The following is a 57671-nucleotide window of genomic DNA, read 5'->3' on the forward strand; positions in this document are numbered from 1 at the left end:
TTTGGCGTAGTGCTCGTCGGAGCGTTCGATGAATTCGCGGCTGTGGTCGTAGTACTGGTAGTCGACGGCGCACAGTCGGTTGTTGTGGTAGCGCAGCATCAGGGCGCGTTCAAACTTGTCTTCGATGCGGTGCAGGCGACCGTCGCGATGGGTGATGGTCAGGCGGTTGCCGTAGGCGTCGCTGATGGCGATCAGTTTTAAGTCTTGAAAGTGGTAGAAACGGCGGGCTTTGCCCGCTTGGGCGAGGATCAGTTCGCCGTCTTTTTCACCCAGGTAGATCGCGGCGCGGGCCAGGCTGTTGGTGATGGCCGGGCGTTGTGCTGTGGGGCACGGGAAGCGGGTCTGGCGGTTTTCGTGATCGGTCCAGAGCAGTTCGTCGCCGTCTTCTTGCAGGCGATGGTTCAGGCTGTGGCTCCAGCCGAAACCCAGGCTGCTTTGGCTTTCGACGGCGCTGGTGCGGTACAGGCGTGTCCACTCGAAGGGCAACACGCCGTCGAGCACGGTGTCGGTGAGGGTCAGCAGTTCTTCGCCGGTGACCATCGACACCGGGCAGCCTTGGGTGCAGGTTTTGTCAGCCGGTTCGGCGGGCTGGTCGTTGAGGTTTTTCGATTGCGCCGGGACGTCATCGACGTGCTGGACTTGCACGATTTCGGTGTAGGTCTGGGGTTTGCCGCGCACCATCAGGGTGGTGTCGAGCAGTGACTGGTCGGGGCCGTCGCCGGGTTGAGGGGTGATGTCGACCTTGCCTTTTGTGCCGGTGTTCAGCGGCGCGTCGGCGTGCAGCAGGATGGGTTTGCTGATGTGTGCATGCTGGGTTGCGCGGGCTTTGCTGGTGCGCAGCAGCAGGTCAATAAAGCTGTCCAGCAGGTGGGTGGCTTTGGCGGTGACGGTCATCGTTTTAACGGCCTTGGCGGTGTACTTCACCGCCAGCCCCATCCCGCCGGTCAGAACAACACCGATCAGGATGTCGATCAGCACTTCGCTGCCCAGGCGCGTAACCATTTCAGTGCATAGGAGTGGCGGCAGCAATTGCAGCCAGGCTTGGAAGGTGCAGAAGTACGCCCACAGCAGCGGTTCGTCACTGGCGATTAAATAGAGGGTTTGCAGCGATTGGGCCGAGGCGTTTATGAGGTCGTCGAGTTGTGTCGGGTTAAGGAACTCTGCGAGTTTTTCGAAATTCTTTTTCGGGTGCGTGATGAGGTCGAACAGTTTGACGAGGCTGTCCCAAAGTCCGATCAGCGTATCGCCAAAACCCTTGAGGGCGCTCTGTGCATGCAGCAGCAGTTGCTCTGCGTTAGTGGCGTTGTCATAGGCGCGCCAGAGTGGCTGGAATTCGCTGTTCCATTGCTGCGAGAGCCATGCGCCGAGTTCGTTGAGCAGGTCTTGGTAGGAGTCGAAATAGGCGTCGATCTGTTGCGGTGTGGTCTGAGGGTAGAAGGTGACGCGGTAGCGCTGATCAGGTTTGCAACCTTCGAGCAGCTTTATGCCGCTGTCGTCGATGAAGGTGTTGATGTCTTCGCCGTAGCTTTCGACGGCTCTGACGTGGTCCTGATAATCCCTGCTGATGAGTTTGCTGCGCGAGGAAGTAGCAGCTACAGGCGTCAGACGGACAGGGGTGTTGCCAATCGGCACGAAGTGCGCGGATTCAAAGGCGTGAATCAGGGTCAGCGTGCCGTCTTTCTTGCATAGGGCGTAGCGCGTAACGGCTCCCTTGCTTTCGATGGGACGGGTGATGGCGCTGTCGCCGGCACTGAATTTTTGTTCGGCGGCAAGCATGCCGCCGTACCACTTTGTGGAGAGCTGACGGTAATTGGCCAGGCAGTCTCTGAGCTGCAACAGGAGGGTGGGTACATCGGGCTGGATGCTGTCAGTCATTGACCTATTTCCTTACGCTGGAGAGCACCTGAGGTCATTCAGCAATCAGGGCTTTTACGGTGGCGCAAGTGTGCAAGGCGATACTTGGAATGGCTGTAAGACGGGTCTATAGCTGAGAGGGGTTTGAAGCGTGTTTTGAGTGAGACGGCTTACTGGTTGGTGTCGGCAGTCTCTTACATGAATCGAGATTTGAAGAGAATTCCGGACATAAAAAAGGCCACATTAACGTGGCCTCTGAGCGATGCGGGTGGCGGACGAATCAATAATCGTCGTCTTTATCAAACTGTCGCGCTTCACGTTGCAGTTGATAGACAAAACGTTCGACCTGGCGCTGCACGGCACCGCTGATATTGTGAAAGCGCATGCCAGCAAATGTAATGTTCAGTCGCTCTTCAAAATGCAGGTAACGCATCTCGACCGGTGTCGACATGGCACCAAAGGGCAGGGCCGCGTTAAAGCGTTCATACACCTGACCCAATTGCATGCTTTGGCTGATATCCCCTTCAAAGCGCAGCTTGCAGCCTGTGGCGGAGACGTCCAGCAATTTGCCTTTGATTGGGGTTTTGAGCTTCTCACCCGCCACTTCGACATTGACCAGATTGGCCAACCTCAACGCCGCGCGAAAGGCGTTTCGGCGCTGGTGATAAACCACTTCGCCCGGGAGTGCACCGCGATAGCAGCGATGACCGTTGACGTCATCGATGGTCAATGAGGTTGTGCATTCCCAGGCAATTCGTACGCCGTCATGGAAGCCTTCGACCCGAAAAGGTACGCCCGCTTCAAGAAAACGCTCACCCTCTCTTGGAATCATTTCGTCCAGAGTGAGGCTGTTGTTCTCACGGTTTACATCCACCACATAGCTCTGGAAACGCTGGGTGCGATCCTGGAATGTGATGATCAGCGGGTCATGACTCTCTTGTAGCAACCGCAGGTTGGAAGCTATTTCCAACGGCGTGGCCAGCACCTTGGGCGGCTGCGGAGCATCTTGGGCATCGAACACGGTTCATCAGTCTCCAGGCAAAGTACAGCAACACAAGAGTGCGGCATTTTGCCATCATGTTGCGCTTCTCGCTAGGCTGCATGACGACTAGGGGTCACACCTGGCTATAGGCGCGAGGCTTGTTCAACATCGATGTGGTGCCGCGTGCGGTGTACAAAGAGGGCACTTCGCCGCCATGCAGGATGCGCAGTTGGTTGGCGGTAATCGCCTGTTGCGTCTGAATCGATTGGCCGTTGAGCTGATTGGCGGCATGGCACTGAGCAAGCAACTGGTTCAGGGCATCGCTTTGGCTGAGCAACTGCTTACCTACGCTGGAGTGGCTGGCGAGGCTTTCAAGCCCCTTGCGATTGGTGGTCAGGCCCAGGCTGGCCAAAATCTCGCTGCGCTTGCGACCATGTTGATCGAGCAGAATGATTAACGAATGTTTACGCGCCAGAATGTATTCCAGGTGCACCATGTCGCGCCCTTTGAGGGCGATGGACTCTTCCTGCAACAAGCCGAGCAGTTGCTCAGCAGGTGCCAGGTCGTCATTGATCAGTTGCAGCAAATTTTCGTCGTGCATGGCGGGCTCTGGGAGTTAAGCGTCCAAAAGCCTGGCACCCGCCCCGAGGGCTAGTGCTGGGCTTCGATGTTGAGCAGTTTGCTGGCGACCCGGCTGCTGTCGACTTTATAACTGCCGTCGGCAATGGCTTGTTTCAGCTCGGCGACTCGATCGCTGTTAACCACCGGTTGATCGCGCAATGAGTCACTGATTTTTTGTAGCTGCTGAGCCTGCGGGCTCAAGCTTACCGATTCACCACTCGGGGCGATGGTTGTAGCTTCAGGGCTTTGCACAGGGGCCGCTTGCGTGGCGCTGCCTGCTTCCTGATTGGCGTTGCTGCGCGTACTGCCGGCAACTGGCGGGGCGCTGTTGAGACGACTGAAGTCGATAACCATAACGAAAAACCTCTGGGTATTTGGACGCTTGCCATGTTTTCGGCCATACCCGGAAAAACTTTAGGCTTGATTAATCATAGGTGTGGCTGAGCATGTACTGATCTAAGTCAGGTGACAGTGTAGGAAAGTCACAAGACTGATGCCAGAAAAGCTTACAGTGCCACCTCGACTTGACCGGGCCCTGTGATCCGCGCCTTGATCACACGTTTGGAGTTCAGGTTTCTTACGCGTATCTGCTCGCTGAGGCCGCCGTCCGACAGCGCCTCGCCGGGCATCTTGACACTTAATGTGCCGCTGCGAGCACTGATAACCACATGGTCGCCTTTTCGAACAGCGGCGTTTTGTTCCAGATGCGTCAGGGTCAACACTTGATCTGTCACCACAGGACGCAGCAGTTTTTGGCCCACGGCCAATTCGGTCGCGGTCATATAGCCTTGATTGATTTGGCTGACGTCACGTTCGCGCAGGGCGACATCGGCGTAGTCCACAAGCATGCCGCGTTTCAGAGGGTGGGTGACGATGATCACATCGCGGAAAAGCCGGACCTGAGCGGGGACAAAGATGGTCCAGGGTGAGGCGCCTTCGCAGCGAACCCGCACGATCACTCGGCCCATGGGTTGAGCCGGGCTTTCAAGGGTGGCTGTCAATTCTCTGTCGCACTCGGCCAGACGCAGGCGTGGGTCGAGATTGTTTACTTGAATCTCATAGCGGCCTTCTATCTGACCAGTGGCAAGGTAGTCTTCGACGGTGAACTCAAGAAAGCCTTGGGTGACGCCGATAAGTTGCGTAGGAGAAGTAAAGCCATCAGCGTAGGAATATTTGCCTACGCTAATCAGGCACGCGACTGCCAACAGACTCAAGCATCGACGGCGCAGGCTGAAGGCGTTGGACTCGCGGCAGGAATTTGTCGTTTTGGTATTCATGAAAGATAAATAGCAAAGCCCGTGCCGTTTACCGGGCGGCGAGTGTCGTAACTTAAAGTTTTAAAAGGAGCTGAGTATGGCTGGGGTGATGGATGCGGTTAACCAGCGCACTCAATTGGTGGGGCAAAACCGTCTGGAGCTGTTGCTGTTTCGTCTGGACGGGCCGCAGCTTTACGGGATCAATGTGTTCAAGGTCAGGGAGGTGCTGCAATGCCCCAAGCTGACAATGATGCCTCGATCCAATCCGGTGGTGTGCGGCGTGGCAAGCATTCGCGGCGCGACTATTCCAATTCTTGATCTGGCAATGGCCACCGGCGCGGGTCCACTGAAAGAACGGGATAACCCGTTTGTCATCATCACGGAGTACAACACCAAGACTCAGGGATTTCTGGTTCGCTCGGTCGAACGCATCGTCAACATGAACTGGGAAGACATTCATCCGCCCCCTCAGGGTGCAGGCCGTGACCATTACCTGACGGCTGTGACGCGCATGGATGAGCAGTTGGTCGAGATCATCGATGTGGAAAAAGTGCTGGCTGAAGTGTCGCCAACACCTGAAACCATTTCTCAGGGAGTGGTGGATGTCGACACTCAGACCAGAGCCTTGTCTTTACGGGTGCTGACCGTTGACGATTCATCGGTGGCGCGCAAGCAAGTTGCCCGTTGCCTGCAAACGGTCGGGGTCGAGGTGGTCTCGTTGAACGACGGCCGTCAGGCGCTTAACTATCTGCGCCAGATGGTGGAGGAGGGGAAAGACCCGGCCGAGGAATTTCTGATGATGATCTCGGACATCGAGATGCCGGAAATGGACGGTTACACCCTGACAGCCGAGATCCGCAACGATCCACGCATGCAAAATTTGCACATCATTCTGCATACTTCTTTGTCGGGGGTTTTTAATCAGGCGATGGTCAAGAAAGTCGGTGCTGATGACTTTCTGGCCAAGTTTCGGCCCGATGACCTGGCATCCCGGGTAGTTGACCGGATTAAAGCAGCAGACCAGAGCCAGGGTCAGCCCCTGGCGGTCAACACGATTTAAGAGGCAGGATCATTTGTCGACGGCTAATTTGGATTTTGAACAGTTCCGGGGCTTCCTGGAAAAAGCCTGTGGCATTGTGCTGGGTGAGAACAAGCAGTACCTCGTTTCGAGTCGCCTTAACAAGCTGATGGAGCAGCAGGGCATCAAGTCGCTGGGTGAGTTGATTCAGCGCATGCAAAGCCAGCCTCGCAGCGGGTTGCGTGAGCAGGTGGTGGATGCCATGACCACCAATGAAACCTTGTGGTTTCGGGACACTTACCCGTTTGAAGTGTTGAAGAACAAAGTCTTGCCTGAATTTATCAAGTCCAATGCGGGGCAGCGTTTGCGTATCTGGTCGGCCGCGTGCTCATCGGGGCAGGAACCGTATTCGCTGTCGATGAGCATTGACGAGTTTGAACGCAGCAATCCCGGGCAATTGAAGGCGGGCGCACAGATCTTTGCCACTGATTTGTCCAGTCTGATGCTCAATACGTGCAAAACCGGTGAGTACGACAATTTGGCGATTGGCCGAGGCTTGTCGCAGGAGCGCTTGCAGCGCTACTTCGAACCCAAGGGGCCGGGGCGTTGGGTGATCAAGGCGCCGATCAAGAATCGAGTGGAATTTCGTTCATTTAATCTGTTGGACAGCTACGCCGCGTTTGGCAAGTTTGACGTGGTGTTCTGTCGCAATGTGTTGATCTACTTCTCGGCCGAGATGAAAAAAGACATCTTGCTGCGAATCCACAGCACGTTGAAGCCGGGTGGTTATCTGTTTCTGGGCGCGTCGGAAGCCCTCAATGGTTTGCCCGACCATTACCAGATGGTGCAATGCAGCCCCGGGATCATCTATCAGGCGAAATAGACTTGCGTTAACCCGTAGCAGCTGCCGAAGGCGGCGTTCGGCGACGCAGTCGTCGCTGAGCGCTAAAGCTGAGTGCTCATTGTTACGATCGCTGCGCAATCGGACGCAGCCTTCGGCAGCTGCTACGAGGGAGTACGTGCGACCGGGCGGCAGAAAAGCGGCAGTCAGCGGTCAGCCTTTGCCGCTTTTCTGGCATTGCCGCCGCCCACTCCCTGCGCAAAGCCCTGAAACAGGCGGTTGTTCAATCTGGCACGAGGTTTGCTCTGTACCTGTCATCCACACCTGAATCCGTTTCAGGTCAGCTGACAAAGGTTTCCCGACATGAGCATCAGCTTCGATAAAGCGCTCGGTATCCATGAACAAGCCCTGGGCTTTCGTGCACAACGTGCCGAAGTGCTGGCCAACAATATCGCCAACGCCGATACCCCGAATTACAAAGCGCGGGATCTGGATTTTGCCTCTGTGCTCGCTGCACAGAACGACAAGAACCAGAACGGCACGTTTGCCCTGAACAAGACCAACAGCCGCCATATCGAAGCCCAAGGCCTGAGCATGGGCGACGAAACGCTTCAGTACCGCACGCCGATGCAACCCTCGATCGACCAGAACACCGTGGACGCTCAGCTTGAGCAGTCGAACTATGCAGAGAATGCGGTCAACTTTCAGGCCAGCTTCACCCTGCTCAACAGTAAATTCAAAGGGCTGATGTCAGCCCTGCGCGGGGAGTAATTCATGTCTCTAGCCAGTGTGTTCAATATTGCCGGCAGTGGCATGAGTGCCCAGACCACGCGTCTGAATACCGTCGCCAGTAACATCGCCAACGCCGACACCGTCTCGTCGAGCCTCGATCAGACCTACCGCGCTCGTCATCCTGTGTTTGCCACGATGTTTCAGGGTGCGCAAAACGGCACCGGCGATTCGCTGTTCAATAACCAGGATGCCGCAGGCCAAGGCGTCCAGGTGCTGGGTGTGGTCGAAGACCAGAGCAACCTTGAAGCACGTTACGAGCCCAACCATCCTTCTGCCGACGCCAAGGGCTATGTCTATTACCCCAACGTCAACGTGGTTGAAGAAATGGCTGACATGATTTCCGCCAGCCGTTCGTTTCAGACCAACGCGGAAATGATGAACACCGCCAAAACCATGATGCAGAAGGTGCTGACGCTCGGTCAGTGATAAGGGGCAACGCAAATGAGTGTGACCGATTCCACTAGCGGCTTGACCCTCAACCAGGTACTCGCCAATTCCGCCCAGACCGCCACGACTGACAACAGTCTGGCAGCAGCTTCCAAGGCGGTGTCCGGCAGCTCATCGCTGGGCAAGGATGCATTTTTGCAATTGCTGGTCACCCAGCTGAAAAACCAGAACCCGCTGGACCCGCAGGACAACACCGCGTTTGTCGCGCAGTTGGCGCAGTTCAGTAGCCTGGAAGGCATCACCACCCTCAATGACACGGTGAACTCGATCTCGGGTAACTTCCAGTCCTCGCAAGCCTTGCAGGCTTCGTCCCTGGTGGGCCGTTCGGTGATCGTGCAAACCAGCGAAGCGTATGTTGACCCGGCCAGTGGCAAGGCATTCAACGGCACGGTCGTGGTTGCTGATGCCAACTCCACGCCGACGGTCACCATTACCAATGCTGACGGTGAAGTGGTCAGAACCCTGGATCTGGGTACACAGCAAGCCGGCAACAGTGAATTTACCTGGGACGGCAAGGATGATGAGGGCGTACTGCTGGATAAAGGTTCTTACACCTTTACGGCAGCCAGCAAAACTGACACCGGCAGCACGGCTCTCACTACCTACCTGCCGGCTACGGTCAACAGCGTGACGCTGAGCAAGACCGGTGGCGAAATCATGCTGAACCTCGCGGGTCTGGGCAGTATTGGCATGTCCAAAGTTCAGACCATTGGCCTCTAGGCCCTAAGCCGACCCTTACGCTTCAAGGAGATATACATGTCTTTCAACATCGGTCTTAGCGGCCTCTATGCGGCAAACAAACAACTCGACGTGACCGGCAACAACATTGCCAACGTTGCCACCACGGGTTTCAAAGCCTCCCGTGCAGAATTTGCCGACGTGTACTCGGCCAGCAAGCTGGGTGTCGGCAGCAAGACCATCGGCAGCGGTGTCAACCTGGCCAATGTGTCGCAAAGCTTCAGTCAAGGTGCGATCAACAACACCGGTAATCTGCTGGACATGGGGATTCAAGGCAGCGGTTTCTTTGTGTTGAGCGACAACGGCGCCTTGAGCTATACCCGTGCCGGCACGTTCAAGGCCGATAAAGATGGCTACGTGACCAGCTCCGATGGTACCCAGCGTTTGCAGGGTTATGGCGTGGACGCTAACGGCAAGGTCATCAACGGCGTGTTGACCGACCTGCGTATCGATACGTCCAACCTGGCGCCCAAAGCCAGCAGCACGGTTGAGTCCACCATCAACCTGAACTCCACCTCTGAGGTGATTGATCAGACCGTGAATGCGTTCGATCCGAACGAAACCGCCAGCTACAGCAAAAAATTCAGCACCACTATTTACGACACCCAGGGCAATGCGCACCCGATGGACCAGTACATGGTCAAGACAGGTTCCAATACCTGGGAGACCTATACCCTGATCGACGGGCGTAACCCTGACGGTACTGCGGTCACAGGTGCGAATGCTGTAGCCCCCGTGCCGTCGACCATGGTGTTCGACTCGGCCGGTGCGCTGACCAGCGTGACCACGCCCAACCCGGTGGCCGGTCAGCCTGACATCGTCAGCAGCACCTTGACCGTGAGCAACTGGATGCCGGGCGCCACGGTCAATGGCAACTGGGTCTCCAACGGTGCTGCAGCGAATGGTGACGGGATTGCCATCAACATGGCCAAGACCACTCAGTACAACACTGACAGTTCGCGTAATCCGCCGACTCAAGACGGCTACGCCACCGGCCAGATCAACAACCTGAGCATCGACGGCTCAGGCGTATTGTTCGCTAACTTCAGTAACAGCCAGAGTCGTGCTATCGGTCAGATCTCGCTGGCCAGCTTCACCAATGAGCAGGGCTTGCAGCCTGCGGGCGGCACCGCCTGGAAAGAAACCTATGCGTCAGGTCAGGCAGGTTACGACGCGCCGAAAGTGGGCACCCTGGGTTCCGTTGTTTCAAGCTCGCTGGAAGATTCCAACGTCAACTTGACCAGCGAATTGGTCGATTTGATCAAGGCGCAGAGCAACTACCAGGCCAACGCCAAAACCATCTCGACTCAAAGCACCATCATGCAGACCATCATTCAGATGACCTGATTGCGGGACTGAATAACAAAAAAAGCCCTATTGGGCTTTTTTTGTTTTCGGAGGAACCGGCTCAGGCAGCGGTGAATTCAACGCGCTCAGGCACCCGTGTCATCAGTACCTTGCCACCCCGTATCGATACGCGGGCCTTGGCCTGACGGCGCACGGCCTCGTAGTCACTGTCGGCGTCCAGTATCACCAGATTGGCCGGTCGTCCTACCGCGATGCCATAACCCTCACCCAGGTTGAGGGTGCGGGCGCTGTTGTCAGTGACCAGATCCAGACACCGTTGCAGGTCTTCAAAGCCCATCATGTGGCAGATATGCAAACCGGCATCCAGCACGCGCAGAATGTTGCCGTTGCCCAGCGGATACCACGGGTCCTTGATTGAATCCTGACCCAGGCACACATTCATCCCGGCGCGATCCAGTTCTGCCACGCGGGTCACGCCACGGCGTTTGGGAAAGCTGTCAAAACGTCCCTGCAAGTGAATGCTCTCGGTTGGACAAGAGACAAAGTTGATGCCTGACATTTTGAGCAGGCGGAACAATTTGAAGCAGTAGGCATTGTCGTAAGAGCCCATGGCGGTGGTGTGGCTGGCGGTGACCCGGCTGCCCATGCCGCGCACCCGTGCTTCTTCGGCCAGCACTTCGAGAAAGCGTGACTGCGGATCGTCGGTCTCGTCGCAATGTACATCTACCAGGCAGCCGGTGCGTTCAGCCAGGTCCATCAAGAACTTGATTGAGCTGACGCCCTGATCCCGCGTGTTTTCAAAGTGCGGGATGCCGCCCACCACATCGGCACCCAGCTCCACGGCACGGGTCATCAATTCCCGCCCGCCCTCGTAGGACTCGATACCTTCTTGCGGGAAGGCGACGATTTGCAGGTCAATCAAGTGGCGGGCTTCTTCGCGGACTTCAATCATCGCCTTGAGCGCGCCCAGCGTTGGGTCGGTCACGTCGACATGGGTGCGCACATGCTGAATGCCATGCTCGGCAAGCATGCGGATGGTGGTGTGGGCACGTTGTTTGGTGTCTTCGTGGGTAATGGTTTCCTTGCGCTGGGCCCAGCGCTCAATACCTTCGAACAGCGTACCGCTCTGGTTCCACTCGGGCTGGCCGGCGGTCAGGGCCGCGTCCAGATGTATGTGCGGCTCAACCAGGGGCGCGATCAGCAGCTGGCCTTGTGCGTCGATATCGCCCGGCTTTGGCGCAACATGGCCTGCCTGCAAGGTGATAGCACTGATACGTGTGCCATCGCAGGTGACGGTGTGCAGGCCTGAGGTTTTACGCAAGGTGGCATTGATGATGTTCATGGGCGTTCCTGTCGTTGAGCTTCGTTCATGCGCCACACGAGGAGGGCAACCGAAGCATTCATTCTGAAAAGTGGATCATCGAGCGACTGTCCGCTGTGTTGCTCGATACGTTGTATTCGTTGTGTAACCGTGTTGCGGTGCAGATTCAAACGCTCGGCGGTCTTGAGCGCATTGCCGTTTTCCTGAAGCAGTGCGTCCAGGGTATCAATCAGGCTGTGAGAGTGTTTGCGCCGGGGTTCAATGAGTTGGCCGAGGGTCTGCTGGACGAAAGCGTCAATCACCGAGCGGTCGCCAATGGCTTGTAAGAGGCGCAGTACACCCAGTTCATTGAAGTCACACAACCCTGTGGCCGGCCGCAGGTTTTCCGCTACTTCGAGCGCCTGACGTGCCTGGTTGAGTGCCTGACGGTAGCCGGCACACCCCTGGACCGCCCCCGCCATGCCCATAAACAGGGCCAGCTCACCGATCATGGCGTGCAACTGCTGATACAGCTCGGCGAGTTGCAGGCGGATCCCTTCGTGCTCGGGCAGCAACACAATAAACAGATCACCTTGCACGATCACCGGCAAGGCGTCTGGCAGTGCTCGGTTCCAGGCGTCCAGGTGATCCTGTACCGCTTGACGGATGTGCTGCAAGCGTCGCTCAGCCTCGTCAGGTGGATGACGATCAAATAATACATTGACCGCCGATAAGCGTAGCGCCACCAGCCGACGGCTATCGTCGAGCGGCAGTTGCAAGTGGCTGGCGCGCTGACGGGCCGTGGCCAGGCTGGGGTAATCGCCGCTCAGCAACTGCGCCACAATATCGTGGCGCGAGCGTTTGGTCTGAGCCATGTGCACCAGTGCCGTGCCGATCAGGTGGGTGACGATCACCATCTTCAGCAAGTACGGTTGCTCGATCAGCGGCAGGCCGTAGGCGTGTGCCCGTGCAATCACCGAGTCAGGGATGCGCTGAATAAATGCGCTGCCGGTCAGTATTACCAGCCCGGCAATACCACTGGTATGCCCGTCGTCTACCAGTTGCAGCAGGTTGACCTCGTCACGCGGGTGGTTGATGCCGGTGACAAACACCAACTCGCCGCCCATCACCCACTCGCCAATGCTTTCGTTTTCTGCCACGTAGGACCAGCGCACTGTTCGGTGCATGTTCTGTGAGCCGGCACGCAGACGCATTTCTTCCAGGCCGGGCAGGGCCAGGATTTCTTCCAGGGTAAGGCTCAAATGTCCTCCTGGGCGACGGGTAATACGGCGCGGCGACGGCTGATTTCGAGTAGGGCCACATAACACACTGCCGAAGCTCCAATGCCCACCAGCGGCGCGATCCAGGGCGAGCTATACGCCAGCACCGCCCCTGCGGCATACGCCGACAAGCCCAGCAGGTTGTAGCGCGGCAGGGTGACGCTGGCCAGCGTTGGGTACTGGCCGCGATGGCGATACCAGAAATCCGCCATGATTACGCCACCAATGGGCGGGATGATTGAGCCCAGCAACACCAGAAACGGAATCAGCATTTCATACATGCCGCCGATGGCGAGTACTACGCCAATGGCAGCAGCGATCAGTGTCATGCTGCGTCGACGTTCGCTGCGCACCAGATGGCAGGCGGCGGCAGATACGTTGTAAATGGTTGGCCCTTGAATGGTCCACAAATTCAGGCACAGCATAATCACGGCGGCGAACGACAAACCCTGCAGCATCATGACTTCAACGATATCGGCCTGCTGGTAGACGATGGCGCACCAGGCGCCAGCGACCACCATCAATCCATTGCCGAGCAGAAAGCTGACCACGCTGGCAATAACCGCTACGCGCCCGCTGCGCGACAGTCGCGTCCAGTTGGTGGCTTGGGTGGCGCCGCTGGCGAAAGTGCCGAAGACCATGGTGATGGCGGCCGAGAAGGTCATGGTTTCATGCGGGATCACGGCGGCCAGCCCTTTGAAGCCGCCGACATGCTGCGTGGCGATGTACATCGACACAATCAGCAGAATAAACATCAGCGGTACCGACACCCGCGACAGCACGTCGAGCCCTTTGAAGCCGATCAGTGCCGTGATGCTAAAGCCAAAGCCGAACAGGATCATCAGCGGTGTGGTGAAGCCCTCGGTCAGGCCCAGCATTTTCACCAGCACGATGGCCACCGTTGCGGTGCCCCAGGCGTACCAGCCCAGTTCGGCAAAACCGAGCAAGAAATCAGACAAGCGACTGCCGGCTTCTCCGAAGCAAAACCGTCCCATCAGTACCGTGTTCAGGCCACTGCGTGCGGCGATTAATGCCAGAGCAGCGGCATACAGCGCCAGCAGGCTATTGCCTATGACGGCAATCCACAGCATGTCGACGAAGTTGAATGCCATGCCCAGCTTGCCACCCGCAAACATAGTGCCGGTGAAGAAGGTAAAGCTGAACAACACCATGGAAATGGACAGCAGGCCTTTGCGCGCTGTGCGCGGGGCTTCGCTCAAAGGAAACTCGTCGGAAGTACTCATGTTTTATTCCTGCGCCTCAAATAGATAGGGCCGTGGTCAATGGCACAAGAGGACAAGAGCAATAAGCGGGCCCGTTTCGGGGAGGGCTCTGCGGCACGAAAAAGCGGGCAGGGGGCATGAGGAAGGATGTGCAATATGCACATAGCCGTTAAAAAAGGTGGGGATTCAATGTGCAGAATGATTCATTTTGAGGCGTTGGTGCACTGTTTTAGCCTGCTGGCGCGATAGTCGTATCACCACCCCTGTAAGCCGCTGACGAGGTACGAGGCTGCATCGCTTCGTATAAGTCATTGACCTTTTTACCCCCACAAAAAAACCCCCGTTTAAACCCAACTGCTACCAGGGTTTAAACGGGGGTTTTGAGTCAGGCGGTTAACCCGCCTGACAGCTCAGCTTATTGGCAAGCTTCGCAATCCGGCTCGTCAATTGCGCAGGCTTTTGGCACCGGTGCTGGACCGGCTGGCGCTGCAGCGACGTCTTCACTGTTTTTACCGCTCGATACAGCGTTGAGCTTGCCCGTGTTGACGGTCGACTTCTCGGTGCTGGTCGCGGCCAGGGCACGGAGGTAGTAAGTGGTTTTCAGACCACGGTACCAAGCCATGCGGTAGGTCACGTCCAGTTTCTTGCCCGAAGCACCGGCGATGTACAGGTTCAGCGATTGAGCCTGGTCGATCCACTTCTGACGACGGCTGGCCGCGTCAACGATCCACTTGGTGTCGACTTCGAATGCAGTGGCATACAGCTCTTTAAGCTCTTGCGGAATGCGTTCGATCTGCTGCACGGAACCGTCGTAGTATTTCAGGTCGTTGATCATGACCGAGTCCCACAGACCGCGAGCCTTGAGGTCGCGAACCAGGTACGGGTTGATCACGGTGAATTCGCCCGACAGGTTCGATTTCACATAAAGGTTCTGGTAAGTCGGTTCGATCGACTGCGATACGCCGGTGATGTTGGCGATGGTCGCGGTCGGTGCGATGGCCATGATGTTGGAGTTACGAATGCCTTTCTGTACACGGGCACGAACCGGTGCCCAGTCCAGGGATTCGTTCAGGTCAACGTCGATGTACTTCTGGCCGCGCTGCTCGATCAGGATTTGTTGAGAATCCAGTGGCAATACGCCTTTGGACCACAGCGAACCCTGGAACGTCTCGTAAGCGCCACGCTCGTCAGCCAGGTCGCAAGAAGCCTGGATCGCGTAGTAGCTGACCGCTTCCATCGACTTGTCGGCAAACTCTACAGCGGCTTGCGATGCGTACGGAATGTGCTGCAGGTACAGCGCGTCCTGGAAGCCCATGATGCCCAGACCGACCGGACGGTGCTTGAAGTTCGAGTTGCGCGCTTGCGGCACCGAGTAGTAGTTGATGTCGATCACGTTATCGAGCATGCGTACAGCCACGTCGATGGTGCGCTTCAGCTTGTCGGTGTCCAGCTTGCCGTCCTTGATGTGGTTCGGCAGGTTGATCGAACCCAGGTTGCAGACCGCGATTTCGTCCTTGTTGGTGTTCAAGGTGATTTCGGTGCACAGGTTCGAACTGTGGACCACGCCCACGTGCTGCTGCGGGCTACGCAGGTTGCACGGGTCTTTGAAGGTGATCCATGGGTGGCCGGTTTCAAACAGCATGGACAGCATTTTGCGCCACAGGTCTTTGGCCTGAATGGTCTTGAACAGCTTGATCTTGCCCGGGTACTGGGACAGCGCTTCGTAGTACTCGTAACGCTCTTCGAATGCTTTACCGGTCAGGTCGTGCAGGTCCGGTACTTCGGATGGCGAGAACAGGGTCCACGGGCCATCATCGAAGACGCGCTTCATGAACAGGTCAGGCACCCAGTTAGCGGTGTTCATGTCGTGGGTACGACGACGGTCATCACCGGTGTTCTTGCGCAGCTCGATGAACTCTTCAATGTCCATGTGCCAGGTTTCAAGGTAAGCGCACACGGCGCCTTTACGCTTGCCACCCTGGTTCACGGCCACGGCGGTGTCGTTCACAACCTTGAGGAACGGAACCACGCCTTGGGATTTGCCGTTGGTGCCCTTGATCCACGAACCCAGTGCGCGAACCGGTGTCCAGTCGTTGCCCAGGCCGCCTGCGAATTTGGACAACATGGCGTTGTCGTGAATCGCGTGGTAGATGCCCGACAGGTCATCCGGCACGGTGGTCAGGTAGCAGCTGGACAGTTGCGGGCGCTGAGTACCGGCGTTGAACAGGGTCGGAGTCGACGCCATGTAGTCAAACGAGGACAGCAGGTTGTAGAACTCGATCGCGCGGTCTTCTTTCTGCTTTTCTTCGATCGCCAGGCCCATGGCCACACGCATAAAGAAGATTTGTGGCAGTTCGAAACGTACGCCGTCCTTGTGGATGAAGTAACGGTCGTACAGGGTTTGCAGGCCCAGGTAGGTGAACTGCTGATCGCGCTCGTGATTGATCGCCTTGCCCAGTTTTTCCAGGTCGAAGGTGGCCAGCACAGGGTTCAGCAGGTCGAACTCGATACCTTTGGCGATGTAGGCCGGCAATGCCTTGGCGTACAGGTCAACCATTTCGTGATGCGTAGCGCTTTCGGCTACGTTCAGGAAGTTCAGGCCTTCGGCACGCAGGGTGTCCATCAGCAGGCGAGCGGTCACGAACGAGTAGTTCGGTTCGCGCTCAACCAGCGTACGGGCGGTCATTACCAGTGCGGTATTGACGTCGCTCAGGGCTACGCCGTCATACAGGTTTTTCAGGGTTTCGCGCTGGATCAGGTCGCCGTCGACTTCTGCCAGACCTTCGCAGGCCTCGGTGACGATGGTGTTCAGGCGGCCCATGTCGAGCGGGGCGAAAGTGCCGTCGGCGCGGGTGATGCGGATGGACGGGTGAGCCTGAACTTCAGTCTCGGCCGGTGCGCGGGTGGCGCGCTCCTTGGAGCGGGCGTCACGGTAGATCACGTAGTCGCGCGCTACTTTTTGCTCGCCGGCACGCATCAGGGCCAGCTCAACCTGGTCCTGGATTTCTTCGATGTGAATAGTGCCGCCCGATGGCATGCGACGCTTGAAGGTTGCCGTGACTTGTTCAGTCAGGCGCGCAACGGTGTCGTGAATGCGCGACGAGGCAGCTGCATTGCCGCCTTCAACTGCGAGAAACGCTTTGGTGATGGCGACGGTGATCTTGTCATCGGTGTAAGGAACCACGGTTCCGTTACGTTTGATCACGCGCAATTGGCCTGGCGCGGTCGCAGACAGATCCAGAGTTGAATCAGTACCCTGCGAGTTCTCGCGAGTCGTGTCGGTTTGCATGGGGTGTCTCCACATTCTCTATGTTTGTTTGGGCACCGTTTAGGTGCCCACCGTGACGTCCTGAAGCACTACAACCGATAACAGAACCGGGCATAACCACTTCGGGACGTACAGAAAGGGGGGTTAATACCGCTTCCGTGCCGAAGTTTGGGATGTGCATACCGCCACATACCGTATTCCTGTCGGGTGACAGTATGTGTACTGCAACACCCGGGCCGCTTTCCTGCTTTAGCACCGGAAAACAGCTGCCATCCGCATGAGCGGTTTGGACTTTGATAACTGCGTTTGATCTAACCCGACAGGCGCGAGAAAAGGACTTGAAATTCTCGTCTGAGTTGTGTTGGGTTTTGAGCTTGAAACCCTACATATGGGGTTTTTTTACCGACGGGATACAAGATATGCGTTTTATAGGCCTTGTGCAACGTGCTGCCTGTGGATAACTCTGTGTGTAAATTGTGTGTGAAACGCTGAAGATCCATGTAGGCCGCACGGCACCGGCCTTTCGCCGTTTGTCACTGCAAATGGCGAGAGAAAATCCGTCGTGCTGGATTTTGAGGGCGCGAACCCTAACATAAAAAACAGCGCTGTCCGAACGCATTTTCGGGCGCGTGCAAAGATAGGAAAGGTCAAGCTCAAATTGCTGCTTTCACGGGCCGCAAAGGTCGTGGCAGACCTTTGCGGCGATAGCGCACAGTTACAGCAATTGAAAGCTGTTTTGCTGCACGTTTTGTGAATCCAGACCTATTTGCACTTCAAACTCGCCCGGTTCAGCCACGTACTTCAAGTCGGCGTTGTAAAACTTGAGGTCGTCTTCGCTGAGGGTGAACTGCACCACTTTCTGCTCTCCGGCCTTGAGCATGACCTTCTCAAAGTTTTTCAAGCTTTTGACAGGGCGACTCATGGAGGCCGCGACATCGCGCAGGTACAGCTGCACGACGGTTTCGCCGTCACGCTGGCCGGTGTTTTTCAACGTCACACTGGCGGTCAGCGTCGTGCCCGGGGCCAGGGTTTTACTCGACAGCTTGACGTCTGACAGGCTGAAGTTGGTGTAGCTCAAGCCATAGCCGAATGGGTACAGCGGCGTGTTTGGCGCATCAAAGTATTGCGAGGTGTAGTTGCCCGGTTTGCCGGGTGTGAAAGGCCGGCCAATGCTCAAGTGATTGTAGTAAGTCGGAATCTGCCCCACTGAACGTGGGAAAGTGATGGGCAGTTTGCCCGACGGGTTGTAGTCGCCAAACAGCACATCAGCAATGGCATTACCGCCTTCGGTGCCGCTGAACCAGGTTTCCAGTACCGCATCAGCTTGTTGCTGCTGGGTGTCGATGGTCAGTGGACGGCCGTTCATCAGCACCAGCACCAAGGGTTTGCCGGTGGCTTTGAGGGCATCGATCAGGGCGCGCTGGCTGGCCGGAATATCCAGTTCGGTGCGACTGGATGATTCATGGGACATGCCACGCGACTCGCCCACGACTGCGACGACCACGTCGGCTTGATGGGCGGCTTTGACCGCTTCGTCGATCATCACCTGGGCCGGGCGAGTATCGTTGGTCACTTCCGGTGCATCGAAGTTGAGGAAGTTCAGGTAGTCGACAACCTTCTGGTCGTCGGTGATGTTGGCGCCACGGGCGTAGACCAATTGGCCTTGCTCGCCGAGCGCAGTGCGCAAGCCGTCATACACTGTGACCGATTGCGCGGGCTGGCCGTTGGCTGCCCAACTGCCCATCATGTCGATAGGTGCCTTGGCCAGCGGCCCGACCAATGCAATGTGTGCCTGCTTGTTCAATGGCAGGGTTTGCGCCTCATTTTTCAGTAACACCAGGCTGCGGCGCGCGACATCCCGTGCTTCAGCACGGTGCAGGCGGCTTTCGGCATTGAGCTCGGCCGGGTCGTCTACGGCCTTGCCGATGCGAACATAGGGGTCGGCAAACAAGCCCATGTCGTATTTGGCCCCGAGCACCTCGCGCACGGCGTTATCCACGTCGCTCTGCGGTACTTCACCTGACTTCAGCAAACCGGGGAGCTCTTCGCCGTAGGCCTTGTCGTTCATGCTCATGTCGATGCCGGCTTTGATGGCCAGCTTCGCGGCTTCGCGGTTGTCTTTGGCCACGCCGTGCTTGATCAGCTCGATAATGGCGCCGTGGTCGCTGACGGCAACGCCCTTAAAGCCCCAGTCTTTGCGCAACAGGTCCTGCATCAGCCACATATTGGAGGTGGCAGGGATGCCATTGATTGAGTTCAACGCCACCATCACGCCTCCGGCGCCGGCATCAATCGCAGCACGGTAAGGCGGCAGGTAGTCCTGATACATGCGTGTGGGGCTCATATCCACGGTGTTGTAGTCACGACCGCCCTCTACCGCGCCATACAGGGCGAAATGCTTGACGCAGGCCATGATATTGCCGGGCAGGGCAGGGGAAACGCCTTGATAGGCGTTAACCATCACTTTGGCGATCCGTGAGACCAGGTAAGTGTCTTCACCAAAGCCTTCGGAGGTACGGCCCCAACGCGGGTCGCGGGCAATGTCGACCATCGGCGCGAACGTCAGGTCGATGCTGTCGGCGCTGGCTTCCTGGGCCGATACCCGACCGCTCAGGGCAATGGCGTCCATGTCCCAGCTTGACGCCAGCGCCAGGCTGATCGGGAAAATGGTGCGATGGCCGTGAATCACGTCATAGGCGAAAAACATCGGAATCTTCAGTCGGCTGCGCATGGCTGCGTCCTGCATGGGACGGTTTTCGGCGCGGCTGATGGAGTTGAACGTGCCGCCGATGCGGCCTGCAGCGATTTCTTTGCGGATCAACTCGCGGGGCATATCGGGTGCGATGCTGATCAGACGCAGTTGGCCGATTTTTTCATCGACGGTCATCTGCTTGAGCAAATCAGCCACAAATACGTCTTTAGGCGGGAGCGGAGACGGTGGGGTTTGTGCCCATACCGACGGGCTGGACAGGCTGATGGCGATGCCCAACAAACACATCTTTCTCATTGGTTTCTTCTGCGCGGCCGCTTTCATCACAGCGAAGGTAACCTGCGCTGTCGAAGCGATATTGTTCTGGTGGGGGATGTAGAACACCCAAAGCAGGAAATTGCCCTATCTTTAGATTAAGTATTCCTACAAGACAGCCAGTCTTTTATCTGATTCGCGGCGAGCAATCCACTGCCGTCCGGAGATTTTGCGTGCAGGTTGAGGAGTTTTTGCGGGATAAACGGTGTCTATGAACTCAATGTAGTCAGTGCGGAGCGACACAAGCATGGGAATTCAGAGCGTTAAAGCCTTGGGCTGGAAGGCCATCGTTGTGATGGTATTGGCCAGCGTGCTGAGCGGGTGCGGGATTAACACCATTCCAACCCTGGACGAACAGGTTAAAGCGGCGTGGTCACAAGTTCAGAATCAGTATCAGCGTCGGTCTGACCTGATCCCCAATCTGGTCGAAACCGTCAAGGGTGCAGCCAAGCAAGAACAGGCAACATTGACCGCTGTTATTGAAGCCCGGGCCAAAGCTACGTCGATTCAGGTTGACGCCAGTACACTGGACAATCCGGAAAAACTCAAACAGTTCCAGGATGCCCAGAACCAGCTGACGGGCGCGCTGAGCCGCTTGATGGTGGTGTCGGAGCGTTACCCGGACTTGAAATCCAACCAGAACTTTCTGTCGTTGCAATCGCAACTGGAAGGCACGGAAAACCGTATTAGCGTGGCCCGACGCGACTTTATTCTGGCCGTTGAACGCTACAACACCGAGATCCGTACCTTTCCGGGTCGCCTGTGGCACGCGGTGATGTACAGCGACCTGCCGGTTCGCCAGACCTTCGAAGCCACTACGCCGGGCGCTGACAAAGCCCCTGAAGTGAAGTTTTAGGTCGCCGTGCGCTGTCGCGTAGCAGCTGCCGAAGGCTGCGTTCGAGGGCGCAGCCGTCGTAAGTTGTCGAAGCGAGGTGTGCCTGAAAGGCCGCGATCGTTGATTTTACGATGGCTGCGCCATCGGACGTCGCCTTCGGCAACTGCTACGAAGTATGTGATTTATCTTCAACCTTCGAGGTGCTGATGCGCTTATCTAAAACGGGGTTTGGCCTGTTGCTCTGGTTATGTCTGGCCACAGCGCAGGCGCTGACGTTTCCGGTGCTCAGCGGTCGAGTGGTCGATGAGGGGCAGATGCTTGACCCCGCCACGCGTCAGCAGGTGGCTCAAGCCCTTGAAGCTCACGAGAAAGCCACGGGCGAGCAAGTGGTCGTGGTCACTGTGCCGGATCTGCAAGGCGTTCCCATCGAGGACTTCGGTTATCAATTAGGTCGAGCATGGGGCATCGGGCAAAAGGATAAGAACAACGGTGCCTTACTGATCGTTGCCCGCGATGACCGCAAACTGCGTATAGAGGTCGGCTACGGTCTCGAAGACCGCCTCACCGACGCCCAGTCTTCGGTCATCATCAATCAGGTCATCACCCCGGCCTTTAAAGCCGGAAACTTCAGTCAAGGCATCAGCGCCGGTACGGCGGCTATTCTCCAGGTGCTGGGCGGTGATCCCTTGCCGGTGGCGTATGCCAGCGAGCAAGGCGCTGGTACTGATTTTGTGGGCGAACACCCCGGCATTGTCGTCCTGCTATTTGTGTTGTTCGTGCTTGCCATGGCGGCGTGTCAGTTCTATGGCATCTGCACTTCGGGTGGCGGCGGAACCCGCGGCGGCAGCTTTGGCGGTGGCGGTGGCGGTTTCGGGGGCGGTGGAGGCGGGGGCTTTCGCGGTGGCGGCGGCAGTTTTGGCGGCGGCGGGGCTTCAGGCGGCTGGTAACTCACTTATTTAATGAGCATTGACCCTTATGGCTTTATTGACGCAAGAGCAACAACAGCAGGTCGCGCAGGCGGTGACCCGCGCCGAGCAACGCACCGACGCAGAGATCGTCACGGTTCTGGCACCGCGTGCGGATGACTACAGTTATATCCCGTTGCTTTGGGCCAGCTTGGTCGCCTTGGTGGTGCCTGCGGTGCTGCATATTCTGAACGGTGGCATGGCCATCTATTCCTTGCTGATGGCTCAGTGGGCCACCTTTGTATTTCTCAGTCTGATCTTTCGTATTCCCGCGATCACCACCCGCTTGATCCCGCCTCGCGTACGGTATTGGCGAGCCAGCAACCTGGCCCGCCGTCAGTTTCTTGAACAAAAGCTGCATCACACCGAAGGGCGAACGGGCGTGCTGATTTTTGTCAGCGAGGCTGAGCGTTACGTCGAAATCCTGGTGGATGAAGGTATCTCCCGGCACTTGGATAACAGCGACTGGGGCACGATCGTCAGCGATTTCACACGCCGTGTGGCCCTTGGGCATACGGCTGAAGGCTTTATTACCTGCATCGATGCCTGCGCAGAGTTGTTGGAAAAGCACGTGCCCAGAACCCAGCCGCGCAACCAATTGCCCAATCGCCTGGTGCTCTTGTAAGCGTGGCCGTATGAAATAAGCCCGTGCTCCTGGCGGCTAACACGCCTAAAATAGCCGCCATTGTTTTTTGATATTCCCTCCTGCACCCCCCGAGGCACCTTTTTCAATGTCAGCGACTGCTACCACCGCCCCGTCTGCGCCGGACCACCGTGCGCAATTTTTGAGCCTGCTGGAAACCAGTCTGGCGCAGAATTCCTTTATCAAGCTGGTGCTGGCCAAGTACGTGGGCCCTGAGGCTGAGTTGCAGCGTATTATCATCAAGCAGGTTACGGTCAAGGATCAGCCTTGCCTGTCATTTGTGTACCGCTACAAAACCCGTGACATCACCAAAAACTTTCCGCTCGAAGAGGCCGTGGCCCACATTGCTGCGCTGTTGCCTGAAGCCTTCAAGAATGCCCATTTACTGACTCTGACCGACGAAGTGCAGCTGGAATACAGCAAAAAGGGCAAAAGCTCGCTGTTTAAAGGTAAAGGCCAGCAAGACCGTGAGTTGCCGTCAGCGGAGCACAACCGCGAGAAAAATCGTTTTCTGGATCTGACGCGGCCGTTTCTGGCGGATCTGGGCGTCACCAACAAGCAGCAAGAACTGATCCCGGCGATGTCGCGCAAGTGGAAACAGATCAACAAGTTTATCGAGGTGTTTTCCCACGCCCTGAGCAACTCGCCACTCAAACTCGATCAGCCGGTCAAGGTGGTGGATTTCGGTTCGGGCAAGGGCTATCTCACCTTCGCCATTCACGATTACCTGCGCCACAGCCTGCAAGCCGAAGGGCTGGTGACCGGTGTTGAGCTGCGTGAAGACATGGTGACCTTATGCAACAACGCCGCCCAGCGTCTGGAACACCCCGGTTTGTCGTTCCAGCATGGCGATGTGCGCAGTTTTGCGCCGACGCCGATTGACGTGATGATCGCCCTGCATGCATGCGACATTGCCACCGACTATGCCATTCATATGGGTATTCGTTCGGGAGCGGCAATCATCATGTGCTCGCCGTGCTGCCATAAGCAGATTCGTCTGCAAATTCAGAGCCCGGTGTTGCTCAAGCCAATGTTGCAGTACGGCCTGCACTTGGGTCAGCAGGCCGAAATGGTTACTGACAGCTTGCGTGCGTTGTACCTGGAAGCCTGTGGCTATGAAACCAAAGTGTTCGAGTTCATCTCGCTGGAACACACCAACAAAAACAAAATGATTCTGGCGGTCAAGCGTGCTGAACCCCAGGACCCGACGCAGTTGCTGGAAAAGATTCAGGCGTTGAAGGCGTTCTACAGCATTCAGGAGCATTGCCTCGAAACGCTGCTGCAAGCGGATGGTTTGCTCAAATAATCCTGTAAGTCGCGTCTGGCGGGTACGTAGTACCAGGCTATTACCCGCACGGGCGCACAGGGCGTACCTTGGCTACTCTTATAGGCCCAAGGTTCTACCCCCACAGGAGCACGCACAATGGCAGCGAAAAAAATCCTCATGCTGGTTGGCGATTACGTCGAAGACTACGAAGTGATGGTGCCGTTTCAGGCCCTGTCGATGGTGGGGCATCACGTGCATGCAGTGTGTCCGGGTAAAACGGCGGGTCAGACCGTGCGCACGGCTATTCACGACTTTGAAGGCGATCAGACCTACAGCGAAAAGCCGGGTCACCTGTTTGCCCTGAATTTTGATTTCGACAAGGTCAAGGCCAGTGCTTACGACGCACTGGTGGTGCCGGGTGGTCGTGCGCCGGAATACCTGCGGTTGAATGAGAAAGTCCTGGAGCTGGTGCGTGAGTTCAACAAAGTGGGTAAACCCATTGCCGCGGTCTGTCACGGTGCGCAGCTGTTGGCCGCGGCGGGGACGCTCGAAGGTCGCGAGTGCAGCGCTTACCCCGCGTGTGCACCTGAAGTGCGTCTGGCCGGTGGCACCTTTATTGATATCGATGTGACCAAGGCGCACGTACAGGGCAACTTGGCGACGGCGCCTGCCTGGCCGGCACACCCGGCGTGGTTAGCGGCTTTTCTGGTGTTGCTCGGTACTAAGATCGTTTTGTAACGAGAGGACGTGACCATGTGCGAACTGTATGTCAAAGCCGATCCGATTCTTTACGAGTCGCGCTCGCGTTCATTGCGTATTTGTGGCGTGGTCACCACGTTGCGTCTGGAAAACCAGTTTTGGGACATTCTCAGCGAGATCGCCGAAGTAGACGGCATGACCACCAATCAACTGGTGGCCAAGCTGTATGAAGAAGTGATGGATTACCGGGGTGAAGTGGTGAACTTTGCCTCGTTTCTGCGCGTGAGTTGCACCCGCTATCTCAGTCAGCGCCAGGGGCAGGTGCCCGTATTGAGTGTGGTGTCGCGCCAGCCCTCACCCCAACCCTCTCCCAGAGGGAGAGGGGGCTGAGTAGTGGCTGCTTTTAGTCTCCTCTCCCTTTGGGAGAGGGCTAGGGTGAGGGTGCTTCTAAAGGGTGCTTTTAAAAGAACCGCGTCACGCTGATCTTGGCATTGCGCCCTTGGCTGTAGGCGTTATCACCACTGAGCATCGGCTGGTAACTCTTGTTGAACAGGTTGTCCACGGTGAAATTGACCTCCGTGCCTTTCAGGTAACGCTGCTGCGGTGTCCAGTTGGCAAACAGGCCTTGCACGTTATAACCGTCGTTGGCGAATTGGTCGTAGTAACTGTCGCCCAGGGCACTTAGCGGATTGCTGCCGTACTTGTCGCTCGGCAGTCGGTCGGTCTTGCGAACAAATTCGCCTTTCCAGCCCACCTTCGCATCCCAGCCCGGTATTTTCGTGCCTAGCACGGCAATCCACTTGGGCGCCGGAATATCACGTGCCCAGACATTGGGCCCCCACGGGTTGGTGTAAGCACCTTCATGTTTCCCGGTCATCCATGCATATGAAAGGGAGCCGAAGATGTACGTCGAGTCGTAGAAGCTTTCAACCTCAAAACCCTTGATGGTGACGCTGCCAATGTTGCGGTAGTTCGGGATGTTGCCCGGGCCGCAGTCTTTGGACACGCTGCCTGCGGGCGTTTGAGCGGCACACCCTACACCCGTGGCCTTGAAGATTTCATGGTCGACGGTGTTTTGAAACAACGTCGTACGGATCAGTGCGTGGTCGTTATCCCCAAAAATCTGATCAAAGTTGGTGATGTTGCCTGCACGCCAGCCGGTAATTTCTTCGGGCTTCAAATTCAGGCTGGTGGCCGTGCGGCTACCGATACCCTGAAGCTCATACTGCTCGTCAATCACCGGGGCGCGCCAAGTTTTGCTGAAGTTGATAAACAACGCGGTTTTCGGCGTGATTGTCCAAAAAGCAGACAGTCGCGGCGACCAGCCGGTGTAGGTTTTATCGCTGTAATCGTGACCTAGTTCGGGGTGGTTGTAATACGGCGCGTCGTTTTCCTCGCCACGATTGCGCACATGGTCGTAACGCAGGGACGGCGTCAGAGTGAAGTTGCCGAGGGTGATCGCGTCCTGGACGTAGAAACTGTTGGTATCGACTTTGCCCTTGGGCATGAAGTTGGGCTGGTAGTGGCCGTAGTTGTATTTTTCTACTTCGTAGGACTTGCCCGGCATCCACATGTCGACGTCACGCTTATGCTTGCGCAACTGCACACCGGTGGTGACTGCATGGTCTAAAGGGCCTGTGGGAAACAGGCTGATGTTTTCGACCTGGAGCATGTCGTCGGTATAGCCTGTTTCCATCTTGCGGCCGCCCGTGGAAGGCTGGAAGTAAGCCTGTTCGCCTCGGGTGTCGGTTTGTTCGGTATTGGAGTGCGAGAACTTCACCTCCAGATCCACCAGCGGATTATCGATCGGCTCGTATTTGTATTGGGTTGACCAGGTGGTGTCGATGGTCGAACGGTTGGACAAGTAGCGCCGGGACGCCACGTCATAGCCGTACTTGTCGATGTTGGCCTGGCTCGGCGGGGCGGGATAGCTGATCGCCGAAAAAGGCACCCACAGGTAGTTGTTCGAGCGTGAATACGACATGGCGACGCTGTGTTCATCGTTCAGGTGCACATTGAGTTTGAGCAGTTGTGCGTCAAGATCCTGAGCGGTATTGGGCAAGCGCTTGGGGTTTACCGGGTAAGCATTTTTAGGGTCGGGCATATGACCGGCCAGTTTCATGTCGTCGCCATCGCGTTTGGTGTAATACACCAGTGCATCGGCACGTCCATCGTCGGTGCGGCCATAGACGGCGCCACTGTAGACCTGTTGATGGTCGTTGCTGCTGTAGCCGTACTTGAGCATGGCGCCGGTATTTTTACCTTCTTGGAGCAAGTCCGGAGCGTCTTTGGTTTCCATGTGCACGGCCCCTGCAAACCCGCCGTTGCCGGTGTGAATATCGTGCGGGCCTTTCTCGACTTCAAGGCGTTTGATCAGCTCAGGTTCGATAAAGATCGTGCCTTGCATATAACGCTCAAAGCCGCTTTTGGTTGCACCGTCCACGGTCATCTGGATGTCTTCGGCTTCACCCATGCCCCAAATATTGATGGTTTGACCACCGGGTTTAAGCGAGCCGCCCAAGTTGATGCCCGGTAACGTGGCCAACAGGCTGGGGATGTTGTTGGACTGGTAACGGTTGATTTCAGTTTGTGTCATGGTCGATTTGCCGACGTTGCTGGAGTCGACTTCATTGCCATTACCCACCACGCTCAACGCGCTCAACTCCAGGCTGTTGCTGGTGGTAGTGCCTTCTTCCCGGGGGCGCACCACGTAGGTGCGGTCGACTTGAATCAAGCTGAAATCGGTGCCCTGGAGCAGCGTCTGGATAGCTTCCTGGGGGCTGTAGGTGCCTTTAAGGGCAGGCGCTTGCACATTGCGCAACAGGTCTTCATCGAATAACAACTGGATATTGGCTTGCTGCGCCACGTCACTCAGGGAGCTGGCCAGTGACTGCGTCGGCAGTTGCCACTGGATTGCGTCAGCCTGGGCTTGCACGCTGATAGCCATGCACACGGCGAGCAGCGTAGGGCGTGTGCATACGTGTGAGAAGTGATGTGGTGCGCGAAACATGAAATCCCCCAGTGCGGCAACAAAGGCCAAAAAGACATGCGCTAACAACGCAGACCAGAGGAAGACGCGGCACCGGGGAAAAACCACATATGCGAATGTAAAATATTCGCATATGTATTTTATCGAGGTTCTATGCGGATTTTGCCGCTTTCCAGCAGTACGGTTTTGACCGGAATCAGGGCGGGCAGCGCTTTGACCAATGCCAGCGGATCATTGACGTCAAGATTGCCCGAAACCTTGTACCGGCCCAGTGGGCCTTGGGCCAGTTGAATCACGCCGGGTCGGTACAGATCCAGTTCATCCACCAGGCTGGCGAGTTCGCGATTGCGAAAGGCCAGATGGCCGCTGCGCCAGTTGGCGATTTCATTGGCTGCGAGGGTGTGCTCTTGCAACGTGCCTTGGGCGAAGTCATAGGTGGCACGTTGTTGTGCGCCGAGCAGCGTAGCGGTGTTGGGAGCGGGAGCAAAGGCGACCTTGCCGTGGGCGACACTGACCACCAGTAGGCGTGCGCTGCGGCGTACGTCAAACCCTGTGCCCACGACTTTTATTCGGGCATCACCGGCATGCACCACCAGCGGCTGTTCTTTGTTGGCAGCGACTTCGATATAGAGCTGGCCCTGATCGAGGTAAATATCCCGTTGCTGAGCGTTGAAGTCGATGCGTAGCCGGGTGTTGGCGTTGACGTTCAAGGTACTGCCATCGGGCAGGCGTAGGGTTTTGGCACCTTGGCCCAAGGTGGCGACCTGCTGTTGATACAGCGCCTGCGCCGTGCCGAGGTTGACGGCAAACAGCGCGCACACAAGTGCTGCGGCGGTCGCCAGTGCAAAAGCCGCCGCACGCCGGGCGGGTTTTTTTACAGCAAAGGTCTGCGGGGTGTGCAGTTCTTCACATTCGCCCAAATCAGCCCATAGGCTCTCAAATTCGTTGTACGCCTGAGCATGCGCCGGGTTGGTCTGCCAGGCTTCGAATTGTTCACGGGTGCGCGCGCTGTGTTCGTTGCGATTACGGGCAAACCAGCGTGCCGCCTGCGCGTCGATGCTGTCGTTATCAATGGATTGAAAAGGGCTCATTCTGGCTGCTCCTTGCCGCTGTCCCGTTGGAGGTGTTGCTTGCAGTGCAACAAGGCGAAGGCAATGTGCTTTTCTACCATGCTGACGGAGATACCCATGCGGTCGGCAATCTGCGCCTGACTCAAACCTTCAAAACGGTGCAGCATAAGGGCTTCACGGCGTCGGGGCGAGAGCTGGGCCAACACCGCTTTGAGTTGTTCCAGGCGTTGCAGACGTTGCGCAGCGGCCATCGGATCATCCTTCTCGTCGCTCAACGGTTCGGGTTCACTCTCGATGTGCCCGTTGTGTACGGAGTGGCGCACCTGTTGGCGGCGCCAATGGTCGCGCAGCAGGTTGCGCGCCATCTGGAACAAAAACGCCCGTGGCTGCTCGACTTTGGCCCGGTCTTGATAACCCAGCCACTGCGTGAACACATCCTGTGTCATGTCAGCGGCATCGCTGGCGTTATCTGTGCGCTTGCGCAGGAAGTGCAGAATCGGCGTGTAGAGCTCGCGAAAGGCTTCGGCCACCAGCGGGTCGGGTTTGAAGCGAGACATGAAGATCCTTGTGGGTGCTGCGATGCAAATAAGTCGCGAATGATATCGAGAATTATTGCTATCTGTCTCGCTTGATTATGCGTGATCCCGTCATGCGGGGTTTGATTAAACCTCTAACGGAACTGAATGTTGCGGATAGCCCAATGGGTGAGTTTTGGCGTTATAGAAGCGTAATGTCAGATTTTTGTCTGCAAATAGTGCCGCGTAGTGGTTTTTCTGGAAGCGAACAAAGGCTTCGCTGCGCGGGTAAATAGAGATGCACAGTGTTTTCAGCGGGGCTTGGCGCAATGCGTCGATGAGGTGCTGATCCTGCTCGCCCAGACTGTGGCCAAATACGCACAGGGCGTCTTTGTGAGCCATCAATTGTTCATGGCAGAAAGACAGGTAGTCACATTGACGTATGGATTTACGTTTGTCGTCGCTGCTGCTCTCGCTGATAAACAGTGGCACATCGTCCAGCGCACTGATTGAGTGATTGATCGCAAAGTTGCTCAGTAACGTGGGTTGCGAGCCAGTGAGCTTGCGGGCTTTACCTTCCTGATTTTTGACCAGATGCAGTGCACCGTGCAGGTAGAGCACACGGGTGGCCTTGCTTTTGGTCAGGGCGGTGTTCAGTTCGAAGGTGGCGGTGGCCGTGTCGAACAGGTCGTTGAAATTTTTCGGTGCCTGCATCAGGGCCCAGGGGGTGAGCAGGTCGTAGTTGGAGCAGTACACCGTGGCATACCGCGCCAGTTCTGTGTTCCAGCAGGTCAGCGTCTCAGGCTGCATCAAGCGCCAAGGGATGTGCACGTCCTGCATGCTGTTGATCAGCGCTTCTTTAATGGCGTAGTAGCGTTTGCGCGGTGAGGCCGAGTTGATAGCCAGTGCTTTGTTGACCTTGCTCGCCGTTTTAAGGGCGCTCAGCACCTGCTCGAAGTTTCGTGTGCTCAGCGCCTCAAATACGCTGAGTTCGGTTTGGCTCAGGGGCTTTTCGGCAATGCTTTTGGTTTTTTCAAACAGCGATTCGTAATAAAAGTCGTGCCATACGGCCATGCTTGCACCGTTACCCAGTAGCAGCCCGCTGCACGGTGTGCTGGCGCTCAGGGCATTCCAGTCTTCAAGTTGGGCGTCAAATTCCTGAAAAGGGGTCATCACTAATAGGGTCTCAGGGCGTGGGCGATGTAGGACTTTATCACGCTCATGTGTTGAGCCAGATCAACATTGGTGCATACAGATTGGGGGAAGCTGTGAGGACCGATTTAGCCAGTGACCCGCCAAGAGGACTCGCCATGACCAGCACTTTCTTTATTCCTGCCGTAAATATTATGGGTAACGGTTGCCTTGATGAAGCCATGGTTGCGATTAGCAATTATGGGTTTCGCAAAGCCTTGATCGTGACTGACGCCGGGTTGGCCAAGGCGGGTGTTGCCACTCTGATCGCTAAAAAGCTGGAAGAGCAGGACATAGACTCGGTTATTTTCGACGGTGCCAAACCGAACCCGAGCATTGCAAACGTCGAAGCGGGCTTGAAGGTGCTAAAGCAGCATCAGTGCGACTTTATTGTGTCGCTGGGCGGTGGATCGCCCCATGACTGCGCCAAAGGGATTGCGCTGTGCGCCACCAATGGCGGGCATATTCGCGATTATGAAGGGGTTGATCGCTCGGCCAAGCCTCAGCTGCCGCTGGTTTCGATCAACACCACGGCAGGGACTGCCAGCGAGATGACGCGGTTTTGCATCATCACCGATGAGGAGCGGCACGTAAAAATGGCCATTGTTGACCGTAACGTAACCCCGTTACTGTCGGTCAACGATCCTGAGTTGATGGTGGCCATGCCTAAAGGGCTGACCGCGGCGACGGGTATGGATGCTTTGACCCATGCCATTGAAGCGTATGTGTCGACGGCAGCCACGGCGATTACCGACGCATGTGCAATCAAGGCGATGGAGTTGATCAGCCAGAACCTGCGTCAAGCCGTGAATGACGGCAAGGATTTAACCGCGCGGGAGAATATGGCTTACGCGCAGTTCCTCGCCGGGATGGCGTTTAACAATGCGTCGCTGGGTTTTGTGCATGCGATGGCGCATCAGCTGGGCGGTTTTTACGACTTGCCACATGGCGTATGTAATGCGGTGCTGTTGCCCCATGTGCAAACGTTTAATGCCAGTGTCTGTGCGTCTCGCCTGACCGATGTGGCGCATGCCCTGGGAGCCGATGTGCGTGGTTTGAGCCCGGAAGAGGGCGCGCAAGCGGCCATTGCGGCGATCAGAACGTTGGCCAAGGATGTTGAAATTCCTGCGGGCCTGCGGGATTTGGGGGCCAAAGTGGAAGATATTCCGTTGCTGGCGACCAATGCCCTGAAGGATGCGTGCGGTTTTACCAATCCGCGCAAGGCAGATCAGGGGCAGATTGAAGAAATTTTCCGGAATGCGTTTTGATTTGATAACGCTCCCTCATCCCAACCCTCTCCCAGAGGGAGAGGGGGCTGATCTGAGGTGTTGCGCACATGTGCTTTTGCTTTTGGTTCCCTCTTTGCGGCGGGAGAGGGGTCTGATATCTGCTTTGCTTTTAGTCCCCTCTCCCTCTGGGAGAGGGCTAGGGTGAGGGTGTTTTTGACAAGCAAAAAAAGGCCGGGCTATTAACCCGGCCTTTTCGTGTCCGACGTATCCGTGCTTACTGCACTTCTACCGCCAGGCTTTCGCTGATTTTCTTCTGCCAGATGGCCGGGCCGGTAATGTGTACCGACTCGCCCTTGCTGTCGACTGCCACGGTCACAGGCATGTCTTTAACATCAAACTCGTAGATCGCTTCCATGCCCAATTCGGCAAAGGCCACCACGCGTGATTTCTTGATGGCCTGAGCCACCAGGTACGCTGCGCCACCCACGGCCATCAAGTACACCGCTTTGTGTTCTTTGATCGCTTCAATGGCGGTAGGGCCACGCTCGGATTTGCCGATCATGCCCAGCAAGCCGGTCTGATCGAGAATCTGGCGGGTGAACTTGTCCATCCGCGTAGCGGTAGTCGGGCCTGCCGGGCCAACCACTTCGTCACGCACTGGATCAACCGGGCCAACGTAGTAGATGAAGCGCCCCTTGAGGTCCACCGGCAAGGTTTCACCCTTGTTCAGCATTTCAACCATGCGTTTGTGCGCAGCGTCACGACCGGTCAGCATTTTGCCGTTCAGCAGGACAGTTTCGCCCGGCTTCCAGCTCTGTACGTCTTCCGGAGTCAGGGTGTCGAGGTTGACACGGCGGGCCGACGGGCCAGCTTCCCAGACGATTTCCGGGTAAGCGTCCAGCGGTGGTGCCTCGAGGGAGGCAGGGCCGGAGCCGTCCAGCACGAAGTGAGCATGACGGGTGGCAGCGCAGTTCGGGATCATGCACACCGGCAGTGACGCGGCGTGGGTCGGGTAATCCATGATTTTAACGTCGAGCACGGTGGTCAGACCGCCCAGGCCCTGAGCGCCGATACCCAGTTGGTTAACCTTTTCGAACAACTCGATACGCATCTCTTCGATACGGTTGGACGGGCCGCGTTTGATCAGGTCATGAATGTCGATGGATTCCATCAACACTTCCTTGGCCATCACCGCTGCTTTTTCCGCCGTGCCGCCAATACCGATACCCAGCATGCCCGGTGGGCACCAGCCCGCGCCCATCGTCGGAACGGTCTTGAGCACCCAGTCAACGATCGAGTCGGACGGGTTGAGCATGGCCATTTTCGATTTGTTCTCGGAACCGCCACCCTTGGCGGCTACGTCCACTTCCACGGTGTTGCCCGGAACGATGGAGTAGTGGATGACGGCCGGGGTGTTGTCCTTGGTGTTGCGGCGAGCGCCGGCCGGGTCGGCCAGAATCGATGCGCGCAGGACGTTTTCAGGCAGGTTGTAAGCGCGACGCACGCCTTCATTGATCATGTCGTCCAGGCCCATGGTGGCGCCATCCCAGCGCACGTCCATGCCCACACGCACGAAAACGGTGACGATGCCGGTGTCCTGACAGATCGGGCGGTGGCCTGTGGCACACATGCGCGAGTTGATCAGGATTTGCGCCATCGAGTCACGGGCCGCTGGCGATTCTTCGCGCAGGTAGGCTTCGTGCATGGCCTGGATGAAGTCCACGGGGTGGTAGTAGGAAATGAATTGCAGGGCGTCAGCTACGCTCTGAATCAGGTCGTCTTGCTTGATCACGGTCATGGGTCGCGCTCCTCTATAAGACGGGAACATACAATCAATAAGGTGTTTGCGACCTTGGTGCATCGGTCTGTCGAAAACATCTTTGCTAGGCCTACCGGCACGCATGACCGGTACAAAAACGGCGCGGCAGTATAACCCGGCATAGCCCGTGATACACCCGCCGGGTGTCAAACGAAGGTAGGGGGGTGTGGAGCGGATCAACCGTAGCAGTTGCCGAAGGCTACGTCCGATGGCGAAGCCGTCGTAGAATCAGCCATCGCGGACTTTCATTCAGACCGCACTTTCAGTTCTTACGATCGCTGCGCAATCGAACGTAGCCTTCGGCAACTGCTACGAATCAGGAGGCCAGAGTGCCCAAGCTACACGTTGCCGACCAATGCTGGCCAGTTGCAAACGGCAGCAATTTACTCGATGCCTTGAATCAAGCCGGTGTAGCGGTGCCTTACAGTTGCCGCGCGGGCAGTTGCCATGCGTGTCTGGTGCGCTGCGTGCAGGGTGAACCGGCTGACCTCAAGCCCGAAGCGTTGAGCCGGACACAGCGAGAGCAGGGCTGGCGTTTGGCCTGTCAGTGTCAGCTGGTCGGCGATCTGCACATCGAGGTGTTTGATCCGCGTCGTGATGGCGTGCCCGCGCAAGTGCAGTCGCTCGACTGGCTCAGTCCCACGGTATTGCGCTTGCGTCTGGCGCCGCAACGTCCCTTGCGTTACCGGGCGGGCCAGCATGTGGTTTTGTGGGCCGATAACCACATTGCGCGCCCTTATTCGCTGGCCAGCCTGCCGGATGAGGATCGCTTTCTGGAGTTTCACATCGATTGCGCCCATCCCGGTGAGTTCGTCCAGGCGGCCAGAGCATTCAACGTGGGTGATGCCGTGCGTTTGGGCGAGTTGCGGGGCGGCGCGTTGCGCTACGATCCTGACTGGCAAGAGCAGCCCCTTTGGCTACTGGCCTCCGGTACGGGACTGGGGCCATTGTTTGGCGTATTGCGTGAGGCATTGCGACAGGATCATCAAGGCACGATCCGTGTGGTGCATGTGGCGCGCGATGAGCAGGAGCACTACCTGAAGCATGAATTACTGGCCCTGGCGCACGCCCACTCCAACCTAGAACTTGAATTCCTTGAGCGCAAGCAGTTGCCTGATTTTCTAGTCCGCATGCGTCTTGTCAGCCGTCAAACCCACGCTCTAGTCTGTGGTCATCCGGACAGTGTCGAGGCATTTGCCAAGCAATTATTTCTGGCCGGGCTGGGGCGCAATCAACTGCTGGCGGATGCTTTTCTGACCCGCAGTTGAGCGCCGTTTTCAGAAGGAGAGGGCGGGCATGACGCAAGACATCGTTATCGAACGCGAAGGTGCGGTGCTGACATTACAGCTCAATCGCACGCACAAGAAAAATGCGTTGACCCGCGAGATGTACAGCGCGTTGGCGAAGGCACTGGAGCAGGCCGATGCCGATGCGTCGGTGCATGCAGTGCTGCTGACCGGCTCCGCCGAGTGTTTCACCAGTGGCAACGATATTGGTGATTTTCTGCAGCAGCCGCCGGTGGACATGCAAAGCCCGGTGTTCTGCTTTATGCGCAGCCTGCTGGAATGTCGCAAGCCAGTAGTGGCGGCTGTTGCAGGGGCTGCTGTGGGTATTGGTACAACCTTATTGCTGCATTGCGACCTGGTCTATGTCAGCGCAGATGCTCGATTACGCATGCCCTTCGTTAACTTGGGACTAAGCCCTGAGTTCGGTTCAAGTCTATTGCTGGCGCAGGTGGTTGGGCCGGTGAGGGCAGCGCAGTTGCTGTTGCTGGGCGAAGGCTTCAGTGGTGGGCAGGCGGCAGACTGGGGGCTGGCCAATAGGGCGTTGCCCACGGGTGTTGCCGCTATTGAAAAAGCCCGCGAAGCGGCGCACAACCTGGCACGTATGCCTGCGGCGGCGGTACAGGACAGTAAGCGTTTGATGAAGGCTGCGGGGCGCGCGCAAATACGTCAGGTGATAGAAGATGAGAGTTGGCTGTTTATTCAACGGCTGAGCTCACCCGAGGCGGTGGCGGCACTGTCGGGCTTTATGAATAAGGCATAAGTCATCTTGTATCTATGGAAAAGCCCCGGCTGATCACTCAGACGGGGCTTTTGATTACGGCCTGTTAAGGCTTAAACCATTTTGTCGCCGACATGCAGAATCTTCATGCCATTGGTGCCACCGATGGTGTGGTAGCTGTCGCCCTTGGTCAGGATGACCCAATCGCCTTTTTCAACGACGCCGCGCTTGAGCAGCTCGTCGATGGCGGCCTGGCTGACCTGTTCTGGCGGCAACGAAGCCGGGTCGAACGGCACGGTGTAAACGCCCCGGAACATGGCTGCGCGCGCTTGGGTTTCACGGTGCGGGGAGAACGCGTAGATCGGCACCGAGGAACGAATACGCGACATGATCAGCGGCGTATAACCACTCTCGGTCAGGGCGATGATCGCTTTGACACCCGGGAAATGGTTGGCGGTGTACATGGCCGCCAGCGCAATGCTCTGGTCACAGCTTTCGAAGGTCTTGCCGATACGGTGGCTGGAAGTTTTGCTGGTCGGGTGCTTTTCAGCGCCGACGCAAATACGCGCCATGGCTTGCACCGCTTCCAGCGGATAAGCACCGGCAGCACTTTCAGCTGAAAGCATTACGGCATCGGTGTAGTCGAGAACGGCGTTGGCAACATCGGACACTTCGGCACGTGTTGGCATCGGGTTCTGGATCATCGACTCCATCATCTGGGTCGCAACGATCACCGCTTTGTTGTGGCGGCGTGCGTGCAAGATGATTTTCTTCTGGATACCGACCAGTTCAGCGTCGCCGATTTCAACACCCAGATCGCCACGGGCAACCATTACGGCGTCGCTTGCCTTGATCAGGCCGTCGAGGGTTTCGTCGTCGGCTACCGCTTCGGCGCGCTCAATCTTTGCCACCAGCCAGGCAGTACCGCCGGCTTCGTCACGCAGCTGGCGGGCGTATTCCATGTCTGCAGCGTCGCGTGGGAACGACACAGCCAGATAGTCGACCTGCATTTCTGCGGCCAGCTTGATGTCAGCCTTGTCTTTTTCAGTCAGGGCCGGTGCAGTCAGACCGCCACCACGACGGTTGATGCCTTTGTGGTCGGACAGCGGGCCGCCGATCAGCACGGTGCAATGCAGTGCGTCGTCAGTGGCAGTGTCGACACGCATCACCACGCGGCCGTCATCGAGCAGCAGTTCGTCACCGACGCCGCAATCTTTTACCAGATCGGGGTAGTCGATACCGACCACTTGTTGGTTGCCTTCGGTCAACGGATGGCTGGTGGAGAAGGTGAATTGATCACCGACTTTCAGCTCGATCTTTTTGTTGGCGAATTTGGCGATACGAATTTTCGGGCCTTGCAGGTCACCCAGCAGGGCGACGAAGCGGCCATGTTTGGCGGCGATGTCGCGCACCAGCTTGGCACGGGCCTTGTGCTCATCGGGAGTGCCGTGGGAGAAGTTCAGACGGGCAACGTCCAGGCCAGCCAGAATCAGCTGCTCCAGCATTTCCGGTGAGTTGCTGGCAGGGCCAAGGGTGGCAACGATTTTAGTTCGACGAACAGACATGCAAAGACTCCTGAGTTCAAGCGCTGCCAAAGGCTACTATGGTCTTTGGCTGTAGTCATTGTTCCTCTGCACTACTTTAGGCTTAAGTTGTGGTGCATACGGTCTGTGGAAGTTTTGTCGCGTTCCTTTCCAGCCGTCAAGAATTTACCCGTGGGGTCGATAGAATGTTTAGAACAGGAGATACCCATGCGTTTATTACTCGTTTTGCTGGTCGCCGGCAGTATGGTCGGCTGCACACGGTGGTCGATGAATCACCATCTCAATAGCGCTTATCGTGCCTATGACCAGGGCAACTGTGAGGCGGTCATGCTGGAGCTGTCCGAAGTCGATCGCGAAAGCCGGAACCGTCCTTATATCTGGCCGCAAACGGCGATGATGCGCGGGCTGTGTCTGGAACGTACGAAGTTTTATCTGGATGCTGGCCAGACCTATCAATGGATTATCACCGAATTTCCGAAGAGCGAATGGGCCTACCGGGCCAAGGCGCGAATTGAGACCTTGCGTATTCTCAAGTTCATTCCCGGCCCGGCAAACAATCAAGCTATTACCACGCTGCCGTCTACGATTTAAGGGAGGTGCAGGTTGATCTGGCTAATGGCCATCAATCGGCTATTCTCAAAAAGTTTACAGGTTCAAACACCTACAAAGAGAGTCGCTGCATACCTTTAATCCTTGTTGTGGGGGGGTTACGCCGGTGTGGCACTGCTTCCATGTCTTTCTATTAGTGAAATCGCCATGATTATTGAACGGGGTATCCAGCGTCATCAATTGACGTTTTTTTTGAACGTATTCAATCGATTTACGGATAAATCCATAGGCTATTTGGGAGGGGTTTCAGAAGGTGGCTTGATGCTGTTCAGTCACCTGCCGGTTCTGGTAGATGCCAATTTTGACCTTCGCCTCAAACTGCCTGGTGAGACCGTCGATCTGAAGGCGCGTAGCCTGTGGTGCCATGAGGATGTGACACCGAATCACTATGACTCGGGTTTTGTACTGTATGAGCCCCCGGGTGAATACCGGTTGCTGATTCGTTCTTTGCGCCAATATTTCAGCTTTCAGCCGTTTCAGGCTTCTGCTTGAGCGCCGTGCGTGGGGCTGGTCTTGATCTGCCTTGAGCGCCTAGACTGAACAGGTCAACTGTTCAGGAACACCCCGTGACCTCTATTTTTTGGTACGACTACGAAACCACCGGCATCAATCCGCGCTGTGATCGAGCTGTGCAAGTGGCAGGTATCCGTACCGATGCCGATCTTAATGAGATTGATCAGCCGCTTAACCTCTACTGCCAACCCGCCGACGATATTCTTCCTCACCCCATGGCTTGCCTTATAACCGGCATCACCCCCGGGCGTCTGGAAGACCGAGGTTTGGGCGAAGCCGAGTTCATGACCCGCACGCATGCGCAATTGGCGCAACCGGGGACGTGTGGCGCGGGATATAACTCCTTGCGCTTCGATGATGAAGTCACGCGCTACAGCTTGTATCGAAATTTCTTTGATCCTTACGCACGCGAATGGCAGGGCGGTAACACGCGCTGGGATTTGATTGATGTGGTGCGTGCCGCCTATGCCCTGCGCCCTGAGGGGATTGTCTGGCCTGAGGAAGAGGGGCGGGTGACACTCAAGCTCGAGCGTCTCACGGCGGCCAATGGCATCGACCACGGCCAGGCGCACGATGCGTTATCCGACGTGCGGGCAACGATCGCCCTGGCGAGACTGATCCGTGACAAGCAGCCCAAGTTGTATGAGTGGCTATTCAATTTGCGAACCAAACAACGCGTACTTGATCAAGTTCGCTTGTTGCAGCCCATGGTGCATATATCTGGCCGCTTTTCTGCGGCCAGGCATTATTTGGGTGTGGTATTACCTTTGGCGTGGCACCCCAAAAATCGTAATGCGCTGATTGTGTACGACCTGCATTATGACCCTCAGCCTTTAATGGATATGGACGCCGGGGCATTGCGCCAACTGCTTTATACGCGCCGCGAAGATTTACCGGCCGGTCAATTACCCATTGGGCTAAAGCTGATACACGTTAATCGATGCCCGGTGGTGGCACCGATGAATGTTGTGCGGGCACAGGATCAAGCGCGTTTGCAGTTGGACATGCCTCAGTATCAGGTGCACGCCGCGCGGCTAATTGACGCTGCTCAAGTTTGGCAAGACAAGTTGTCGACTATTTATGCCAGTGAAGACTTCACCCCCAGTGAAGACCCTGAGCAACAGTTGTATGACGGCTTTCTGGGTGAGCGCGATCGTCAATTATGCGAACGTGTCAGGCTCAGTGACCCGGAGCAATTAGGCAAAGATGAATGGCCTTTTGATGATCCGCGTTTACCCGAATTATTATTTCGGTACCGTGCGCGGAACTTTCCCAATACCTTGAGTGTGCCAGAGCAACAGCGTTGGCAAGTATTCTGCCAGGAGCGATTGTCAGACCCGGCCAAAGGCGCCCCGTTGACGCTGGACGGCTTCATGATGGCCGCACAAGAACTGTCCCGTAGTGCTACGCCTGCCCAGCTTAAGCTGTTGGATGAATGGCAGCGCTATGCGGTGCGGCTGAGCCGTCGTCTTGGGCTGGCTCTGCAAGGGCAGGATCACGGGTAAATACCAGGCATTAAAAAACGCCAGCATGCTGGCGTTTTTTAATGGCGTTGCACCCAAGGTGCACGCGGTGTCACTTAGTCAAGCAGAGTTGCCCAACCTTCTACTACGTCGCCGCCCCACTTGGCTTTCCACTCTTTCAGAGTTTTGTGGTTGCCACCTTTGGTTTCAATCACTTCGCCGTTGTGCGGGTTTTTGTATTGTTTAACCTTGCGGGCACGTTTGGTGCCGGTGGTTTTAACAACACCGCGCGGTGCTTTGCTTACTTTGGATTCTGGATCCAGCAGGGCGATAATGTCACGCAGCGACTTTTGGTATTCGCCCATCAGGGTGCGCAGTTTGCCTTCAAATTCCAGCTCGGTTTGAAGTTTGTCGTCTTCCGACAGGTTCTTCAGGCGAGCTTGCAGTTCTTTGATAGCTTCTTCTGTTGCGCGGTATTCGTTGATCAAGGACATGAGGATAACCTTATGTTGAAAAGGGCTTGCAGGGATACAGTGGGGGCAATAATAGTCAGGCCGTTACAACAAGTAAACCTGCGCGGGCAATTAATTTAAAAAATAAGTATTAATGCCGGTGATGTTCTATATCACCGCTATTAAATAATGGGTGTTAGGGGAATGTTAAGAATGATTAATAAACCCTGCCTGTTTAGGTTAAAACTTCACGTTTCTCATCCTTGACTGATGAAGGTCTGTCTGCTCGTCATCGTGATGCAGGCAAACCACCCTTAAGGATTACTGCAGTTTTGCTGCGCACTCGCTAGAATGGCGGCTTTAGTAAAGTTTCTGGAGTTTTTCCCTCATGCGCACTTTTCGGTTGGTGATCGCCTGCCCCGACGGCGTCGGTATTGTTGCCAAGGTCAGTAATTTCCTGGCTTCGCACAATGGCTGGATCACTGAAGCGAGCCACCACTCTGATGATCAGAGCGGTTGGTTCTTTATGCGTCACGAAATTCGTGCCGATTCTCTGCCCTTCGGGTTGCAAGCCTTCCGTGAAGCGTTTGCCCCGATAGCCGAAGAGTTTTCGATGCAGTGGCGCATCACCGATACAGCGCAAAAGAAACGCGTGGTATTGATGGCGAGTCGCGAATCCCATTGTTTGGCTGATTTGCTGCACCGTTGGCACAGCGATGAATTGGACTGCGATATTTCCTGTGTCATTTCTAACCATGATGATCTGCGCAGCATGGTCGAATGGCACGGTATCCCGTTCTATCACGTACCGGTTGACCCGAAAGACAAAGAGCCAGCGTTTGCTGAAGTCTCGCGTCTGGTCAAGCATCATGATGCCGAAGTGGTGGTGCTGGCGCGTTACATGCAAATCCTGCCACCGGAACTGTGCCGCGAATACGCAGGCCAGGTGATCAATATCCACCATAGCTTCCTGCCGTCTTTTGTCGGTGCCAAGCCGTATCACCAGGCATCGCTGCGCGGTGTAAAGCTCATTGGGGCAACGTGTCATTACGTAACCGAAGAGCTGGATGCGGGCCCGATCATTGAGCAAGACGTGGTGCGTGTCAGCCACAGCGACAGCATTGAAGACATGGTCCGCTTTGGTCGTGACGTCGAGAAGATGGTGCTGGCCCGTGGCCTGCGCTACCACCTTGAAGATCGCGTTCTGGTACATGGCAACAAAACGGTCGTGTTCTGATTGCTGCAAAGCTGTAAATTCGTAGCAGTTGCCGCAGGCGACGTCCGATTGCGAAGCGATCGTAATGACTGATAACCAGTTTTAACGGCCACTGCAAAGGGTGCAGCCGATGGCAACTGTTGTGGTTTGAGTGTAAGCGGCGAGGATGTGCGAAATGACTGACCCTCTGGATAAAGCCACTTCAACGCCGCCTCCGACGCTTGGGGAGGGCTGCTTAAGCCGCTACGATCCCCAAGCCTTAAGCGCGGAGGATGGCACCGACTTTGCCGATGCGCGTGCCTTGTGGTTAACGCTCAATCCGCCGTTGCCTGATGAGCTCGGCAGCCCCTCAGAGCCTTTCTCGGGTAAGTCCGGTGCTTAGCCAGGTACTCTTGGTCACGGGCTTGCGGCCGTTGGCAATCAGCCGTTGCAGGGTCTCGAACCAGTAGTTGCGGGAAAAACGATGGCGCATATCGACCGGATGCAACCCCAGTCTTATCAGGGGGGCGTCTTGCCAACGCTGCTCACGCACGTTACTCACTGCTTTTGACAGGCCCCGCCGCCATGCGCTGCCCGCACTCCAGACAAGACCTGGTGCTTTGACGGCAGAAAAATCCGGCAGACGGTAGAGGTTCTGTGGGTCGCTGGTATAGCTCAGAGGTAGTTTGCTTAAGGCGCGACGCGTGCCCTCACTCATCAGCCATGCCGGGGCGACAAACCCCTGCACGGGCCACTGATAGCGTTCAAACAGCTCCAGCCCCTGCTGCAATCGGCTCAATGCCTGTGCTTCGGATAACGTATAAAACTCACCCTCCCAGGTATACACCCGGCGCATAAACCAATCGTAGGGTGTGCGCGGAGCGGGCTGGTCATCGGCGTGAAAATATCCATGCAACGCCAACTCATCGCCTTTGTTGACTCGGTTGTCGAGCATCTGTCGAAATGCATCGGCTCCGTTCAGTGAGCCGCAGTGGTGAAAATCGGGCACCACCAGCCATGTGATCGGGATCGAGCCCAGTGCGTCCACAGCCTCGACAAACGGCTGATAATCGGGCCAGGTCTGTGGTGCCACATCATGCAGCACGAGTGCAACAGACAGGTCAGACATGGGCAACCACAGGTTGCTCAGTGCCGAGCACGGCGTGGTAATGAATGAGCAGGTCCTGTACGACACGATCCCAGGAGTAATGCCGCTCGGCATGCTGGCGTGCCAGACGGCCGTGCTGCACCGGGCCGTGGGTGAACAGCTCACGCACTGCATCGGCCATCGCTTGCGGGTTGTTCGGCTGGCACAGAAGGCCCACTTCATCGTGTACCAGCTCGCTGAATGCACCGGCGTCGACGGCGACCACCGGAATGCCACTGGCCATGGCTTCAAGAATCACCAAGCCAAAAGTTTCCTGATCGCCGGCATGCACCAATGCATCGGCGCTGGCCATATAGCGCGCCACCTGTGCGCCTGGGCAAAAATGATCGACAACGGTCACGTTATCCGGCACCTGTGACGGCATTTGCGAGCCGACCAGCAAGAGATGCCAGGCTTTACCGAGATTGCGCATGCAATCCAGCAGGACGTGCAGATTTTTCTCTCTGGAGCCTCGCCCGGCAAAAATCAGCAAGTGGGTGTCTGGATCTATGCCTAGCTCGGCGCGCAAGTCGGGATCCCTGTGTTGGGGGTTAAACGTCTGTAAATCGACGCCCAGTGCTTGTACGAACACATTGTCGACGCCCAGCTCGATCAATTTATTTGCCATGATCTGGCTCGGGGCCAGCACCCGGTCAAAATTTCTGTACAGGCGGCTGACATACGCTTCAGCGTTGGGGGTCAACCAGTTGCCCATGCGGTTGCGTACCAGCAGTGGCAAATCCGAGTGATAAAACCCGATGACCGGGACGTCTAGCTGACGGCGCGCATCCAGTGCAGCCCATGCGGTGAGGTAGGGGTCGCCAACTTCGATCACGTCGGGTTTCAGGCCTTGCAAAATATTGCACCAGGGCGCCAAACGGATCGGGAAGCGAAAGCCGTTGCCAAAGGGCAGGACGGGGGAGGGAACCTGATAAATACCATCCTGAACGGTGCGGTCGCTGCCCGGTATCAAAAGGCTGTGCCGGATCCCTGGCAAGCGGCTCAGGCGTCGGTGTTTGGCATCCAGGTAAGTGCGCACACCGCCACTGGCGGGTGCGTAGAACATCGTGATGTCAGCAATATGCACGGCCTTGAATCCTTTGAATATCCAGCGTCCTGAGGGGTGCCCTTATTGGATGATAGATGTTCGCAAGTTTTTGGCCGGTCAAAATGCCGCTTGACTGCTCATGACGCAGTCAAGCGGTGTGCTGCGAGGCGTGATCAGATGCGGAAACTGCCCACCAGTTGCTTGAGGCGCGCGGCTTGCTGCTCCAGATCCGTGCAGGCTCTGAGGGTGGACTGAAGATTTTCAACGCCTTCCTGATTCAGCGTGTTGATTTCAGTAATGTCCATATTGATGGACTCAACCACTGACGTCTGCTCTTCGGTGGCGGTCGCGACAGACTGATTCATGCCATCAATCTCGCCAATGCGTTGGGTCACACTGACCAGACGTTCGCCTGCGCTATTGGCGATCACCACGCTGTCCTGGCTGTGGCGCTGACTTTGCTCCATGGTGCTGACCGACTCCCGCGCGCTGATCTGTAACTCTTCAATCATGCTTTGCACTTGCTGGGCCGACTCCTGGGTGCGGTGCGCAAGGTTGCGCACTTCGTCTGCGACCACGGCAAAGCCACGCCCGGCTTCGCCTGCACGGGCTGCCTCAATGGCGGCATTGAGCGCCAACAGGTTGGTTTGTTGAGAAATGCTGGTGATCACTTCAAGGATTTGCCCGATATTGACCGTCTTGGCATTCAACGACTCGATATGGCTGCTGGAAGTGGCGAGCAACTGCGACAGCTGCTGCATCGACCCGATGCTGCGCTCAACCACCTGCTGGCCTTCTTCAGCCAGGCCGCGCGCATCGCTGGCTTGATGTGACGCTTGAGCTGCGTTGCGGGCAATTTCCTGCGCCGCAGCACCCAGCTCATTGATAGCGGCTGCGACGCTGTTGGTGCGGCTGGCTTGCTCATCAGAGTTGAGCAGCGATGAGTTGGAGGCGCTGACAACGCGGATGGCCACTTCGTTGACTTGCTGGGTTGCCGACGACACTTGAGTCATGGAGGTGTGAATGCGTTCTACAAAACGGTTGAACGCATTCCCCAGCGTGCCGAATTCGTCATTGGACTCGATGCTCAGGCGGCGGGTCAGATCGCCTTCGCCCTCGGCAATGTTTTGCATGGCGCGGGTCATCACGTGCAGCGGTTGCATCAGCAGGCGGATCAGCAAGCCAAGCAGGGCAATGATCGAAATCACGGCAACGGCTGTGGCAATGATCGCTGAAGTGCGGAAAGTACTCAGTGCTGCAAAGGCCTGATCTTTATCGATCGACAGGCCGATGTACCAATTGACCGTACCCAGCCCTTTGATCGGCGCAAAGGTCACAATTCGGGGGCTGCCGTTTAGCTGGGTCTCACTGATTTGAATGCTGATTGGCGGGGTGTTATCCGGGTAAATGTCGGCCAGGTTCTGAGTGATCAGGGATTTGTCCGGGTGAGCCAGAATTTTCCCGTCAGCGTTGATCAAGAAGGCGTAGCCCATGCCGTTGAAGTTCAGGGCGTTGATGGTATCGCTGATGGTTTGCAGGTTCAGATCCGCGCCCGCCACGCCTAGGGTTTGACCGGCTTTTTTCACCGCGGCGCCAATTGAAATAATCATCTGCCCGGTGACAACGTCTATAAAGGGTTCGGTCAGGCTTGCCGTATTGCTGTTCAGTGCGCCTTTGTACCAAAGCCGGGTGCGCGGGTCGAAGCCCTCCGGCATCTTGCTGTCGGGGCGCATGGTAAAGCCGCCTTGATTGTCGCCATAGTAAACGGCCATAAAGGTACTGCTCAGCGCCTTCTGCTCAAGCAGGCTGGCCAGTTGGGCAGGTTCAGGGTTGATGGCAATGGACTCGGCAAGGTTTTCAACCAGCAGGGTGCGTCCACCCAGCCATGTCTGAATATTGTTGGCCGTCACGCTGCCCATTTCATGCAGATAACTGTTGAGGTTGTTGCTGATGGCGTTGCGCTGCAGATAGTCGTTGTACACCGTAAAGAGCGAAAACGCGGCGATCACGATCAAGGACGCGGCAAGCAGGATCTTGTGGCTGAAACGAAGGTTTTTATTCATGGCTTGAAGAATCCGCAAAGAAAAATGTAATGCCAACACCCTGGAAAAAAGCGCACTGTCTGAACCGCCGCCAAAATCGGAGGCGAGATTTGTCGGTGGCGAGTTTATCCGTACAAAATCCGTTTTTTTCTGGTCTAGCATTAACGTTATATCGACGCTGGATCGCGAAAGATTAATAAAAGGTGGCAATATGCCTGACTCGTCTTCTCTTCAACTTGGCGCTGACCTTGCCGGTCAGCCGATTGCTCAATCGTTGCGCCTGGCAAATCGTCACGGTTTGATCGCGGGGGCCACCGGGACGGGTAAAACCGTCACCCTTCAACGCTTGGCTGAACAGTTCAGTGATGCCGGAGTGGCCGTATTTGCCGCTGACATAAAGGGCGACCTGTGTGGGCTGGGTGCAGCGGGCAACCCGCAGGGCAAAATCGCCGAGCGCATAGGCACAATGCCGTGGCTCAACTATCAGCCTAAGGCGTATCCGGTAACGTTGTGGGACATAGCCGGTAAAACGGGTCATCCATTGCGTACAACATTGAGCGAAATGGGGCCGTTATTGCTGGGCAGTCTGCTGGAATTGACCGATAGCCAGCAGTCGGCACTGTATGCAGCCTTCAAAGTGGCTGATCGTGAAGGGTTGTTGCTGCTGGATTTAAAAGATCTCAAAGCCTTGCTTAATCATCTGCGTGACAACCCTGAAGTGTTGGGCGACGACGCGGCCTTGATGACTACGGGGTCTAGTCAAGCGTTGTTGCGTCGCCTCTCAACACTTGAGCAGCAGGGTGCTGAGGCACTGTTTGGTGAGCCTGCTCTGCAACTTGAGGACATTCTGCAACCTGCCAGCGATGGTCGCGGTCGGATTCACCTGCTCGACGCCAGTCGCCTGGTGCATGAAGCGCCCAAGGTGTATGCCACCTTCCTGTTGTGGCTATTGGCTGAGCTTTTTGAGCAGTTGCCAGAGCGCGGCGATGCCGATAAACCTTTGCTGGCGCTGTTTTTTGACGAGGCCCATTTGCTCTTTGCCGGAACGCCCAAGGCGTTACAAGACCGTCTGGAACAAGTGGTTCGGTTGATACGCTCCAAAGGAGTCGGGGTTTATTTTGTCACGCAGTCGCCCGCGGATTTGCCCGATGCCGTGCTTGCCCAGTTGGGTTTGCGTATTCAGCATGGGCTGCGGGCGTTCACGGCCAAGGAACAAAAGTCGCTGAAGGCTGTGGCAGAAGGGTTTCGCCCTAATCCGGCGTTCGATGCGTTGGCGGTACTGACCGAGCTGGGCACGGGCGAGGCATTGGTCGGCATGCTTGAGGAAAAAGGTACACCGGCCATGGTGCAGCGGGTAATGATTGCGCCGCCGCAGTCGCGAATCGGCCCGCTGACGGAAGCAGAACGCGCTGCGCTCATAGCGACCTCGCCCCTGCAAGGGCGCTACGACAAACCGATTGATCGGGAGTCGGCCTATGAAGTGCTCATGGCTCGCAAGGGCCAGGCACCACAAAACGCTGAACCGTCCAAGTCCGAGCCGGGGCTTCTTGATCAGGCGGGGGCCTTTCTGGGTACCACGGCGGGCAAGGCATTGCAGTCAATGGCGCGTCAGGCTGCGAGTCAGATGGGCCGACAATTGGTACGTGGCTTAATGGGGTCGCTATTGGGCGGCAGCAAGCGTAAATAATCCATCGCTGCGCATGTTGCTGGTTATCGCAGGGCGCGTCCCTCAGGTCTGTGAGGAGCCTTTGGGCTTGGCGTGACTGGCCAGCCGCTCAAGGGCGGCTCGCAACGCCGGGTCGCTGATGCCATCGGCTGTCGCCTGAATGGTCTGGCCTGCATCGACTGAAAGGTCGAGTGTATGGCCGGCCACTTTGGCCTGCACTGTTGGCGGCTGCACTTTGAAGAGAATGCGGGTCAGGCTGGCGAATTCGTCAAATGCCTGAAGTTGGCGCTGCAAACGCTTTTGCTGATAACGCAGGCGAGTGGCCCAATGTCCGTCAGTCACGATTAGCAAAAGACTGCCTTCACGCCATGAAGCCACGTGACAATGTTCGCGGGCAGCCGGCTGTAATTGGCTTTCAAGCAGGCGCTGCAAGTGCGCCAGACGCTTTGCGTGGCCAAAAATAGCTTTTAGAGGCTTGGCCTCGCGCAGCAGAACGGAGGGTGCCCGTGCCGGGTGTGGGCGAAATGCCATGTGCAGACACCTGATAGAACAGAGCCGCAATCTTAGCAGAAACCACCCGAATCACTCGTCATGCTCAGGGCTTGATGAAGAATATTTGTGAAATCAATGAGTAACTTATGCGTTTGATGGGTTGAAGTTCAGCCAAAAGGCCTTATTTTAGAGAGGCCCCGTCACAACGCTGCACCAGTATCGTGGAATAACGCCACTTTCCTCACCGACGTTTCCGGGTAGAATGCTCGCTCGCATGCGGCCATCAGGGCTGCTCGGGCGACTCACGGGGCCGCCCTCCATCCCTATGTGTGGAAGATCCTGCCGATATGTTTGCGCCTTTGTTAAAGAAACTTTTTGGAAGCAAGAACGAGCGCGAAGTTAAACGCATGCTCAAGACGGTACAGATCGTCAACTCACTCGAAGAGCAAATGGTTGCTCTGACCGATGAGCAATTGCGCGCCAAGACCGAAGAGTTCAAGGCCCGCATAGCCAAAGGCGAGACCCTCGATCAACTGTTGCCGGAAGCCTTTGCGGTCTGTCGTGAAGCAGGCAAGCGCGTCATGGGCATGCGCCATTTTGACGTTCAGTTGATCGGTGGCATGACCTTGCACGAAGGCATGATCGCAGAAATGCGTACCGGTGAAGGCAAGACCTTGGTCGCAACCTTGGGTGTTTACCTCAATGCGTTGTCCGGCAAGGGCGTACACGTTGTAACCGTGAACGACTATCTTGCACGTCGTGATGCCAACTGGATGCGTCCGCTTTATGAATTCCTGGGCCTGACGGTCGGCGTGGTTACGCCGTTCCAGCCGCCTCAGGAAAAGCGCGAAGCGTACGCGGCCGACATCACTTACGGCACCAACAACGAGTTCGGTTTCGATTACCTGCGCGACAACATGGCGTTCAGCATGGAAGAGAAATTCCAGCGCGAGCTGAATTTCGCCGTGATCGACGAAGTCGACTCCATCCTGATCGACGAAGCCCGTACACCGCTGATCATCTCCGGCCAGGCTGAAGACAGCTCCAAGCTGTACATCGAAATCAACAAGCTGATCCCGCGTCTTGAACAGCACATTGAAGAAGTTGAAGGCGAGGTGACCAAGCAGGGTCACTACACCATCGACGAGAAGACCCGTCAGGTCGAACTCAATGAAGCCGGTCACCAGTTCGTTGAAGAGATGCTGACCCAGATCGGTTTGCTCGCAGAAGGCGAAAGCCTGTACTCGGCACACAACCTGGGCCTGTTGACTCACGTGTACGCAGCACTGCGCGCTCACAAGCTGTTCAACCGCAACGTTGAATATATTGTTGAAGACGGTCAGGTGCTGCTGGTTGATGAGCACACCGGCCGTACCATGCCGGGCCGTCGCCTGTCCGAGGGCCTGCACCAGGCCATCGAAGCCAAGGAAGGTCTGAATATTCAGGCAGAGAGCCAGACATTGGCCTCGACTACCTTCCAGAACTACTTCCGTCTGTACAACAAACTGTCCGGCATGACCGGTACGGCTGACACCGAAGCGTTCGAATTCCACCAGATCTACGGTCTGTCGGTGATGGTTATTCCGCCGAACAAGCCGTTGGCACGTAAAGACTACAACGACCTGGTGTTTTTGACCGCCGAAGAGAAATACGCGGCCATCGTGGCTGATATCAAGGAATGCATGGCCAAAGGCCGTCCAGTCCTGGTGGGTACAGCGACCATCGAAACCTCCGAGCACATGTCCAACCTGTTGAAGCAGGAAGGTATCGAGCACAAGGTTCTGAACGCCAAGTTCCACGAAAAAGAAGCTGAAATCATTGCTCAGGCCGGTCGTCCGGGTGCTCTGACCATTGCCACCAACATGGCCGGTCGTGGTACTGACATCCTGTTGGGCGGTAACTGGGAAGTCGAAGTGGCCTCCCTGGAAAACCCGACCCCTGAGCAGATCGCCCAGATCAAGGCTGACTGGCAGAAACGCCACCAGCAAGTGCTGGAATCGGGTGGCCTGCATGTGATCGCTTCCGAGCGTCATGAATCGCGCCGTATCGACAACCAGTTGCGCGGTCGTGCCGGTCGTCAGGGGGATGCGGGTTCGAGCCGTTTCTACCTGTCGCTGGAAGACAGCCTGATGCGCATCTTTGCCTCTGACCGGGTGAAGAACTTCATGAAGGCCTTGGGCATGCAGTCTGGCGAAGCGATTGAACACCGCATGGTGACCAACGCTATCGAAAAAGCTCAGCGCAAGGTTGAAGGCCGCAACTTCGATATCCGTAAGCAATTGCTGGAGTTCGATGACGTCAACAACGAACAGCGTAAAGTGATTTATCACATGCGTAACACGTTGCTGGCCGCCGACAATATCGGTGAAACCATCGCGGACTTCCGTAAAGACGTGCTTGAAAGCACCGTTAACGCCCACATTCCGCCACAGTCGTTGCCAGAGCAGTGGGACGTTAAAGGGCTGGAAGCAGCGATCGAAACCGGCTTTGGTGTCAAACTTCCGATCCAGCAATGGCTCGACGAAGACGATCACCTGTACGAAGAAACCCTGCGCGAGAAGTTGCTGGACGCTTTGCTTGAGGCTTATCGCGAGAAAGAAGAGCAGGCCAGCCCGGAAGCGTTGCGCACCTTCGAGAAGCAAATTGTCCTGCGCGTGCTGGACGACTTGTGGAAAGATCACCTGGCGACCATGGATCACCTGCGTCACGGTATCCATCTTCGTGGCTATGCCCAGAAGAACCCGAAGCAGGAATACAAGCGCGAGTCGTTCAACCTGTTCTCCGAGTTGCTGGATTCGATCAAGCGCGATTCGATCCGCGTCTTGTCCCACGTCCAGGTTCGTCGCGAAGATCCGGTAGAAGAAGAGTCCCGTCTGCGCCAGGAAGCCGAAGATCTGGCTTCGCGGTTGCAGTTCGAACATGCCGAAGCGCCGGGTCTTGATGAACCTGAAGCGTTGGCTCAGGTGCTCGAAGGCGCCAGCGTAGAAGATGTTGTGTCGCCTGCCGAACCTGCTCGTAACGAGCAGAAGCTGGGCCGCAATGAGCTGTGCTACTGCGGCTCGGGCAAGAAATACAAGCATTGCCACGGGCAGATCAACTAACGCTCGCTTCAACTGCTGAAACACCTGCGCCGCGACCGGCATTAGCCGTCGCGGCGTTTTACCATTGAATTCCCGCCCCTTTGTGGCGGCGCATAGAACTTTTTGAGGAGCGCGTCATGGCTGTTGGTCTTGGTCCTTTGCCTACTTTGCACCCGGTAGCCGGTTTTGAGCTGGGTATCGCTTCAGCCGGTATCAAGCGTGTGGGTCGCAAGGACGTGGTGGTGATGCGTTGCGCCGAAGGTTCCAGCGTGGCTGGGGTGTTCACACTGAATGCCTTTTGCGCTGCGCCTGTGATTCTGGCCAAACAACGTGTACAAGGCCCGATTCGCTATTTGCTGACCAACACTGGCAATGCCAACGCGGGCACAGGCGAGCCAGGTCTGGTGGCTGCAACCCGCACTTGTGCCAAATTGGCTGAGCTGGCGGGCGTAGATGCCAGCGCGGTACTGCCGTATTCCACGGGCGTAATCGGCGAGCCATTGCCGGTCGAGAAGATCGAAGGGGCCTTGCAAGCAGCCCTGGATGATTTGTCCGAGAACAACTGGGCGCAAGCGGCCACCGGTATCATGACCACCGACACCCTGCCTAAAGGTGCCAGCCGTCAGTTCGAGCACGAGGGTGTGACCATCACTGTGACGGGTATCAGTAAGGGCGCGGGCATGATTCGACCTAACATGGCGACCATGCTGGGCTATATCGCAACCGACGCTAAAGTATCCCGCGAGGTGCTGCAAAACCTGCTGCTCGACGGCGCTAACAAGTCCTTCAACCGCATCACGATCGATGGCGACACCTCGACCAACGATTGCTGCATGTTGATCGCCACGGGCAAAGCAGCGCTGCCTGAAATCACCGAAGCCAATGGCCTGCTGTTCAACGCACTCAAGCAAGCGGTATTGGACGTGTGCATGGACGTGGCTCAAGCGATCGTGCGAGACGGCGAAGGTGCGACCAAGTTTGTGACCGTTGAAGTGAATGGCGGCGGTAACCATCAGGAATGCCTGGACGTGGGTTACACCGTGGCCCATTCGCCATTGATCAAGACTGCACTGTTTGCCTCCGATCCGAACTGGGGTCGTATTCTGGCGGCTGTGGGCCGTGCCGGTGTGCCTGATCTGGATGTCAGCAAAATTGACGTGTTCCTGGGTGAGGTGTGCATCGCCAGCGGCGGCGCGCGCTCGGCCACTTACACTGAGGAGCAGGGGTCGGCCGTGATGGCTCGTGAAGAAATCACGATCCGTATCGAGTTGGGCCGTGGCGATTGCAGTGAGACTATTTGGACCACAGACTTGTCTCATGAATACGTGAAAATCAACGCCGAATACCGTACCTAAGTCGTCTCGACATGACGGGCCATTCTGTTGAGTCTGTATGACTGGCCCGTATGTAAACCCGACGATCGACCTGACTGGAGGAAGCAAAAGAGTGAAACGAGTTCATGTGGCTGCGGCCGTTATCCGAGGCACAGACGGCAAAATTCTGATCGCTCGTCGCGCTGACGCTCAGCATCAAGGCGGTTTGTGGGAATTTCCGGGTGGCAAAGTTGAAGCGGGCGAATCGGTAGAAGCTGCGCTTGCGCGCGAGCTGCAAGAAGAGCTGGGCATTTTAGTGAGCGCTGCGCGGCCTTTGATCAAGGTTCAGCACGATTACCCGGATAAGCAGGTGTTGCTGGATGTTTGGGAGGTCTCGGCCTTTACCGGCGAGCCTCGAGGTGTTGAAGGCCAGCCACTGGCCTGGGTGTCTGCGCGCGACTTGCCTGGCTATGAATTCCCGGCGGCCAATCAGCCGATTGTGGCGGCTGCCCGTTTGCCCGATCAGTATTTGATCACGCCGGACGGGCTGGAAACGCCTGAGCTTTTGCGCGGTTTGCAGAAGGCCATCGCGGGCGGCATCAAACTGGTTTCGTTACGCGCACCCAACGGTTATGACCCTAAATACCGCGACTTGGCGGTGGATGCGACCGGGCTGTGCGCAGGCAAGGCTCAGTTGATGCTCAAAGGGCCGTTTGAGTGGCTGGGGGATTTTCCTTCCGCAGGCTGGCACGTAACGGCTGATCAATTACGCAAGTACGCCGCCAAAGGTCGTCCTCTTGCAAAAGATCGCTGGTTGGCAGCGTCTTGCCATAGCGCTGAAGAACTGGCGTTGGCTGAGCAAATGGATGTGGATTTCGTGACGCTTTCGCCCGTGTTGCCGACCCAAACTCATCCTGATGCGCAGCCATTGGGCTGGCAGCAGGCGCAGCAACTGATCGCGAACTTCAGCAGGCCAGTGTTTCTGTTGGGTGGCCTGGGCCCTGATGATCGTCAACAGGCGTGGCAGGTGGGTGCTCAGGGGGTAGCCGGGATCCGCGCATTCTGGCCACAGAATCAGGGCTGATGCATTTGTTGTAGCCGCTGACGAGGTACGAAGGCTGCGATCCGGCGGCAAGGCCGTCGTAAAGCCTGGCACGCCGAGGTGTTCCATTGTGCGAACGCTTCGCGCGCGATCGCAGCCTTCGGCAGCGGCTACAGGCTTTAACTATTTATTAAGGTTTTGCTGCGGCCTGCCAGAGTATTTCTGCAATACCCTGGCGCCTGGCAATCAGCCTCGCCGCTACAAACAGCAAGTCTGACAGTCGGTTGATGTACGCCAAGCCCACACCGGCCAACGGTTCCAACGCATTTAGCTGCTGGCATCGCCGCTCAGCGCTGCGTGCCACGCTTCGGCACACATGGGCTTGGGCAATCAGGCTGGAGCCTCCAGGCAGAATAAAATTCTCCAGTGGCCCCACTTCTTCGTTCCAACGATCAATCACCGCTTCCAGTCGTTCAATCTCATGGTTGTCGAGCGCCTGATACACCGGCATGGCCAACTCGCCGCCGAGGTCAAACAGTCGATGCTGGCAGGGCTCCAGTACCTCGATCAACTCGTTCAATCCCGGGAATTCAGCGCTCTGTTCGACGAGTCCTGCCAGTAGCAAACCCACTTGGCTATTGAGTGTGTCGACTTCGCCAATGGCTTCTACCCGCGGATGATCCTTGGGCACGCGGCGGCCGTCACCCAGGCCGGTTTCACCTTTGTCGCCGGTGCGGGTGTAAATCTTCGATAAGCGAAAGCCCATGGTTACAATTCCACTGTGGTTGATTCGTGTGGCATCGGATTGACAGCCAGCGGCAGGCGCAGGGTAAAACAGGTCCCTTGCCCCTGTGTTGAGTGCACTTCCATTTGGCCTTTATGGTTATTGGTAATAATGAAGTACGACACTGACAGGCCAAGGCCGGTACCTTGTCCGACTTCTTTGGTGGTAAAAAAGGGTTCGAAAATCCGTTTGCGCACGTGCTCCGGCATGCCAACACCATTGTCTTCGACCTGAATTTCAGCCCAAGGCGGATTGAGTTTTGTGCGCAGGATGATATGCCCCGGCTGTTGCTTGTCAGGGCGCTGGTGAATCGCTTGCGCGGCATTTTTCAGGAGATTCAGCAGCACCTGCTCAAGCTCGTTAGGAATGCAGGGTACGGGCCCCAGATGCGGGTCGAACTGGCGTGTTACCGCATGGCCTTTGAAGTCAAAACCGATAGTCAGGTCAAAGTCATTGCTGGCGATGTCCAGCGCCTGATCAATCAGTGCGGGTAAATCGCAGGGGCTCATTTGTCGATTGCTGCGCCGACTGAAGCTGAGCATATGGGTGACGATTTTTGCTGCGCGTGCGCCAGCCTGTTGGATCCCGTCGAGCAATTTTGGAACTTCGCGGGCCTGCAAGTAGCGGTTGATAGCCTCCAGGTCGATGCCGGCCTGTTGTGCCTGTTCGACGTTCTTGGGCAGCTCGCTGGATAAGCGTCGACGAATGTTTTGTACGTTATGCAAAATGGCGCCGAGCGGATTGTTGATCTCATGGGCCATGCCGGCCGCCAGCCCGCCCACAGAGAGCATTTTTTCTGATTGCACCATTAAGTCTTCCAGAGAAAGCCGCTGCGTGATGTCATCGATTCGAATCACCACGCCGCGTCCGCCCCCTCCAGTCAGCGGGTAAAAGGTCAGCGCGTAATGCCGGGCCTCTTCGCCCTGACCCCAAGTGACCCGCTCTATCTTTACCACCCGATGGTTCTCAATGGTGTCTTTAAGTTGCGGCAAAAAAGGCTTAAGGGGCTCAAAGGCAAGGTAGATCGGCTGATTGAGAGCTTCATCCAGCTGCGTTCCCGAAAGGGCGCTGGCTTCCTGGTTCCATTGAGTGACATAGAGTTGTTCGTCCAGAGCGATCAGCGCTGAAGGCATAGAGTCGATAATGCTGTTCAGGTACTTCTGAAATCCGGTGAGTTTTCTCTCGATCTTACTGCGAACCTGGACTTCCAGCTCCAGCTTGCGATTGGTATGTCGGGTTTCCTCGGCAAGCGCCTGAGCCTGATCGTAAGCCGCCTGGGCTTCATCGCGCGCGCGTTTGAGCTCTTGTTCGCGCGCTTCAATGCGCGACAGCATGGTATTGAATGCCTCGGCCAGACTGCCAATTTCGTCGTTGTTACCCGCCGCAGCTCGCAATGCGTAATTTTCTTCTCGCGTGACTTGCCGAGACAGCTCTTCAAGGCGGTGTATGGGTTGGGTAATCAAGCGTTTGATCTGCCGGGCCACAACAAACCAGAGCAGGGCGCTGAAAATCAGAATGCCCAGGCTGGCGGTCAAGGTGCCGGTGTAAAACGCCATTGGTAACTCGCTGCTGGCAATCAGCAACAGATGACCGGGAGGGGCATCGCCATGAGGCAGTCGCGTCAGCTGAGTGCTGCGCAACTCGGTCAGGCGCCAGGCTTCGATTTGAGCGTAGTGTTTGGGTAGATCCAGATGTTCGCCATGTTGCAACTGCGTCAGAAGATCACCAGCGCCATCATAAATAGCGGCGGCGCGCAGGGGGGCATAGGTGCCCATTTCATGAAGCAGGGCCCGGGCGCTTTGCTCGGAATCAAGCGCATTGGCGATCAGGCCCGGTTTTGATGCCAACTGACCAAGGGTCTGCAGGGCTTGAGGTGCCGTGCTCTCGTGGGAAATCCAGTAAGCGGCGCTAATAAACGTCAGATTGGCAACCAGCAAGACCGTGGCCAATAAGACGAGAAGGGCGGCCAGAAGCTTCTGGCCTACCGGAAGGTTTTCAAGGCGCTGGCGCAAGGGCATGGTGTTGTCATCTGCAGAAGAACAAGCCAGCAGGGTAGCGCGGGCCTCAGGCGCAGGGCAATCCGTGCTGTTGCAAGTGTTCGCTGAGGCGCTGGTGCAGCGCCTGCAAATGCATTGCAGTAAATTGGCTGTCACGGGCAGCAGCGCAGACGTAGCCCAGCAGGTAGCTGATTTCAGTACGACGGCCTTGGGTTACATCCTGGTGCATGGAGGAGTAGTTATTGGCAGTGGCCTGGATTACGCGGTTAACTTCCGGGATAAGGTCGTGCGCGGCTTCAGCGTGTCCGCAGTGTGCCAGCAAGTTGCTCAGCTCAACGCACAGTACGTTGACTTCGTCGCTGTGCCGTTGCAAGTCGCCATTACGGCAGTTGTAAAGGACTGTCAGAGGGTTGATTGCACAATTCAAAGCCAGCTTGCGCCACAAGCGTGTCAGGATATTTGAGCTCCACTCGTGGCTTATTCCGCTTTGTTGAAGCTCTTTGAGCCACGTTGGGGGGCAATCCTGATCACTGTCTCCCAGCCAGGTGTGGCCGTGACCGGCATGCACCACTCGCCAGTCACTCTCACGAAAAGCCCCTTCCGTGCTAGAGGCAAAAATGCAGCGTGCCTGTGGTACAAGGTTGGCGACCGCTTGTTGGCTACCAAGACCGTTTTGCAGCAGAATCAGCTCTGCATTGGGTCTTAATCGCCCGGCGATTTGCCTGACGGCGTGTTCAGCGTCATAAGCCTTGCACGTCACCAGCAAGCGCTGGATGGGGCCGTCGCTGTCAGGGGTTTGAGCCTGAATGGCAAATTGCTGCGAGTGCTCGCCTTCCACCAGTGTCAAACCTTGCGCTGCTTTATACGTGCGCAAGCGCTCTGCGTTACGCATGATCAGCATGACAGGCAAGCCGGCTCGGGCCAGTCGCGTCGCCCACAGCATGCCCATGCTTCCGGCACCCAGAATGTGCCAGGTGACTTGAGCCTGATCGGTCATTGGGAGTGAGGTAGGGTGCAAGGTTGAGTGGGGCATGTGTGCTCGCAAGTGAATGATGCTTAAGAACCGCTATAATGCTCGCGCATTTTAACTGTCATACCCGGCGCGCTCCATCTGTGTTGAGTGCGCCCTTTGTTATTGGAGAAAATCACATGCCGTCGTTCGACGTGGTATCCGAACTGGACAAGCACGAAGTCACCAACGCAGTCGAGAACGCCGTCAAGGAGCTGGATCGTCGTTATGACCTCAAAGGCAAAGGCTCTTTTGAGTTCAAAGAGAAAGACCTCACCGTCAACATGACCGCTGAGGCTGACTTTCAGCTGGAAGCCATGATCGAGATTCTCAAACTGGCGCTGATCAAGCGCAAGATCGACGCGCAATGCCTTGAGATCAAGGATGCCTATGCGTCGGGCAAGTTGATGAAGCAGGAAGTGGTGCTTAAAGAAGGCATCGACAAAGAACTGGCGAAGAAGATAGTGGCTCACGTCAAGGACGCCAAGCTTAAAGTTCAAGCAGCAATTCAGGGTGAGCAAGTGCGCATCACCGGGAAAAAGCGCGATGACTTGCAAGAGGCAATTGCGGCTCTGCGGGCCAAGACATTTGATCTGCCGCTGCAATTCAACAATTTCCGCGACTGATAACAGGCCCGGGAACCTATGGGCGTTGTCGACGTCCGAATTTCCTGGGCACTGCATAAACGACTAGGCTTAAATCGTAGCTCTAAATCGTCGCAGGGAATGAGGTAAGGAGAAGTACGTGGATTTGAATGCTGAAGTTGACCAGTTGATCAAGGCCTCTCAGGCTTGGGTCCCGATGATTATGGAATATGGCAGTCGTGTGCTGCTGGCATTGGTTACCCTGGCGGTAGGCTGGTGGTTGATCAACCGGTTGACCGTCAAGATTGGGCAATTGCTGGCGCTGAGAAAGGCTGACCTGGCGTTGCAAGGCTTTATCAGTAGCCTGGCCAATATCATTCTCAAGATTTTACTGGTCGTCAGCGTTGCTTCGATGATTGGTATCCAGACCACGTCGTTCGTCGCTGCGATAGGTGCTGCCGGTTTGGCTATCGGTCTCGCCTTGCAGGGCAGCCTGGCAAACTTTGCGGGTG

General features: G+C 56.6%; 50 protein-coding genes and 1 pseudogene (1 of these 51 running past the window's edge). 26 read left to right on the forward strand and 25 right to left on the reverse strand.

All coding sequences use genetic code 11. The features are described from left to right. The 5 genes from FJD38_RS17960 to flgA all read right to left on the reverse strand — a co-directional run. Positions 1-1875: DUF6531 domain-containing protein (locus tag FJD38_RS17960; RefSeq protein ID WP_244302757.1), on the reverse strand; the 1875-nt coding region annotated here is incomplete at its 3' end. A 259-nt stretch (positions 1876-2134) separates the two neighbouring features. Beyond that, positions 2135-2875 (reverse strand): flagellar brake protein, encoded by a 741-nt coding sequence (locus FJD38_RS17965; protein ID WP_122783065.1) that lies wholly within the window; start codon positions 2873-2875, stop codon positions 2135-2137. A gap of 94 nt (positions 2876-2969) precedes the next feature. Continuing rightward, positions 2970-3437 carry a flagella synthesis protein FlgN gene (locus FJD38_RS17970; protein WP_146386698.1) on the reverse strand — a complete coding sequence of 156 codons (468 nt, stop codon included), beginning with the start codon at positions 3435-3437 and terminating at the stop codon, positions 2970-2972. Between the two features lie 50 nt (positions 3438-3487). After that, complete coding sequence (flgM, locus tag FJD38_RS17975; RefSeq protein WP_122783067.1) at positions 3488-3811, reverse strand: flagellar biosynthesis anti-sigma factor FlgM; 324 nt, start codon at positions 3809-3811, stop codon at positions 3488-3490. A 152-nt stretch (positions 3812-3963) separates the two neighbouring features. Further along, positions 3964-4734, reverse strand: coding sequence for a flagellar basal body P-ring formation chaperone FlgA (gene flgA, locus FJD38_RS17980; RefSeq protein ID WP_146386700.1), 771 nt, complete (start codon positions 4732-4734; stop codon positions 3964-3966). Between the two features lie 76 nt (positions 4735-4810). Here flgA and FJD38_RS17985 point away from each other — a divergent pair, with 76 nt between their 5' ends. The 6 genes from FJD38_RS17985 to flgE all read left to right on the forward strand — a co-directional run bounded on the left by FJD38_RS17985 (position 4811) and on the right by flgE (position 9896). Then, positions 4811-5773 carry a chemotaxis protein CheV gene (locus tag FJD38_RS17985; protein WP_122783068.1) on the forward strand — a complete coding sequence of 321 codons (963 nt, stop codon included), beginning with the start codon at positions 4811-4813 and terminating at the stop codon, positions 5771-5773. A gap of 13 nt (positions 5774-5786) precedes the next feature. Beyond that, a complete protein-coding gene (gene cheR, locus FJD38_RS17990) occupies positions 5787-6614 on the forward strand; it encodes a protein-glutamate O-methyltransferase CheR (protein ID WP_146386702.1) in 828 nt (275 codons plus the stop codon). Positions 6615-6935: 321 nt separating this feature from the next. Further along, on the forward strand, positions 6936-7343 hold the full coding sequence (flgB, locus tag FJD38_RS17995; protein ID WP_122783070.1) for a flagellar basal body rod protein FlgB: 408 nt from the start codon (positions 6936-6938) through the stop codon (positions 7341-7343). A gap of 3 nt (positions 7344-7346) precedes the next feature. Further along, positions 7347-7790 carry a flagellar basal body rod protein FlgC gene (gene flgC / locus FJD38_RS18000; RefSeq protein ID WP_122783071.1) on the forward strand — a complete coding sequence of 148 codons (444 nt, stop codon included), beginning with the start codon at positions 7347-7349 and terminating at the stop codon, positions 7788-7790. 15 nt (positions 7791-7805) lie between these two features. Then, positions 7806-8531, forward strand: a complete 726-nt coding sequence (flgD, locus tag FJD38_RS18005) for a flagellar hook assembly protein FlgD (RefSeq protein WP_122783072.1) — start codon at positions 7806-7808, stop codon at positions 8529-8531. 36 nt (positions 8532-8567) lie between these two features. Continuing rightward, entirely contained in the window at positions 8568-9896 is a 1329-nt protein-coding gene (gene flgE, locus FJD38_RS18010) for a flagellar hook protein FlgE (protein WP_146386705.1), read from the forward strand. A gap of 61 nt (positions 9897-9957) precedes the next feature. Here flgE and codA read toward each other — a convergent pair whose 3' ends face one another. From codA to bglX, 5 genes are all read right to left on the reverse strand, one after another. Further along, positions 9958-11199, reverse strand: a complete 1242-nt coding sequence (codA, locus tag FJD38_RS18015) for a cytosine deaminase (protein ID WP_122783074.1) — start codon at positions 11197-11199, stop codon at positions 9958-9960. After that, a complete protein-coding gene (locus tag FJD38_RS18020) occupies positions 11196-12419 on the reverse strand; it encodes a PucR family transcriptional regulator (protein ID WP_146386707.1) in 1224 nt (407 codons plus the stop codon). Before FJD38_RS18020 ends, codA begins: the two co-directional genes overlap by 4 nt. Next, positions 12416-13681 (reverse strand): cytosine permease, encoded by a 1266-nt coding sequence (gene codB / locus FJD38_RS18025; RefSeq protein ID WP_146386709.1) that lies wholly within the window; start codon positions 13679-13681, stop codon positions 12416-12418. The genes FJD38_RS18020 and codB overlap by 4 nt, the downstream gene beginning before the upstream one ends. A gap of 394 nt (positions 13682-14075) precedes the next feature. Further along, a complete protein-coding gene (locus FJD38_RS18030) occupies positions 14076-16949 on the reverse strand; it encodes a ribonucleoside-diphosphate reductase subunit alpha (protein ID WP_122783077.1) in 2874 nt (957 codons plus the stop codon). Between the two features lie 694 nt (positions 16950-17643). After that, positions 17644-19935, reverse strand: coding sequence for a beta-glucosidase BglX (gene bglX / locus FJD38_RS18035; protein ID WP_146386710.1), 2292 nt, complete (start codon positions 19933-19935; stop codon positions 17644-17646). Between the two features lie 265 nt (positions 19936-20200). Between bglX and FJD38_RS18040 the strand changes: the two genes are divergently transcribed. From FJD38_RS18040 to FJD38_RS18065, 6 genes are all read left to right on the forward strand, one after another. Continuing rightward, positions 20201-20809 carry a LemA family protein gene (locus FJD38_RS18040; protein WP_122783078.1) on the forward strand — a complete coding sequence of 203 codons (609 nt, stop codon included), beginning with the start codon at positions 20201-20203 and terminating at the stop codon, positions 20807-20809. Between the two features lie 185 nt (positions 20810-20994). Next, positions 20995-21735: a TPM domain-containing protein gene (locus FJD38_RS25015; protein ID WP_146386712.1), complete on the forward strand. Its 741-nt coding sequence runs from the start codon at positions 20995-20997 to the stop codon at positions 21733-21735. Positions 21736-21763: 28 nt separating this feature from the next. After that, the gene (locus FJD38_RS18050; RefSeq protein WP_122783079.1) at positions 21764-22378 is read left to right on the forward strand and encodes a TPM domain-containing protein; all 615 of its coding nucleotides are present in this window, start codon (positions 21764-21766) and stop codon (positions 22376-22378) included. A 106-nt stretch (positions 22379-22484) separates the two neighbouring features. Next, on the forward strand, positions 22485-23702 hold the full coding sequence (locus FJD38_RS18055) for a class I SAM-dependent methyltransferase (RefSeq protein ID WP_146386714.1): 1218 nt from the start codon (positions 22485-22487) through the stop codon (positions 23700-23702). Between the two features lie 117 nt (positions 23703-23819). Next, entirely contained in the window at positions 23820-24401 is a 582-nt protein-coding gene (locus tag FJD38_RS18060; protein WP_122783081.1) for a DJ-1/PfpI family protein, read from the forward strand. A gap of 15 nt (positions 24402-24416) precedes the next feature. After that, complete coding sequence (locus FJD38_RS18065) at positions 24417-24752, forward strand: ribbon-helix-helix domain-containing protein (protein ID WP_146386716.1); 336 nt, start codon at positions 24417-24419, stop codon at positions 24750-24752. A gap of 70 nt (positions 24753-24822) precedes the next feature. Here FJD38_RS18065 and FJD38_RS18070 read toward each other — a convergent pair whose 3' ends face one another. The 4 genes from FJD38_RS18070 to FJD38_RS18085 form a co-directional block, all read right to left on the reverse strand. Continuing rightward, complete coding sequence (locus tag FJD38_RS18070; protein WP_122783083.1) at positions 24823-27372, reverse strand: TonB-dependent receptor; 2550 nt, start codon at positions 27370-27372, stop codon at positions 24823-24825. Between the two features lie 119 nt (positions 27373-27491). After that, on the reverse strand, positions 27492-28442 hold the full coding sequence (locus FJD38_RS18075; protein WP_146386718.1) for a FecR family protein: 951 nt from the start codon (positions 28440-28442) through the stop codon (positions 27492-27494). Then, positions 28439-28978, reverse strand: a complete 540-nt coding sequence (locus tag FJD38_RS18080; RefSeq protein WP_146386720.1) for an RNA polymerase sigma factor — start codon at positions 28976-28978, stop codon at positions 28439-28441. The genes FJD38_RS18075 and FJD38_RS18080 overlap by 4 nt, the downstream gene beginning before the upstream one ends. A 105-nt stretch (positions 28979-29083) precedes the next feature. Next, positions 29084-30109: a DUF4917 family protein gene (locus FJD38_RS18085; RefSeq protein ID WP_146386896.1), complete on the reverse strand. Its 1026-nt coding sequence runs from the start codon at positions 30107-30109 to the stop codon at positions 29084-29086. A 137-nt stretch (positions 30110-30246) separates the two neighbouring features. Here FJD38_RS18085 and yiaY point away from each other — a divergent pair, with 137 nt between their 5' ends. Further along, positions 30247-31395 carry an L-threonine dehydrogenase gene (gene yiaY, locus FJD38_RS18090; RefSeq protein ID WP_122783087.1) on the forward strand — a complete coding sequence of 383 codons (1149 nt, stop codon included), beginning with the start codon at positions 30247-30249 and terminating at the stop codon, positions 31393-31395. A 235-nt stretch (positions 31396-31630) separates the two neighbouring features. Here the strand turns inward: yiaY and FJD38_RS18095 are convergent, their stop codons facing one another. Then, entirely contained in the window at positions 31631-33154 is a 1524-nt protein-coding gene (locus tag FJD38_RS18095) for a fumarate hydratase (protein ID WP_122783088.1), read from the reverse strand. A gap of 350 nt (positions 33155-33504) precedes the next feature. On the opposite strand from FJD38_RS18095, the gene FJD38_RS18100 reads away from it, so the two are divergent. Further along, a complete protein-coding gene (locus tag FJD38_RS18100; protein WP_146386729.1) occupies positions 33505-34443 on the forward strand; it encodes an iron-sulfur-binding ferredoxin reductase in 939 nt (312 codons plus the stop codon). 28 nt (positions 34444-34471) lie between these two features. Beyond that, positions 34472-35221 (forward strand): enoyl-CoA hydratase-related protein, encoded by a 750-nt coding sequence (locus tag FJD38_RS18105; protein ID WP_146386731.1) that lies wholly within the window; start codon positions 34472-34474, stop codon positions 35219-35221. Positions 35222-35292: 71 nt separating this feature from the next. Here FJD38_RS18105 and pyk read toward each other — a convergent pair whose 3' ends face one another. Beyond that, the gene (gene pyk / locus FJD38_RS18110) at positions 35293-36744 is read right to left on the reverse strand and encodes a pyruvate kinase (RefSeq protein ID WP_122783091.1); all 1452 of its coding nucleotides are present in this window, start codon (positions 36742-36744) and stop codon (positions 35293-35295) included. Between the two features lie 186 nt (positions 36745-36930). Here pyk and FJD38_RS18115 point away from each other — a divergent pair, with 186 nt between their 5' ends. From FJD38_RS18115 to sbcB, 3 genes are all read left to right on the forward strand, one after another. Next, positions 36931-37314, forward strand: coding sequence for a tetratricopeptide repeat protein (locus tag FJD38_RS18115; RefSeq protein ID WP_122783092.1), 384 nt, complete (start codon positions 36931-36933; stop codon positions 37312-37314). Positions 37315-37479: 165 nt separating this feature from the next. After that, on the forward strand, positions 37480-37824 hold the full coding sequence (locus tag FJD38_RS18120; protein ID WP_146386734.1) for a PilZ domain-containing protein: 345 nt from the start codon (positions 37480-37482) through the stop codon (positions 37822-37824). Positions 37825-37898: 74 nt separating this feature from the next. Continuing rightward, the gene (gene sbcB, locus FJD38_RS18125) at positions 37899-39350 is read left to right on the forward strand and encodes an exodeoxyribonuclease I (RefSeq protein WP_146386735.1); all 1452 of its coding nucleotides are present in this window, start codon (positions 37899-37901) and stop codon (positions 39348-39350) included. Positions 39351-39424: 74 nt separating this feature from the next. Here sbcB and mvaT read toward each other — a convergent pair whose 3' ends face one another. Continuing rightward, the gene (gene mvaT / locus FJD38_RS18130; RefSeq protein ID WP_048363549.1) at positions 39425-39802 is read right to left on the reverse strand and encodes a histone-like nucleoid-structuring protein MvaT; all 378 of its coding nucleotides are present in this window, start codon (positions 39800-39802) and stop codon (positions 39425-39427) included. Positions 39803-40148: 346 nt separating this feature from the next. Here mvaT and purU point away from each other — a divergent pair, with 346 nt between their 5' ends. After that, entirely contained in the window at positions 40149-40997 is an 849-nt protein-coding gene (gene purU, locus FJD38_RS18135; protein WP_122783095.1) for a formyltetrahydrofolate deformylase, read from the forward strand. A gap of 154 nt (positions 40998-41151) precedes the next feature. Next, complete coding sequence (locus FJD38_RS18140) at positions 41152-41358, forward strand: hypothetical protein (RefSeq protein ID WP_146386737.1); 207 nt, start codon at positions 41152-41154, stop codon at positions 41356-41358. Here the strand turns inward: FJD38_RS18140 and gpgD are convergent. From gpgD to FJD38_RS25165, 4 genes and pseudogenes are all read right to left on the reverse strand, one after another. Then, positions 41326-42084, reverse strand: coding sequence for an N-acetylglucosaminyl phosphatidylglycerol deacetylase (gpgD, locus tag FJD38_RS18145; protein ID WP_122783097.1), 759 nt, complete (start codon positions 42082-42084; stop codon positions 41326-41328). The genes FJD38_RS18140 and gpgD overlap by 33 nt on opposite strands. After that, on the reverse strand, positions 42077-43189 hold the full coding sequence (gpgS, locus tag FJD38_RS18150) for an N-acetylglucosaminyl phosphatidylglycerol synthase (RefSeq protein ID WP_122783098.1): 1113 nt from the start codon (positions 43187-43189) through the stop codon (positions 42077-42079). The genes gpgD and gpgS overlap by 8 nt, the downstream gene beginning before the upstream one ends. A gap of 134 nt (positions 43190-43323) precedes the next feature. Beyond that, positions 43324-44163, reverse strand: a complete 840-nt coding sequence (locus FJD38_RS25160) for a methyl-accepting chemotaxis protein (RefSeq protein WP_425281171.1) — start codon at positions 44161-44163, stop codon at positions 43324-43326. 18 nt (positions 44164-44181) lie between these two features. Beyond that, positions 44182-45354: pseudogene (locus FJD38_RS25165) on the reverse strand (HAMP domain-containing protein); the annotation flags it as partial. Positions 45355-45403: 49 nt separating this feature from the next. On the opposite strand from FJD38_RS25165, the gene FJD38_RS18160 reads away from it, so the two are divergent. Beyond that, entirely contained in the window at positions 45404-46879 is a 1476-nt protein-coding gene (locus FJD38_RS18160; RefSeq protein WP_122783100.1) for a helicase HerA-like domain-containing protein, read from the forward strand. Between the two features lie 42 nt (positions 46880-46921). Here FJD38_RS18160 and FJD38_RS18165 read toward each other — a convergent pair whose 3' ends face one another. Continuing rightward, entirely contained in the window at positions 46922-47389 is a 468-nt protein-coding gene (locus tag FJD38_RS18165; RefSeq protein ID WP_122783101.1) for a DUF721 domain-containing protein, read from the reverse strand. A gap of 308 nt (positions 47390-47697) precedes the next feature. Between FJD38_RS18165 and secA the strand changes: the two genes are divergently transcribed. The 3 genes from secA to FJD38_RS18180 all read left to right on the forward strand — a co-directional run bounded on the left by secA (position 47698) and on the right by FJD38_RS18180 (position 52827). Continuing rightward, a complete protein-coding gene (gene secA / locus FJD38_RS18170) occupies positions 47698-50451 on the forward strand; it encodes a preprotein translocase subunit SecA (RefSeq protein ID WP_122783102.1) in 2754 nt (917 codons plus the stop codon). 116 nt (positions 50452-50567) lie between these two features. Then, the gene (gene argJ / locus FJD38_RS18175; protein WP_146386741.1) at positions 50568-51785 is read left to right on the forward strand and encodes a bifunctional glutamate N-acetyltransferase/amino-acid acetyltransferase ArgJ; all 1218 of its coding nucleotides are present in this window, start codon (positions 50568-50570) and stop codon (positions 51783-51785) included. 91 nt (positions 51786-51876) lie between these two features. Further along, positions 51877-52827 (forward strand): Nudix family hydrolase, encoded by a 951-nt coding sequence (locus FJD38_RS18180; protein WP_122783104.1) that lies wholly within the window; start codon positions 51877-51879, stop codon positions 52825-52827. A 148-nt stretch (positions 52828-52975) separates the two neighbouring features. On the opposite strand, the gene FJD38_RS18185 is transcribed toward FJD38_RS18180, so the two are convergent. From FJD38_RS18185 to FJD38_RS18195, 3 genes are read right to left on the reverse strand one after another with little or no spacing between them, the layout of a single operon-like run. Beyond that, on the reverse strand, positions 52976-53551 hold the full coding sequence (locus FJD38_RS18185) for a cob(I)yrinic acid a,c-diamide adenosyltransferase (RefSeq protein ID WP_122783105.1): 576 nt from the start codon (positions 53549-53551) through the stop codon (positions 52976-52978). A gap of 2 nt (positions 53552-53553) precedes the next feature. Then, on the reverse strand, positions 53554-55587 hold the full coding sequence (locus tag FJD38_RS18190) for a sensor histidine kinase (RefSeq protein WP_146386743.1): 2034 nt from the start codon (positions 55585-55587) through the stop codon (positions 53554-53556). A 46-nt stretch (positions 55588-55633) separates the two neighbouring features. After that, complete coding sequence (locus FJD38_RS18195) at positions 55634-56563, reverse strand: putative 2-dehydropantoate 2-reductase (protein ID WP_146386898.1); 930 nt, start codon at positions 56561-56563, stop codon at positions 55634-55636. Positions 56564-56715: 152 nt separating this feature from the next. On the opposite strand from FJD38_RS18195, the gene FJD38_RS18200 reads away from it, so the two are divergent. Together FJD38_RS18200 and FJD38_RS18205 are read left to right on the forward strand one after the other, a co-directional pair. Continuing rightward, a complete protein-coding gene (locus tag FJD38_RS18200) occupies positions 56716-57201 on the forward strand; it encodes a YajQ family cyclic di-GMP-binding protein (RefSeq protein ID WP_122783108.1) in 486 nt (161 codons plus the stop codon). A gap of 118 nt (positions 57202-57319) precedes the next feature. Further along, positions 57320-57671, forward strand: partial view of a mechanosensitive ion channel family protein gene (locus FJD38_RS18205; protein WP_122783109.1) — the 5' portion only. 491 nt of this gene lie beyond the right edge of the window; only the first 352 of its 843 coding nucleotides appear in the window; the start codon lies at positions 57320-57322; the stop codon falls past the right edge of the window.

This window comes from Pseudomonas saxonica, assembly GCF_007858365.1.
In the GTDB taxonomy this organism is placed as follows: domain Bacteria; phylum Pseudomonadota; class Gammaproteobacteria; order Pseudomonadales; family Pseudomonadaceae; genus Aquipseudomonas; species Aquipseudomonas saxonica.

What these genes read in the sequence shown, in the direction of transcription:
- FJD38_RS18165 (WP_122783101.1), bottom strand. Translation starts at nt 47,389, where the DNA reads ATGGCATTTCGCCCACACCCGGCACGGGCACCCTCCGTTCTGCTGCGC.
- FJD38_RS18055 (WP_146386714.1), top strand. Translation starts at nt 22,485, where the DNA reads ATGTCAGCGACTGCTACCACCGCCCCGTCTGCGCCGGACCACCGTGCG.
- FJD38_RS18160 (WP_122783100.1), top strand. Translation starts at nt 45,404, where the DNA reads ATGCCTGACTCGTCTTCTCTTCAACTTGGCGCTGACCTTGCCGGTCAG.
- FJD38_RS18140 (WP_146386737.1), top strand. Translation starts at nt 41,152, where the DNA reads ATGACTGACCCTCTGGATAAAGCCACTTCAACGCCGCCTCCGACGCTT.
- FJD38_RS18030 (WP_122783077.1), bottom strand. Translation starts at nt 16,949, where the DNA reads ATGCAAACCGACACGACTCGCGAGAACTCGCAGGGTACTGATTCAACT.
- flgB (WP_122783070.1), top strand. Translation starts at nt 6,936, where the DNA reads ATGAGCATCAGCTTCGATAAAGCGCTCGGTATCCATGAACAAGCCCTG.
- pyk (WP_122783091.1), bottom strand. Translation starts at nt 36,744, where the DNA reads ATGTCTGTTCGTCGAACTAAAATCGTTGCCACCCTTGGCCCTGCCAGC.
- FJD38_RS18190 (WP_146386743.1), bottom strand. Translation starts at nt 55,587, where the DNA reads ATGCCCTTGCGCCAGCGCCTTGAAAACCTTCCGGTAGGCCAGAAGCTT.
- yiaY (WP_122783087.1), top strand. Translation starts at nt 30,247, where the DNA reads ATGACCAGCACTTTCTTTATTCCTGCCGTAAATATTATGGGTAACGGT.
- FJD38_RS18115 (WP_122783092.1), top strand. Translation starts at nt 36,931, where the DNA reads ATGCGTTTATTACTCGTTTTGCTGGTCGCCGGCAGTATGGTCGGCTGC.
- FJD38_RS18075 (WP_146386718.1), bottom strand. Translation starts at nt 28,442, where the DNA reads ATGAGCCCTTTTCAATCCATTGATAACGACAGCATCGACGCGCAGGCG.
- bglX (WP_146386710.1), bottom strand. Translation starts at nt 19,935, where the DNA reads ATGAGAAAGATGTGTTTGTTGGGCATCGCCATCAGCCTGTCCAGCCCG.
- FJD38_RS18040 (WP_122783078.1), top strand. Translation starts at nt 20,201, where the DNA reads ATGGGAATTCAGAGCGTTAAAGCCTTGGGCTGGAAGGCCATCGTTGTG.
- FJD38_RS25015 (WP_146386712.1), top strand. Translation starts at nt 20,995, where the DNA reads ATGCGCTTATCTAAAACGGGGTTTGGCCTGTTGCTCTGGTTATGTCTG.
- FJD38_RS18095 (WP_122783088.1), bottom strand. Translation starts at nt 33,154, where the DNA reads ATGACCGTGATCAAGCAAGACGACCTGATTCAGAGCGTAGCTGACGCC.
- FJD38_RS18185 (WP_122783105.1), bottom strand. Translation starts at nt 53,551, where the DNA reads ATGGGCTTTCGCTTATCGAAGATTTACACCCGCACCGGCGACAAAGGT.
- codB (WP_146386709.1), bottom strand. Translation starts at nt 13,681, where the DNA reads ATGAGTACTTCCGACGAGTTTCCTTTGAGCGAAGCCCCGCGCACAGCG.
- FJD38_RS18080 (WP_146386720.1), bottom strand. Translation starts at nt 28,978, where the DNA reads ATGTCTCGCTTCAAACCCGACCCGCTGGTGGCCGAAGCCTTTCGCGAG.
- FJD38_RS18105 (WP_146386731.1), top strand. Translation starts at nt 34,472, where the DNA reads ATGACGCAAGACATCGTTATCGAACGCGAAGGTGCGGTGCTGACATTA.
- FJD38_RS18120 (WP_146386734.1), top strand. Translation starts at nt 37,480, where the DNA reads ATGATTATTGAACGGGGTATCCAGCGTCATCAATTGACGTTTTTTTTG.
- FJD38_RS18200 (WP_122783108.1), top strand. Translation starts at nt 56,716, where the DNA reads ATGCCGTCGTTCGACGTGGTATCCGAACTGGACAAGCACGAAGTCACC.
- gpgD (WP_122783097.1), bottom strand. Translation starts at nt 42,084, where the DNA reads ATGTCTGACCTGTCTGTTGCACTCGTGCTGCATGATGTGGCACCACAG.
- FJD38_RS18060 (WP_122783081.1), top strand. Translation starts at nt 23,820, where the DNA reads ATGGCAGCGAAAAAAATCCTCATGCTGGTTGGCGATTACGTCGAAGAC.
- FJD38_RS18070 (WP_122783083.1), bottom strand. Translation starts at nt 27,372, where the DNA reads ATGTTTCGCGCACCACATCACTTCTCACACGTATGCACACGCCCTACG.
- FJD38_RS18050 (WP_122783079.1), top strand. Translation starts at nt 21,764, where the DNA reads ATGGCTTTATTGACGCAAGAGCAACAACAGCAGGTCGCGCAGGCGGTG.
- flgM (WP_122783067.1), bottom strand. Translation starts at nt 3,811, where the DNA reads ATGGTTATCGACTTCAGTCGTCTCAACAGCGCCCCGCCAGTTGCCGGC.
- flgC (WP_122783071.1), top strand. Translation starts at nt 7,347, where the DNA reads ATGTCTCTAGCCAGTGTGTTCAATATTGCCGGCAGTGGCATGAGTGCC.
- secA (WP_122783102.1), top strand. Translation starts at nt 47,698, where the DNA reads ATGTTTGCGCCTTTGTTAAAGAAACTTTTTGGAAGCAAGAACGAGCGC.
- flgE (WP_146386705.1), top strand. Translation starts at nt 8,568, where the DNA reads ATGTCTTTCAACATCGGTCTTAGCGGCCTCTATGCGGCAAACAAACAA.
- codA (WP_122783074.1), bottom strand. Translation starts at nt 11,199, where the DNA reads ATGAACATCATCAATGCCACCTTGCGTAAAACCTCAGGCCTGCACACC.
- purU (WP_122783095.1), top strand. Translation starts at nt 40,149, where the DNA reads ATGCGCACTTTTCGGTTGGTGATCGCCTGCCCCGACGGCGTCGGTATT.
- flgD (WP_122783072.1), top strand. Translation starts at nt 7,806, where the DNA reads ATGAGTGTGACCGATTCCACTAGCGGCTTGACCCTCAACCAGGTACTC.
- FJD38_RS18065 (WP_146386716.1), top strand. Translation starts at nt 24,417, where the DNA reads ATGTGCGAACTGTATGTCAAAGCCGATCCGATTCTTTACGAGTCGCGC.
- mvaT (WP_048363549.1), bottom strand. Translation starts at nt 39,802, where the DNA reads ATGTCCTTGATCAACGAATACCGCGCAACAGAAGAAGCTATCAAAGAA.
- FJD38_RS18085 (WP_146386896.1), bottom strand. Translation starts at nt 30,109, where the DNA reads ATGACCCCTTTTCAGGAATTTGACGCCCAACTTGAAGACTGGAATGCC.
- FJD38_RS18195 (WP_146386898.1), bottom strand. Translation starts at nt 56,563, where the DNA reads ATGACCGATCAGGCTCAAGTCACCTGGCACATTCTGGGTGCCGGAAGC.
- argJ (WP_146386741.1), top strand. Translation starts at nt 50,568, where the DNA reads ATGGCTGTTGGTCTTGGTCCTTTGCCTACTTTGCACCCGGTAGCCGGT.
- FJD38_RS25160 (WP_425281171.1), bottom strand. Translation starts at nt 44,163, where the DNA reads ATGACTCAAGTGTCGTCGGCAACCCAGCAAGTCAACGAAGTGGCCATC.
- FJD38_RS17970 (WP_146386698.1), bottom strand. Translation starts at nt 3,437, where the DNA reads ATGCACGACGAAAATTTGCTGCAACTGATCAATGACGACCTGGCACCT.
- flgA (WP_146386700.1), bottom strand. Translation starts at nt 4,734, where the DNA reads ATGAATACCAAAACGACAAATTCCTGCCGCGAGTCCAACGCCTTCAGC.
- FJD38_RS17985 (WP_122783068.1), top strand. Translation starts at nt 4,811, where the DNA reads ATGGCTGGGGTGATGGATGCGGTTAACCAGCGCACTCAATTGGTGGGG.